This window comes from Nocardiopsis oceani (assembly GCF_054777395.1).
Window position 1 is genome coordinate 57672 of record NZ_BAAHAR010000003.1, and the last position, 56523, is coordinate 114194.

The window sequence follows — 56523 nt, forward strand, 5'->3', positions numbered from 1 at the left end:
GGACACGGGCACTTCCCAAGGTCAAGACGTGTCGGGACTGCGTAGCACCGCGAAGGGCCCCACGCGCGGTCAACGGTACTGCACCCGGGCCGCCGCTCATCCGTCTCGCCCGAGTATGGAGGGGCACCCGGCGGGCAGAAGTTTCAGGACGTTTGGGCGCCCGTGAACGATTTCGTTGTCGGCCGCGTCCCACCCAAAGGGGAGAACAACACGCCGAGGGTTGACATCCAGCGCCCTTCCGCCGATCGGGTGACAACCTAGGTACGAAGGACACCGTTGAACGGGTGGGACGGGGATGCCGATGAGCGACGACGACGCCGGACGGCACGGACCGACAGGCGAGTTCCGGCGCGAGCGCTCACAACCGCTGCCACCCGAGAACCGGCGTTCTTCCCGAAGCGGCCGCATCACCGTGCCCGAGGCCCGGGTCCGCCGCCACCGCAACGGCCTGTTGCTGATGAGCGTGCTCTCCGTGCTGATCCTGCTCGCGTCGGGCACTTCATGGGCGATCACCGGGTGGATGTCGGGTTCCCTCAACCGGTTCGACGTGTTCGGCGAGATGGCTGACGGCGACCGCCCCGAAGAGACCGGCGGCCTCACCTTCCTCGTCATCGGATCCGACAGCCGCGGCGACATGAGCCAGGAGGACGAAGACGCACTGAGTGTGGGCTCCACACCTGGTCAGCGCTCCGACAGCATCATGCTCGTGCGCCTCAACCACGAGCGCGACCACCTCACCGTGGTCGGTATCCCCCGGGACCTGTGGGTGGACATCCCCGGCGAGGGTGAGGACAAGATCAACGCCGCCTACGCCTATGGCGGCCCCCAACTGACCGTGCAGACCGTGGAGTCGGTCACCGACGTGCGGATCGACCACTACGTCGAGGTGGACTTCACCGGGTTCGTGGACGTGGTGGACGCGCTGGGCACCATCGAGGTGTGCCTGCCCGAGGCGATCGACGACCCGAAGGCCGACCTTGACATGGAGGCCGGAACCCACGAGGTGGCCGGGGCGGAGGCCCTCGCCTTCGCCCGCACCCGGGCCACGGCCGGCGGCGACCTGGACCGCATCGACCGGCAGCAGCAGGTGCTCTCGGCGATGCTGGACCGGGCGCTCAGCACGGAGACCCTGGCCGACCCGGTCAAACTGACCGCGTTCTTGGACAGTTCCCTGTCCTCGGTGACCGTCGACGAGGGGCTGGACACGAGCACCATCAACGACCTCGCCTACCAGATGCGCGATCTCGACCTGGCCGAGGTCACCTTCGCCCAGGTGCCCATCGAGGACATGGAGCACTGGACGCCGCGCGGCGACGTCGCGCTGCTGTGGGATGAGCCCGCGGCCCGTGAGCTGTTCGCCTCAGTCAACGCCGACAGGCCGCTGGCAGAGCCCGAGGAGAGCGCCGAGGAGGACGAGCAAGAGGCCGCGGAGCCGACCCCGGGGAACATCTCCCTGCGGGTGTTCAACGGCACCGCCTCACCCGGCCTTGGTGCGCAGATGGACGACCAGCTCGGCGAGGCCGGGTTCGACGTCACCGACGATGCCGAGGACTGGACCAGCCGGGACATGGCCCACACCGAGGTCAGGTACGGTCCGGGCGAAGAGGGCGCCGCGGAGTACGTCGCGGAAACGATTCCAGGGTCGGAGACCGTGGAGGACCCCACCCTGGACGACGGCCTGCAGGTCGTGATCGGATTCAATTACACGACATTCAACGCGCCGGAGGTCGAGGAGGCCGCACCGGAGCCCGAGGACGAACCTTCCGACGGTGACGGCTCGGCCACCACGACCGCGAAGGACAATATCTGCGGGTGACCCCCGCGAGGAAAGGGTTCGCGTGCTCCGCCACCTGGTCGGTCTGCTCGCCGGTATCGCCTTGGCCCCCGTGGTGTGGGTCGGGGTCGCCTGGTCGGCCGGGGTGTTCCCAGGTATCACTCAAGGTGATGTGAACGTCACTACCGTGTTGTCCGTGGTGGTGCTGTGCTTGGTGGGGATCGGCGGCGCCTACCTGGTGGCGTCGAGGCTTTCACCGATGGTGGCGGCCGCCTCCGGGACCCTCCTGGTAGCGCTGTGCCTGTGGCCGGTCCTCTCCCCGGCTTCCATGGGATCCGCCCTGAGCTGGCTCAACGAGGAGAGCTTCCTCTATCCGGACGGTGCCGGGCTCGGTGTGGCCCTGCCACTGGGGGTGCTGCTGCTGGGCTCGGCGACGCTGCCCGCCCGCTGGCGAGCCGCGCACGACCTCGGCCCGCTCGGTGTACCCGCCCGGGAGCGCGTGGTCGCGGGCACCAGCCGGGACGGGTATGCGCACGGGAACGGTGGTGGGGGTCAGGACACGCCCGCTGGGCCGCAGGAACCGTGGAACGACGGCGGGCCGGTGGGCGACACCGTCCCCGACGTGCCGCCGCCCGACTCTCCGCACCGCGAGTACGACGATCCGAACAAGACCACGACACCTTTCCGTCGCGGCGAGACCGGCGCGGTGTGGACGCCCATGGATGACGGCCCCGACCAGACCCGGGCCTTCGGTGACGGCCGCTACTGAGACCTCTCCCACGGCGCAGCTGCCCACTGCTTCCCGGGTGCCGGACGCTTGCCACCCACCGGTAATGTGTGCGCCTGACTGTTCACGTGTTGTTCTATTGCGCGCCAGACCCCGACGCGTAAGGTGATGCACCGTCCCCACGGCCGAACCGCCGGCTGAATGATGTCCGTTTTCTGCCCTCGTGCGGGATGTGATCCGCCCAGAGCGGGAACAACCTGCACACGAGGCGTGTGCGGAAGCAAGGAAGGATCCCCAGTGGTCGAAGCGGAACGTATGCGGGTCTCCGTCATCGGGACCGGTTACCTCGGCGCCACTACCGCCGCCTGCCTGGCCGAAATGGGCTTCGAGGTCCTCGGGCTCGATGTCGACGAGGCCAAGATCAACATGCTCCGGTCCGGCGACGTCCCGTTCTACGAGCCCGGGCTCGAAGAGTTGCTGGCCGAGAACCTCAAGACCGGCCGCCTGCACTTCACTACGGACTTCGCCGAGGCCGCTGCGTTCGCCGACCTCCACCTGATCTGCGTGGGGACCCCGCAGCGGGACGACTCCGGCGCCGCGGACCTCAGCTACGTGAACTCCGCTGTGGAACTCCTCGCTCCGCACCTGACCCGGCCGACCGTGATCGTGGGCCGCTCCACCGTTCCAGTGGGTACCGCCGCGACCCTGGCCGCCCGCCTGGCCGCGCTCGCCCCGGTCGGTGGGGAGGCCGAGCTCGGCTGGAGCCCGGAGTTCCTCCGTGAGGGCTTCGGCGTGGAGGACACCCTGCGGCCCAACCGGATCGTGATCGGCACCGACTCCCCCCGTGTGGAGAAGGCCGTCCGGGCCCTCTGGCAGCAGCAGGCCGACGAGGGCGTCCCGTTCCTGGTCACCGACCTCCAGACCGCCGAGCTGGTCAAGGTCTCGGCCAACGCGTTCCTGGCCACGAAGATCTCCTTCATCAACGCCATGGCGGAGGTGTCCGAGGTCGCGGGCGCCGACGTCATCCAGCTGGCCGAGGCGCTGTCCTACGACGACCGCATCGGCGGCAAGTTCCTCGGGCCGGGCCTCGGGTTCGGCGGCGGTTGCCTGCCCAAGGACATCCGTGCGTTCATGGCCCGCGCCGACGAGCTGGGGGTCGAGCCCGCCCTGTCGTTCCTGCGCGAGGTGGACGCCATCAACCAGCGCCGCCGGGCGCGCACGATCGACATTGCGCGCCAGCTGATCGGCGGCAACTTCGCCGGACGCACGGTGACGGTGCTGGGCGCGGCGTTCAAGCCCAATTCCGACGACATCCGGGACTCGCCCGCGCTGGACGTGGCCTCGACCATCGCGTCGCTGGGCGCGCACGTCACGGTGTACGACCCGGCCGCCCTAGAGCGGGCCCGGGAGGAGCACCCGCAGCTGAACTACGCGGACACCATGCTGGACGCCGCCCGCGACGCGGACGTGGTCCTGCTGCTCACCGAGTGGGCCGAGTTCCGCGAGGCCAACCCGGAGGAGTTGGCCACCGTAGTGTCGCAGAAGCGGATCGTCGACGGCCGCAACGCCCTCGACCCGACCTTCTGGCGCGCCTCCGGCTGGACCTACCGCGCCCTCGGCCGACAGTAGTCCCGCCGGTCAGTCCCTCCTGCCCCGCATCCGCCGAAACCAGGCGAAATCCATCGAGCGGCCGCCCCTGACCGGGGCGGCCGTTTTCGTGTTTTCGGGACCCAGAAGAGCTCTCGCATGATTCACTTCGCTGCGTATTGATGTGAATACCTTCCGTGATTATTGCGGATGGTCGAGAACGAACGGACCCCGATGTCGAAGTTCCCCGTGGCGGTCGGCGCCGCCCTCGCACTGCTGCTGACCACCAGCCCGGTCAGTGCCGCCGGCGCCGCACCGGCCCAGCCCGACGAACCGCACCCGGAGTGCCCGGTCCTGGCCCCGCCGCCCACCGCCGAGGACCTGGAGAACTACCTCTGCGGCCACCACCGCCTGGGCCCGGCCGAACTACCGGAGGACGGCCCGGTAGGCGCTCTGCTGGAAGGCTACGACCGGCTCGGCGGACTCACTCCGGTCGACTTTTTGGACCGGTGGAGCACCGGCGGCGACTGGGACTACCCGGAGCACGACGGCTTCGCGGTGGAGGACGGCCGACCGCTCAAGGAACTCCAGGAGCTGCCCCAAGGGTGGATGCTGGACCGCTTCGGTTCGGCGTGGGGATCCTTCCTCGCCCCGGCGGGAGCGCCCTACTCCGAACGCGCGCTGCCGCCGGAGTCACTGAACACCTGGCCGGACGGGCCCGAGCACAACTACAACTGCTACGAGGTCGCCGTCCCGGTCAACGCCTGGGTCGGCCCGATCGCCCCGCACTTCGAACAGCCGGGCGGCGGCGAGCAGCTCCTCGTCCCGGCCGAGGAAGTCCCCGAGGCCGATGGCGACGGACACGTCCCGGTCAATGACCTGCTCGAGTGGGGCTACCTCGACCAGCGTCCCACCGAGGACTGCGTGCTCCCCGCCGGTTACGCGGAGGCCTAGGCAGTATGCAGGAAGGGGAAGGGTTCACAGAAAGACCGGGACCCCTCGCGCATGAGGACGGCGGTACCGGTGCATGGGACGCCTGTGGGGTGCTTCGCGTGGGGTGGTGCTTCGTGTGGGGTGCTCCGCGTGGGGTGCTTCGTGTGGGGTGCTCCGCGTGGGGTGCTCCGCGTGGGGTGCTCCGCGTGGGGTGCTCCGCGTGGGGTGCTCCGCGTGGGGTGCTCCGCGTGGGGTGCTCCGCGTGGGGTGCATCGTCGGTGCAGGACGCCTGTTGTGTGCGGGTTTCCCCGTTTCCTGCCGCCCGATGGTGGCCGTCTCCGCTGCGCGCCTCAAGGTCGTCGCCATCGAGCGCTTCGCGCGTCATTGGCGCTCCACCTTGACCCGCTCCGCTACGACGGCGGGTTGGCGGCTATCAGGAAACGGGGGACGTGTGGTCGGGGTAGCAATGGTCCGGCCTTCGGCCGGGCCTCAACTGCACGGCCTGGCGGCCGTCAGCGGCCACTCCGCCGGAGCGTTGACGCCTGGGGGTGTCGCGGCCGGTCAATCTCTGCTGCGAACCACTGCGGCCTTCGGCCGGGTGCGCCACTGCGCCGGCGCTGAACGGCTGGCGGTGTCGCGGCCGGTCAATGTGCGCAGCGACCCCCCTGCTAGAAGCAAGAACAGGGGTGGGAGTACTTCTAGGGCAAGGTCTCACCCCCACCTCTGTGGTGGCGAGGGCTCAAGGCTGGGAGGGTCGGGTTCTGGCCATGCGGGGGTAGAGACCCGGCGAAGGCGGGTGGGGGCTGTGTTGGGGGTGGCCGGTTACGGGTGCGGGGGTGGGGCTGGATCCCCATCCGGGTCCGAGCCCTGGTTTCCGGTGCGGCCTCGGTTGCGGCCCGACCACATCCGGCGGTCCTGGCGTACCGCCCACCGGTGCTTGACCTGGTTATGGGTCGCGCACAGCGGCTGGATATTGGTGGCGCTGGTGGTGCCGCCCTGCCAGAACTCCACGATGTGATCAGCCTGAGTCCAGGGCAGGGGTACGTCGCACCCGTACTGCCAGGCGCAGCTGGTGTGCCCGTGGAAAGCAGCCGCCCGGATCTTGGGCGGGGCCAGTCGGCACGAGCGGCCCACGTCCAGGACCTGGCCGTTCTTCTGCTCCACCACCAGGCGGCGCACCCAGCTCTCACCCAGGAGTTCGCGCACCACCGAGATGGGCACGACCTGCCCGGTCTCCGTGGTGGCCGGACCAGCGTCCTCGGCTTCCTCGTCCCCGGCCAGGGACGTGGCGGGCACGGTGATGTTGATCAACGCCGTCGCCGTAGTCGGGGTGTCGCACCCCTGGTGGGACTGGGCGAACCCCAACGCGGCCATGAGGGCGTCGTAGGTGCGCTCGTACTTGGACAGCCCGTCCTCGGGGTGGAAGGGCACCTGGTAGTTGTCCAAGGCCACCTGGATCCGCAGGGCGTCGGCGGGTGAGCCCCACATCTGGAAGAGGAAAGTTTTGTCGAAGGTGGTGACCAGTTGGGCGCCCCGGGCGGCGTGGGCGGCCGCGTGGTCCTTTTCCACCTTGTTCGGGTTGAGTCGCATGCACAGCTGGTGGGCGAAGTGGGTGATCTGTCCCACCGACATGTTCGGGCGCGACTCCTTGAAGTCCAGGATTCCGCATTCCATTTTAGCGCGGAACAATTCCGGGTCGGGGTGGTCGCCCTTCTGCCTTTTCTCCACCCCGGCCTCGGCGCCCTTGATGACCGCTGCGGCTTCACCCACCGACAGGGCCCCGGAGTGCAACGCCTCCAGAGTGGGGGCCATTTCCTGGCGGAACTGGGCCCGCCCGATCAGGGCCAGGTCGTTGGCCTGGGCGGCCGCGATCCCGAAGGCGTGGCGCAGCCACGCCTCCAGGTTCCTCTGTCCGCCCTGTTCCAACAGCTGGCCGGTGGCCTCGAGTTGGGCCAGCCGTGCGGCCATGGAGACTTTGATCTGGTCGAGCTGTTCCCACACGCGGGTGGCCTGGTCCAGCACCTCACCCGCCGCCCCCGGGGGCACGTCGCGGTCGAAGAACGCGGTGGTCTCGCCCCGAGCAGCGACCACCACGGTATCCACCGGGGTGTGCCCGGTGGGGGTGGGTGCTTCAGGAGAGATCGCCATTCTTCTATTGTAAGCGAAAAGGCCGGAGAAAGGAAGTGTTGCCTTCGGTGACTTCGGAACTTCTTTCGCTCGGCGGATCGAACGTGGCCCTTTTCGGGTGCCCTTTTCTCGCCGTCCGGAATGGTCCTTATCTGCCCACTCGTCTTGGTGTTTGTTCGCACCTGGAATTCCAGGTCGCTCATAGGGGATGATCTTGCCCCTGTCTCCACTCTCGACGGTCGAGGGTGGAGACAGGGGCAAGATCATCGGGGAAAAGGGCCGCCCGTGGCGGTTCGCAGCAGAGAATGACCGGCCGCGACACCGCCAGGCGTCAACGCTCCGGCGGAGTGGCCGCTGACGGCCGCCAGGCCGTGCTTGTGCCGTTGGGGTCCGGCCGAAGGCCGGACCATTGCTACCCCGACCACACCTCCCCCTTTCCTGACTGCCGCCGACCCGCCGTCGCAGCGAAGCGGGTCAAGGTGGAGCGCCAATGACGCGCGAAGCGCTCGATGGCGACGACCTTGAGGCGCGCAGCGGAGACGGCCACAATCGGGCGGCAGGAAAAGGGGGAGAACCACCCGCACAAGACCAACACCCCCACGGGCAAACCCACCCCAGACACACACCGACCCCAGACACACACCGACCCCAGACACACACCGACCCCAGACACACACCCACCCCGCACCAGCTAAGTACGGCTAGCTTGGCGTTTAACCTCGAGGTCCTGTTCGGAAAGTGGTTGGAGTAGGACCTAGGCGCCGTCTTCGAACAGGCCGCGATGGGCCAGGCTCCAATCGGCTCGCGCGTCCAACTCGGCCAGGCGCCCTTGTCGGACCCACTCCGCTTGGGGCTGGACACCCTCGTCGGCCAACCGCCGGACCAGGTCGACGGTTGCCCGCTGACGCCGGATGACCGCGTCGACGATCCCGTCAGCCAAGGTCAGTCCATAGGCGGAACAGAACCGGGCCAGGCGTGCGGCGCGATCGGGCGGCTCGGGGTACCGCAGCCAGCGCACGCCGGTGTCGTCGTCGCGGAAGGGTGCCGTGTACTCCAGAGCGTAGGCGACATCGTCCAGGCGCTTTCCCGGGTGGGCGTGATCCCAGTCCAACAGACCCACCGGGACGTTCCCTTGCCAGACGGCGTTCCAGGGGCCGAAGTCACCGTGGCAGACGACATCGCCCTGAAACGCCCCGAAGTGCGCGACCCACGGCCCGCCGGGTTCAGGAGTGAACTCGGCGGTGGCGTCGTGCAGGTCTCGGAGGGCTCGGGCGAAGGCAGCCAGTCCCTCATCGGTGACCACCGGCGCCCAACCGTCGGGACCGGACGCCCCCTCCCGGTATTCCAGGACTTCCCTCCCCTGCCCGTCCCAGCCGAGGGGACGCGGGCGGCCGTGAAACCGACCGCGTTCAGGTGCTCCAGGAGTTCGTGCACGGCTGCTGTCCAGGGGGACGGCGGGCGCCGGACCGTGTCGCCGACGCGGACCACCCGGCGTCCGTCCGGGCCTTCTTGGAGCACCTCTTCGCTCATGCACGGGACGGTACTTCGCCTGGGGGTACCTCCGCATCGGCATTTCCGTGCCCGGCCTCGGTCCCGGCAGGTAGGCGGCGCAGGGCCACCAGCATCAGGACGGCGAGGGCGGTGAGTACGGCAGCGCCGGTCAGGGCGGCGGTGTTGAGGCCGGAGGTGTAGGCGGCGAAGGCGGAGTCGAGAAGGGCTGCGGCCTCCGGTCCGGGCAGGTCGGGGGCGGTTGCGACCGCCCCGGTGACGGTCTCGGCGGCCGCCGGGCCCGCCTCGGTGCCCGCCATGCCGGACCGGTAGACGGTGGCGGAGACCGTCCCGAGGACGGCGATGCCCAGGGCGGCGCCGAACTCGGTGCTGGTCTCGGAGATCCCCGCGGCAGCTCCGGCGCGTTCGGGCGGGGCGGTGGCCAGCACCAGGGTGTTGGCGAGGGTCGCGACGGCCCCCACGCCCAGGGTGATAACGGTGTAGCCGCCGATGAACACCGGCAGGGATGTCTCCGTCCCGACCATGCCCACGACGGTGAACCCGGCGGTCCCTGCCAGGAGGCCTCCGCCCATGAGGAAGGCCGGTCGGACGCGCGCGGCGGCCAGGCTGGCGGCGAGGGCGCCGAGCAGGGTGCCGAAGAACGTGGGCAGTGCCCAGAGCGCGGCGTGCAGCGGGCTCAGGCCGTGGACGCTCTGCAGGAAGGTGAAGGTCAGCAGGCCCATCCCGGCGACGGCGAAGGCGACCACGGTGTTACCGCTGACGGCGGCCGTGAAAGCGGGCCTGGTGAAGAGCGACACGTCGATGAGCGGGTCTGCGACCCTTCTCTGACGGAGGACGAACAGAGCCAGGAAGGCCGCGCCGAGCACGAGCGCGGACATGCTTTGGAGGTCCGCGCCGTGTTCGACCAGGCTCTTGGCGGCGTAGACGAGGCCGAGGACCGCCACCAGGGACAGTGCAGCCCCGGGCAGGTCGAAGCCTGATACCCGCGGGTTCCGGGATTCGGGAACGAGGTAGGGCGCCGCGACCAGCAGCAGGAGCATGAACGGCAAGTTGATCAGGAAGACCGAACCCCACCAGAAGAACTCCAACAGGACACCGCCGATGACCGGTCCGGCCACGGCACCGCCGGTGAAGGCGACCGTCCAGGCGCCCACGGCCTTCCCGCGCTGGCGGGGGTCGGTGAACATGCCGCGGATGAGGGAGAGCGTGGAGGGGGCCAGGCTGGCCCCGGCGAGGCCGAGTAGCGCGCGGCCTGCGATGAAGAGTTCCGAGGTGGGTGCGAAGGCCAGGAGCGCGGAGGCGCCGGCGAAGAGAACCGCCCCGATCAGGAGCAGCCGCCTGCGGCCGATCCGGTCGCCGAGCGCGCCCATGGTGAGCAGCAGCCCGGCGAGCACGAAGCCGTAGACGTCCATCATCCAGAGCCACTGAGTGGCGCTGGGTTCGAGGTCCTCGGAGATCGCGGGTGCGGCGACGAAGAGTACCGACAGGTCCATGGAGACCAGCAGTGCAGGGATGACCAGGACGACCAGCCCTGCCCAGGTACGGGCAGTCGCGGGTCCGGGCGGTGTTGTTGTACGCATGACTTTGATCGTACGTCCGTACAAATCGACCGTCAATATGTACGTACGTCAAAATGCTAGGGTGGGTGCCATGAGCCAACGTGAGGACCTGCTGGCAGGCGCCAAGAAGTGCTTGGCAGAGAAGGGCTACAGCAAGACCACCGCCCGCGACATCGCCGCCGCGTCGGGGGCGCACCTGGCATCCATCGGATACCACTTCGGATCCAAGGACCAGCTCATGAACACCGCGGTGCTCGAGGCGACCAGCGACTGGGGCGACGTCTTCGAAAAGGCCGTACGGGAGGCCGATGCCGACAGCCCCGAGGATCGGGCCCGCGTCCTGATCTCCGGGCTGTTCGAGACCCTCCCCGAACAGCGGGACCTCATGGTGGCGAGCGTCCAGGCCTACGCGCAGGCCCAGTTCGACGAGGGCATTCGCGCGGTGCTCGAGGAAGGGATGCGAGAAGGCCGCCGAGAGATGGCCGCGCTCGTCCTCGGTGTGCCCTCCGAGCAGGTCGACCCCAGCACGGCCGCAGGGCTGGGGTCGATGGTCTACAACATCGTCACCGGGTACGTGCTGCAGTACCTCATCGACCCCCAGGCCCTGCCCACCGTTGACCAGGCCATGGAAGGCCTGCGCGGCCTGCTGTCGCAGCGCCCTGCCTAGAGGCCGAAGCCCATGGTCGAGCCGCTGTCCGCCACCTCGCGGCGCAGGCGCTCGCCCTTGGCGTGGGCCTGCTCCTTGAGCTCGTCCTGGAACTTGGCCATCTTCTCCGCCAGCACCGGATCGTGCGCGGCCAGCTGCCGAACCGCCAGCAGCCCCGCGTTGCGGGCCGCGCCCACCGCCACGGTGGCCACCGGGACGCCCGCGGGCATCTGCACGATGGACAGCAGTGAATCCATCCCGTCCAGGTACTTGAGCGGCACGGGCACGCCGATCACCGGCAGGGTGGTGACCGAAGCCAGCATCCCCGGCAGATGGGCCGCACCCCCCGCCCCGGCGATGATCGCCTTCAGGCCGCGGCCTGCCGCCTCGGCACCGTAGGAGACCATCTCGTGCGGCATGCGGTGCGCGGAGACCACGTCGGCCTCGAACGGGACACCGAACTCCCGCAGCGCCTCGGCCGCCTCGCGCATCACCGGCCAGTCGGAGTCGGACCCCATCACGATGCCCACCACGGGCTTGTTGTCGGTCACTTACTGTCTCCTCGCAGGTAGCTGGCGGCATCGCGGGCACGCTCCAGGAGGTCCCGGTAGTCGTCGCCCGTGACGGTGACGTGCCCGATCTTGCGGCCCGGGCGCACGGCCTTGCCGTAGAAGTGCACCTTCACTTCGGGGTCCTTGGCCATGACGTGCAGGTAGCGGCGGTACACGTCGGGGTCCTCGCCGCCCAGCAGGTTGGCCATGACTGTGTAGGGGGCGTTGGTGCGCGGCGAGCCAAGGGGCAGGTTCAGGACCGCGCGCAGGTGCTGCTCGAACTGGGAGGTGCGGGCGCCCTCGATGCTCCAGTGCCCGGAGTTGTGCGGCCTCATGGCGAGCTCGTTGACGACCACGTCGCCCTCGGTCTCGAACAGCTCCACGGCCAGCACCCCGGTGGTGTCCAAGGCCTGCGCGATCTCGATGGCCAACTGCTGGGCGCGGAGCGCCTTCTCCTCGGGCAGGTTGGGCGCGGGGGCGATCACCTCGTGGCAGATCCCGCCGCGCTGCACCGTCTCCACCACCGGGTATACGGCCACCTGGCCGTGCGGGGAGCGGGCCACCTGCACGGCGAGTTCGCGGCTGAAGGCGACCTTCTCCTCCACCAGCAGCGGCACCTCCTCGGCGGCGGCGCGGTCCACGACCTCGCGGGCCTCCTCAGGGCCGGCCACGACCCACACGCCCTTGCCGTCGTAGCCGCCGCGGGCGGCCTTGAGCACGACCGGCCATCCGGCCTGCTCCGCGAACTCCGTGACGTGGTCGAGCGTGGTGACGGCCCGCCAGCGCGGGGACGGGGCGTCGAGCTCGGCCATGCGGGTGCGCATGCGCAGTTTGTCCTGGGCGAAGCGGAGGGCGTCACGGCCGGGGCGCAGCAACCCGCCCGCCTCCTCCACGGCCCGCAGGACGGGTTCGGGTACGTGCTCGTGGTCGAAGGTGACCACGTCGTGGGCCTTGGCGAAGGCCAGAACGTCGTCGAGGCCGCGGTCGTCGCCAAGGGCGACGTCACCGCAGACCAGGGCCGCGCTGTCCGTGGGATCGGCGGCCAGCACCGAGAAGTCCACCCCCAGGCCGATACCCGCCTGGTGCGTCATCCGGGAGAGCTGGCCTCCGCCCACCATTCCTACTCGGGGGACGATGCGGTTACGCTCGCTCACAGTTCCTCAACTCAATGCTCGTCAACCGCGGATGCGGGGCGGCCCCGCGCACGGCGAAACCTGGCCGTTCGGCTCGGAACCCGCGGCCGGGGTGTCTCTCGCAGCCCCGGTTAGAGTCTAGAGCGTGCGGGTGATGGGCCAGGAGGGCCCACTCCCAGCGAACGCGAATCCCCCCACAGGACTGGAGACGTAGACCGTGCGTCAGTTCCTCGACCGTCACCCCAGGTTGGCCAAGCTCGCCGCCGAAGTGGGCAAGTTCGGTTCCGTAGGTGCCGTGGCCTATGTCGTGCAGTTGGCCGTGACCAACCTGCTGTGGGCCAGCGGCGCGCAGGTCCTGGCCGGGCAGGTGCTCGGCACGGTGTGCGCGATCACGGTGGCCTTCGTGGGCAACCGCTTCTGGACCTTCGCCGACCGGGCCCGCACCGGCTACGGCAGGGAGACCTTCCTGTTCCTGGTGATGAACGGCATCGGTCTGCTCATCCAGCTGGGCTGCCAGGCCTTCTCCCTGTACGTGCTCGGGCTCGACGGCCCGCTGGCACAGAACATCGCCGGCAACGTCGTGGGCGTGGGCCTGGGGACCCTGTTCCGGTTCTTCGCCTACCGCACCTGGGTGTTCCCCGCCCAGCCGGAGCCTTCGGAGCGCCGCTCAGACCTGGACGGTGGCGCTGACGCGGCTGACACTCCCTTTGCGGGCGAAACCGGCGACCAGAAGTAGGTACAGGCCGACCTGGACAACGGTGAGGGCCAGGGTCTGCGGCGTGTCGGTCCCCATCGGGAGTCCCGCGCCGACGACCACCCCGGTGCCGATCTCGGACAGGCGGCCGTCCGAGGCGTACAGGGAGAACTGGACCAGGCTGTTGGTGAGGTGCAGGCCGATCGCGGCCTCCAGGCCGCCAGTACGCCAGGTGAGCCAGGCCATGCTCAGGCCGAAGACGGCCAGGGAGGCCGTGGTCCACAGATGACCCGGATGGGTGGCCGCGTACAGTGCCGCGAACAGCGTGCCACCGGCCAGGACCGCGGGCCACTGGGAGCGCATGACCTTTGAGAAGGCGCTGTCGCCGGAGCGCGAGCCGAGCGACCCCACGAGCTGCATGACCAGCCCGCGCATGGTGATCTCCTCGGCCGCGGACTGGAACGGCACCATCAGCACGATCACCAGGAGCGCCGCGGCCAGGACCTCGGTCCCGCCGTAGTTCCCCTCCCCCGTCGCGACCGGGAGGGAGCCGTCGGCGAGGAACAAGAGCAGAGCCGCGCCCCCTGTGACGGGGACCGCGGCACCGAACACGCACCGGGCCAGCCAGCGCCAGCGCATCCGGCCGGTGACCGAGATGAGCGAGCCCGCCCGGCGCCACTGCACGACGCGGGCGACGAAGAGCGCGATGGGCAGGAGGAGCGCCGTGGCCGACAGCCCGAACCCGAGGCCGACGATCTCGCTCACCCGGATCGAGTCCGGTGCCAGTCCCCCGCCGCCGAGGATCGCGACGATCGTCATCGCCACGGCGATACCGACCCACAGGAAGAACAGCAGGACCGCGAAGACCAGGAGCGCCAGGGGCGGGATCCACCACCGGAACAGCGGGGTGCGGGCCATCCTGTGATAGGCCTCACCCTCAGGGATCTCCGCGCAGGCGAATTTGTTGGAGCGCACCGGACGCGGCGGTGGCCAGGCCCACACCGAAGGGTCGGGGGTCAGCGCCGGGTGCCCGCCTGGCGGGGTCTGCCGCGCGCCGCCGGGCGGCCAGGCCCAGGTCTGCTCCTGGGCTTGGCCACCAGAAGCCTGCCCTTCCGGCCCTTCGGGCGCGGCGGGCCAGGACGAACCAGGCGGTCGCGGCAGATTTCCCATCGTGCGCTGAGACTACTATCCGGCCATGTATCGCCTGCGTTAAGGCCGCGCCGTTATCACCTGATCACCGTGCGAATCGGGCGCTCCCGCAACCCCGCCCCCACCGGAATAGCGAGCCGTGCGCCCTCTGTTGAAGAAGGTGGACCTGGGAACTACACCACAGGCCAAGTCCCCGTTCCGCTGACCTACGATTGGGTACATGTCTTCCACACCAACCACAGAGCTGGTTCAAGAAGCCCTGGCCACGGTGCAGGACCCGGAGATCCACCGCCCCATCACCGACCTCGGGATGCTCAAGGGCGTCGACATCGCCGATGACGGTTCCGTGCACGTCGGCATCTACCTCACGGTCGCCGGTTGCCCGATGAAGGGCCGTATCGAGAACGACGTCACCAACGCGGTGACCAAGGTCGCCGGCGTCACCAAGGTCACCGTCGAGCTCGACGTGATGAGCGATGAGCAGCGCAAGGAGCTGCAGACCAAGCTGCGCGGCGGCCAGGCGGAGAAGGAGATCCCCTTCGCCAAGCCGAACTCGCTCACCAAGGTCTACGCCGTCGCCTCGGGCAAGGGCGGTGTCGGCAAGTCCTCCGTCACCGTCAACCTCGCTGCCTCGCTGGCGGCCGAGGGCCACAAGGTGGGCGTCGTCGACGCCGACATCTACGGCCACTCGGTGCCGCGCATGCTGGGCGCTTCGGATTTCCCCACCAAGGTGGAGGACATGATCCTCCCCCCGACCGCACACGGCATCAAGGTCATCTCGGTGGGCATGTTCACCGAGGGCAACCAACCCGTGGTGTGGCGCGGCCCGATGCTGCACCGCGCGCTCCAGCAGTTCCTCTCCGACGTCTTCTGGGGTGACCTGGACGTCCTGTTGATGGACCTGCCCCCGGGCACCGGTGACATCGCGATCTCCGTCGCACAGATGCTTCCCGGCGCCGAGCTGCTCATCGTCACCACACCGCAGCAGGCCGCCGCCGAGGTCGCCGAGCGCGCGGGCGCCATCACCGCCCAGACGCACCAGCGCATCGCCGGCGTCATCGAGAACATGTCGTACTACCAGCCGGAGGGTGGCGGCGAGCCCGTCCACCTCTTCGGGCAGGGCGGCGGCAAGACGGTCGCCGATGCCCTGAGCAAGACCCTCGGCGCCGAGGTCCCGCTCCTGGGCGAGGTGCCGCTCGACACCCGTCTGCGCGAGGGCAGCGACGAGGGTCAGCCCCTGGTCCTGACCAACCCCGACACCGAAGCCAGCAAGGTGATCACCTCGGTCGCCGAGAAGCTGGTCGACAAGCCGCGCGGGCTCGCCGGTATGCAGCTGGGGATCTCCCCCGCCGGTCGCTGACCGCCGGAAACGCCTTCAGCGGTCCGACTGGAAGACACGCGTACGGCCCCCGAGCCCTGGGCTCGGGGGCCGTCGTGTTCTCTGTCCCAGCACCGGGGTGGCGGGCTAGTACGGTGGCGGCCGTCCGGTCAGTCCTCGGTGGGGCCGAGGGTGACGGTGACGGTTTCCCGGTCGCCGTCCCGCTCGTATTCGAGCTCGACCTCGTCGTTCGGGGAATGGTTGCGCACCATGGCCTGGAGTTCGCCGTGGGAGTTGACCCGGCGACCGTCGAAGGACACGATCACGTCGCCCGGTTCCAGCCCCGCTTCGTCGGCCGGTCCGCCCGTTTCGACGGCGTCCGGCTCTTCCGCGATGACGGCACCCATGACGTTGCTGTCCGTGTCGTAGGAGATGCCGAGGTCCGCGTAGGTGGTGTCGCCGTCGTCGATCATCCCGCCGATGACCTCCTCGGCCTCCGTGGCGGGGATCGCGAAGCCGAGGCCGATGCTGCCGCTCGGCTGCTCTCCCATGAGGCCGCCGCCCATGGTGATGATCATCGAGTTCACCCCGATGACCCGGCCCTGGACGTCGACGAGGGGACCTCCTGAGTTACCGGGGTTGATCGCGGCGTCGGTCTGGATGGCGAAGAACTGGCTCTCGCCTTCGTCAGAGCTGACCGGCCGGTCCAGGGCACTGATGATACCTTGGGTGACCGTTCCGGCCAGGCCCAGGGGCGCACCGATCGCGATGACCTCGTCGCCGACGATGGCGTCGCCGGAGTCACCGAACTCCAGCGGCTCGACGTCGCTGGGCTCCTCCAGTTCGAGTACGGCCAGGTCGGAGCTGGGGTCGGAGCCCACCACCGTGGCGTCGGTGCTGCTGCCGTCGCTGTACTCGACGACGATGCCCTCGCCCTCCTCCTCGAGGGGCGTGGACACGTGGTCGTTGGTGACCACGTAGTCGCCCTCGATGACGAAACCCGAACCGCTCGCTTCGAGGAGCCGGTTGGCACTACTCAGGGAGACCACGCTCGGGCTGACCCGCTGGGCGACGCCCGCGATGCTCTCGGGGTCGCGCTCGGGCTCCTCGGGCGGCGGTTCGTTGATGTCCGGCGCGTCCTCTTCTTCGGGTACCGGCTGAGTGCCGAAGGGGTCGGTCAGGCTTCCGGCGATCCCTCCCGCGCCGCCCGCGATGAGGGCGACGACGAGCATCCCGGTCAAGGCCATCCAGACAGGGATGCCGCGCTTGCGGGGCCGCGGCTCCTGGGCGGGCGGTGCGTACTGGGCCGGTGGAGTGGGCGGTGCGGCGAAGTGGCCGTGCGCGCCCTGTTGGGCGGGTTGGGCAGGCGGTCCACCGCCGGTGGGCGCACCTGGGGCGCCCTGATTCACGGGGCGGTTCGGTGGCGGCGGGGGCTGCTGGTTCGCGGGCCCGGGTGGGGGCATCCACCCTCCGGGGGGCCGCTGGGGTGGTTCCGCAGGTGCCTGACCCGGGGCCGGTGTGTCCGGCACACCGCGCTGAGGTACTCCACCGTTCGAAGGGGGCGGTCCCCCGCCCTCCGAGGGTTCCGAACGGCCGTTGTCCTGACTCAAGACCTGCTCCGTGTTTCGCTTGGCTTTCGGCTCCGCACACGTTCCGTCGGCCGGCTGGGCCTCCTAGAGGGGGCCCAGCCTGGACAGGCCCCGCTGCACCCTGGCCCAGAAACCGGAGCCGTCGGGCCCCGGCAACGCGACGACCGCCGAGGATGCCAGGTCCGCGGGGGCGTCGGCCAGGACCGTGTAGACGAACCCGTTCGCCTGCCACACACTCTGGTACTGGCCCACATCTCCGCCGAAGATCGTGTCGTGCTCTGTTGTGACGCCATCTACCCCCGCCCCGGTTCCGGTGTATCCGTTACGAAGTGTGGAGAGATGGCCGGTTCCCAGCTTGCCACGTTGCGTAAATACCGACACCTGGGACAGACCGTCCGAATAGACGGCATGCACGACACGTTCGTCCTCGTAGTGCTTGGACCGGGCGTCGACCAGCCGCAGGTCCCAGGTCAGGTGTTCGGGCACCGCCCATCCGGCATCACGCAGCCCGTCCCGCTCGGCGCGGTTCAGCGCGTCGCCCCAGGGCGAGTCCCCATGGGCCTCGTCCGGCCAGTCCCGGTCACTGAAGCGCAGGCCGGTAAGCCGGCTGCTGAACGCGGGTTCCTCCGCCCGGTCGTACACCGTGCGACCGAGGAGCAGGTCGGTCTCGGTGTCCACCCAGAATCTTCCGGCCACGGTGGAGTCCGCACGCACCGCCTCGACCAGGTGAGCCGGGCGGCCGTCGAGTTCGTCGATGCCCGCGTCCACCACGTTGTAGGTGTCCGCGAGCATGCCCAACAGGCGTTCGTCCAAGGACTCCAGGGCGGTCGAGGAGAGCACCACGAATGCGTGCTCGTCCTCTCCCGGGGACGACATGGCCATGCCCTGGCCCGGCCGGTTGACCACGCTGACGTCGACACGGTCCTGACCGGAGCCCTCCGGGCCCCGCACCTCGCGGACCGCGGTGTAGGCCACCCTCCCGTCAGCCGCCGCGGCACGCTGCAGCACGGGCATGCCGTGGTCCTCGCCTTCTGCCGGGACCGAGGCCGCCTCAGGGTGGACCCCGCCGGTCAGCAGGAGCACGCACAGCAGAGCGATGGTGATGACGTTCGCGGGCCCGGACCTCGCACCGGAAGAGGGTTCCCCAGACCTCACCGGGTCGTTTCGGTCGTGTCAGAGGGGCCCTCGTCCACGACGGGCAGCGGGTCGATCGGTGGGTCGACCACGGGGATCTGACGGCTACTCACCGCATGGTCGACGGCGTAGTCGGACAGCCGGGGTTCCACCACGGGAGCGTCCTCGGCGTCACCGCCGGCGATGAAGGCGCTCCCCAGGAGCGCCGTCGTCACCGCGAGGCCCGCGACCGCGTAACGCCCACCGGAGAAGTTCGGCAGCAGGCCGGAGACCCGGTCGGCGACGCTCGGGCTCTCGGTACGCGGCCGGACGGGGCCTTGCGTCCTGGTGCGCTGCTGCTCGCGGGGCGGCGTCGGCCCGGTCTCGGTGGCCGACAGCGGCCCGCCGCCCGGGAAGCCGCCGAGGGGGCGGGAGGACCCCAGTGGCGGGCTGGACCCGAAAGGGCTGGACGGCGGCGGGTCCGACGGCCCGCGATCACCCCGATCACGGGTCGCGCCCAGTCCGGGCTGGGACATCAGGCGTCCCATGAAGTCCATGTCGGGTTCGGGTTCACCGAGCCCGGTGAGGCGGCGCTTGAGCCTGCGGGTCATGTCGGCCTCGAACCGGCAGGACTCGCACTTGGCCAGATGGATGAGGGCGCGCTCGTGTTCGGCGGCGCCCAGTTCCCCGTCGATGAGCGCCGAGAGGCGCTCTCCGAGGTGGTCCATGCTCACTCCGCCTCCTTGGTCACGTTCGCTCCGCCGCCCGGTGTACTGGCCTCGGCAGCCCGTGTGCCGTGCTCGGCGGCGAGTGACCGCCGGTGCTCCAGTGCCCGGCGCAGCTGGGCGCGGCCCCGGTGGATGCGGCTGCGGACAGTGCCGAGTTTGACGTCGAGCGTGGCCGCGATCTCCTCGTAGGAGAGCCCTTCGATATCGCACAGCACCACCGGCGCGCGAAACTCGGCGGGCAGTGCGTCCAGCGCCCCCTGGATATCGGCGTCGAAGTGCCGGTCGTCATAGCGCTGGGCGGGTGAGGGCTCGCGCCCCTCCAGGCGTTCGTCGGCGTTGTCGGCCAGCCCCTCGAAGCGGATGCGGGCCTTGCGCCGGGCCATGTCGAGGAAGAGGTTGGTGGTGATGCGGTGCAGCCACCCCTCGAAGGTTCCGGGGGTGTAGTTGGCGAGGGAGCGGAACACCCGGATGAAGACCTCTTGGGTGAGGTCCTCGGCGTCGTGCTTGTTGCCGGCGAGTCGGTAGGCCAGGCGGTAGACACGCGGCGAGTGAACCCGCACGACCTCTTCCCAGCTCGGGGGTTCCCATGCCTCGAACTCGACGGCAGGGCCGGTCTCTGGCACCGCAGCTCCCTTCATCCCGTTGACGCACCACACGAGGGTTGGCTGGGGGGAGTTTGCTTCGTGGCGGTCAACGTACGTTCATCCCGTTTCAACGTCAGGGAACGCCGATTAAGTTCCCGTCGCCACACTCGGAGTTCGGACCGGTTCAGGCTACTCTTTTGACCAGGGACACTGTCTGGCCGCGACCACCATTCTACGGTGAGTGACGACCCGCCGGTCAGAGCTCCTTCCCAGGATATTCAGCAGGTCATGGAGGCCGTCATCAGCGCAGAAGAGAGCGTCGCCCGGACCGCGTGGGTCCGGACCGAGCAGGCTCGGTTCGAGGAGAACGCCATGGGCGACGGTCCTCTGGCGGAAGCCTACGACGCAGGGGTCCGCTCCGCGGCGCCCCCGGTGGACGCGGCGACAGGGGCCGCCCTGCGGTTCCTCACGGCCGCAATAGGGGCCAAGTCGGTGGTGGAGATCGGCACCGGGTGCGGCACGTCGGGGATCTGGCTGCTGCGGGGTATGTCCCCGGAGGGGATTCTCACGACGGTGGACGTCAATGCCGCCTACCAGGACTACGCCCGCTCGGCCTTCGCGAGGGCAGGTTTCGGCGCGGGCCGGGCCAGGCTGATCCGCGGCACCGCGCTGGAGGTGCTTCCCAGGCTCACCGACGGCGGCTACGACATGGTTTCCGTCGACGCCGACCAGATCTCCTACCCCGCGTACCTGGAGGAAGCGCTGCGGCTTCTGCGCCCGGGCGGGGTCGTGGTGTTCAACAACGTGATGACGGCGCCCGGCGAGCCGGACGGGCCGCTGCGGGTGCCGGGCCCGGCGGAGGTCGCGGTGCGGGAGGTCATGCAGCGGATGCGGGACGACGAGACGTTCATCCCGCTGCTGGTCCCCGTGGGGGAGGGCCTCCTGGCGGCGATCCGCCCGTAGGAAGGCCCTCCGCCTTCCGGCCCCGAGACCTCGCTCGGGGCCTTCTGCACCGCTCCCTCTCAGCTACCTGTCAGCGAGCCAGCGCAGCAGGGTACGGGTGGCGAAGGCCGTGCCGCCCTTGCTCAGCACCCCGCTCTCCTGCATGGAGCGGCCGGGGCCCGCGATGTCGAGGTGGGCCCAAGGCAGGCCGCCGGTGAACTCGCGGAGGAAGAGTGCCGCGTCGGTGGCACCGGCGGGGCCGAAGTCGCCGCCCCGGGTACCGATGTTGGCGAGGTCCGCCACGCGGGACTCGGTGGTGGGCGCGTACTCCTCGGTGAGCGGCATCCGCCACAGCGGTTCACCGGAGTCACGGCCCGCGGCTTCCAAGTCCTTGGAGAGCGCGTCGTCGTTGCTGTAGAGCGCGCCGACCCCGGTGCCCAGCGCCACTTTGGCGGCGCCGGTGAGCGTGGCGACGTCGACCAGGACGTCCGGCGCGAGCTCGGTGCTCGCGTAGCCCATGGCGTCGGCCAGGACCAGGCGCCCCTCGGCGTCGGAGTTGAGTACCTCCACGGTCTTGCCCGTGTACGTGGTGAGCACGTCGCCGATCCGGGTGGAGTCCCCCGCGAAGGCGTTCTCCGCCAGAGCGAGCAGGCCCGTGACACGGACGCCGGCACCCACGGAGGCCAGCGCGGAGAGCACGGCCAGCACGATCGCCGAGCCGCTCATGTCGGTCTTCATCAGCGACATGTTGTCGTTGGGCTTGAGCGAAAGCCCGCCGGTGTCGAAGGTGATGCCCTTACCGACCAGCACCACGTGCCCGGTGGGATTCTCCGGGGTGTACGACAGCTGGACCAAGCGGGGCGGACGCGACGAGCCCTGGCCGACACCGAGGATGGCGCCGAAGCCCTGCTCCGCCAGGTCGTTCTCGTCCCAGACACGCAGCGCGAGCTTGGCGCTCTCGGCTACCTCGTCGGCCCGCGTGGCCATCCACTCGGGGTTCTTGGTCAACGAGGGGGTGTTGATCAAGTCCCGGGCCAGAGCGGTGGCCCCGGCCAGGTCGGAGCCGAGAGTGAGCGCGGCGGCGAGCTCCGCGGTGTCTCCTACGACGTCGATGACGGCCGCGGGGCGCTGCCCCTTGGGGGTTTCGGCGGTCTTGAGCGTGAAGGTGTAGGAGGCGAGGAGCGCGCCCTCGGCGAAGGCCGTAGCGGCCTCCCCGCCGCCGCCCGGCCAGGCGAGGGCGACGTGCTCCTTGCCCCGTGCGGCCCGGGAGAGGGCGGCGCCCGCCTTTCGGAGGTCGTCGGGGCTACCCGAGCCGACCCCGAGAAGGGCCAGGCGGACCAGGCCCCCGTCCCGGGACACCGGGAACTGGGAGAGCTCACCGGGCTTGCCGGTGAGCGCATAGTGCGCGAACAGATCCGAGAGCGGTGACGGAAGGACCTGTGTCAGTCCCCTGTCCGTGACCCCGTCGGCCGGCTCCGGACCTTCCTCTCCCGCGAACACGGGCAGGACCTGCAGGTCCGCGGTGGTTTCGGCGAGGGTCCCCGGTACGGGGTGGATCTCCGTGGCGAATGGCACAGGCCGCTCACAATCGTTCACTCGTTCTGGAGGTGTGCAACCTCGGGGGTCGTCAGGGGTTTCCGGCCCAGGTGGGGGATCGGGTGTTCACCGAGCTAACGGGGATCCGCTGAGCTATCCGACGACGCCCCGCAGTGCGTCCCGCAGTTCGGTCGCCTCGTCGGGCGTGAGCTCCACGACCAGACGGCCGCCGCCCTCGAGCGGGACCCGCATGATGATGCCGCGACCCTCCTTGGTGACCTCCATCGGCCCATCGCTGGTCCTCGGCTTCATCGCCGCCATGCCATTCCCCTTTCTAGGTGTTCCTCGCGGGTGACGGGGGCCGACCCACAGCACCGGCGCCGATCCGCGGGGCGTCTCGGCTCCGGAGCCTCAGGCCGGCTTCCGCGTGACTCGTGCCCGTGGGACTCAAGGGACGCGAATCACTCTTCGACCATTATCTCGGAGGTTGACCCCTGCGTGTGCGCCAGGCGACAGCCGGGCCGCCTCCGTGAGTGCCTACCAACGAGGAATCGTCGGTCAGTAAGGTTATATCGGTCCTGACCGAAACCCGCGCGAGGCAAGAGGGCCCCAACGGACCTCTACCACCCGTCCGGGGAACAAACCAGGAAGTCACCCGCGGTGCGCCCAAGGGATCCCCTGAGGAGAATTCGCCCCGTTCCGGAGCTCCCGCCCGGGATTCAGGGGATACGATCCGGGGCTTTCGGCCCGCCTCGGATTCAGTCCAGGGTTCCGGTGGAAACCATGCGGGTTCCCTCCCCGGTGACGGAGGACCACTCCGCGTTGAGCCCCTGGCCGTCCGAAGCGGGCCACAGGGTCAGCTCGGACTCGTCGACACAGCGGTCCTCGGGGTCGGAGGTCTCCGTGTAGGCGTACACCAGCCGGTCACCGTCGCGCGCGGACAGTTCCAGCGTTCCGGAGCACGAGAACGTGGTCCACGCGGTGCTGCCGCGCTCGGCTCCCTCTTCGATCCGCACCTGCGCGTCCCACGCGGCGACGGGGTCTCCCTCGGTGTTGACCTGCTCCATCTGTCCCGACCAATCGCCCTCGAACTCGCCGGGGTCGGACGTGACGGTGACCGGGTCGTCGCCGGAGCCGTCCAGGTAGGTCCAGGCCGCGGCGGCACCACCGCCGACCAGCAGGAGCACCGAGGCGATCACGAGCACCTTGGTGATCTGACGGCGGCGCTTGCCACTGTGCCGCGTCGAACGGGGCGGCGGCCACAAGGACATCTGGCGCACCGGGGTGGAGGAGTCCCCGGGGCCGTCCTCGGCACCGGACCTGAGTTCGGCTGCTGTGTCCATCCTCGCCATCCTCACCGACGGTCCCCCGCTCCGGAGGAGTGGGGGTACGCATGTACAGCGACTGAGAATAGAGCACCCGGACGCTTCACATCGGACCAAGCACGACAGTTCGGATGTGATGCACGGCATAGGACCGACGGCTTGTTCGGGCTTTCACCCGCGTACCGAAGGAGGCAGGGTCGCCCCGAAGCATGCCGGGGAACAGGCGTTAGGCCTGGTCATCACGCCCGCTTCCACCGACCGTGGCGTCATTGCCCCGCGGGGAGGGTTCGTCGGCCCCGGTACCCGCGCCGACGCCGTTACCGGTGAGAGATGTCGCCTCGGCACCCTCCTCTGGCGCGTATGCCTCTGCGGGGGTTCCCTCGTCGTCACCCGGCAGGTACGAGCCGGGCTGGGGACCGGTGCCCCGGGGAACGTAGGACGGGTCCATGCGGGCCAGACGCCATTCCAGGTCCTCGATCCTCTCCTCGCGCTCGCGCAGGGTGGCGGTGAGCCGGATCAGCAGCGCGTCGACCGCCCGCACGTGGTAGCCCCACATGGCCAGGGGAATCAGCAGATCGCTCAGATCCCGCGAGCCCACGGGCCGCCCCTCGGGCAGGTTCAGCGGCGGGTGGTCGGCCTCGAACCGGGCGAGCTGCCCGCCCTTGCCGAGCACGACGTAGACCACGCCGACGAGCACGGCGAGCGCGGCCGCCGCAACCAGGATCATGATGAAGGTAGGCACGGCATCGATCGTGCCACACGTCCCCAGCCCCTGGGAGTGTCCAAGCGTGGGAGACTCGACGGGTGTCGAAACCGCGCTTCCTGGTCCTGACCCCCGACGCCCTCTCGGCCTCCGCCGAGCCCTTCCTGCCGGAGGCCGGGGACGCCGAACTCTTCTCCGAAGCAGTGGACACCGGGAACCGGCCGCCCGCCGCGCGGGTGGCGGACCTCGCCTCGGCGGGAAGCACCGTCCTGGTCCGCTGCGGCCGCGCGGAAGGGCAGGGTCCGCGCAAGGACCTGCCCCCGGCACCCCCCGGAATCGTGGGCGCCGTGCCGGTGGCAGCGGCCGAGGAGGTCTCCCTCGCGACGGTGTACGCCTGGGCCGGCGCCCGGGTGTTCGTCACCGAGCACCCGGAACGGGTCCGGCGGGCGCTGGACATGGTCGCTTCGGTGCGCGGTGAACGCCCGCCCGCGGCCGTCCGCAGGGGTCTCGCCTGACCGGGGCGGCCCCGCGTCCGGCCGGTGGCTCAGCTGGAGGGTCCGGGCTGGTTGCGCTCGAACTTGTTCTCGATGTGCAGGTGCGCCCGCTGGATGATGCGCACGGCTTCGTCGGGGTCGTCGGTGACGTGGAGGAGCTCCATGTCCTTCTCAGCGATCAGGCCGTGCTTGAGCAGGCTGGCCTCCACCCAGTCCCGTAGGCCGGCCCAGAACTCGGTGCCCACCAGCACCACGGGGAAGCGGGTGATCTTCTTGGTCTGAACCAAGGTGATCGCCTCGAACAGTTCGTCCAGCGTCCCGAGGCCGCCGGGCAGCACGACGAACGCCTGCGAGTACTTCACGAACATCGTCTTGCGGACGAAGAAGTACCGGAAGGTCATCCCCATGTCGATGTAGGAGTTGAGCGACTGCTCGAACGGCAGCTCGATCCCGAGCCCGACCGACATGCCGGACGCCTGCTGGGCACCCTTGTTGGCCGCCTCCATCATGCCGGGACCGCCACCCGTGATGGTGGCGTACCCGGCCTCGGCGAGCTTGGCCCCGACCGTGACGCCCAGGTCGTAGTACTCGGTCCCGGGCTTGATCCGCGCCGAGCCGAAGACACTGACCGCGGAGGGGAGTTCGGACAGCAGCCCGAAGCCCTCCACGAACTCCGACTGGATCCGGAGTACCCGCCAAGGGTCGGTGTGCACCCAGTCGGAGGGCCCCCGCCGGTCGAGGAGTCGCTGGTCGGTGGTGGTGTCGGGGATCGCGCGGCCACGGTAGGTGAGTGGCCCGGCGCTCCTCACGTTCTCGTCTTCCGTCATGCCCGTAAAGCTATCCGTCCAGGGCAACCCCGCACCTTAACCACGCGTGACGCGCCGGTGGCCGGTAGCGGCCGTTGCGGGTTCACTGGGGCCAGCACTGCTCCCGGTCTGGTCGGCGCTGGTCAGCGCCGGCCGGTGAGCCAGGCGACCATACGCTCCTCCGCCTCACGGATCTGCGGGATCTTGGCGTACTCGTCACGGGTGTGCGCGAGCATCGGATCGCCGGGGCCGTAGTTGACCGCGGGCACCCCCAGCTCGGAGAAGCGCGAGACGTCGGTCCAGCCGAGCTTGGCACGGGCCTCCCCCTCACCCACGGCGGTGACGAAGGCGGCGGCCGACGGGTCGTCGAGGCCGGGGCGGGCCGGGGCGGCGGAGTCGGTCACCGTGACCTCGAACCCCGCGAAGAGCTCGCGCAGGTGCGCCTCGGCCTCGGCGGGCGAATGGTCGGGTGCGTACCGGTAGTTCACCCGGACCACGCACTCGTCCGGGATGACGTTCCCGGCCACACCGCCCTCGACGGACACCGCGTTGAGGCCCTCGTGGAAGGTGAGCCCTTCCACCTCCGGCTGCCTGGGCGTGTAGGCGCGCAGGACGTCCAGGACCGCGCCCGCCTTGTGGATGGCGTTCTCCCCCCGCCAGGAACGCGCACTGTGCGCGCGCTTTCCGGAGGCCTTCACGTCCACGCGCATGGTGCCCTGGCAGCCGCCCTCGATCACCCCGTCGGTGGGCTCCATGAGGATCGCGAAGTCGCCGGCGAGCCATTCGGGGTGGTTGCGCGCCATGCGGCGGAGGCCGTTGCGCGAGGCGTCGACCTCCTCGTTGTCGTAGAAGACGTAGGTGACGTCGTGGACCGGTTCGGTGACCAGTGCGGCCAGTTTGAGCTGGACCGCCACCCCGGCCTTCATGTCCGAGGTGCCGCAGCCGTAGAGGAGGTCTCCGTCCACACGGGAGGGCACGTTCTCGACGATCGGCACGGTGTCGAGGTGACCGGCGATCACGACCCGCCGGTCACGACCGAGGTCGGTGCGGGCGACGACGGCGTCGCCGTCCCGGGCGACAGTGAGGTGGGGCAGGGCCGACAGGGCGCTCTCGACCGCGTCGGCGAGGGCCTTCTCGTCACCGCTCTCGGAACGTGTGTCCACGAGGGCAGCGGTCAGGTCCGCTACGTCCGAGGTCAGGTCCAGCATGTTGTCGCCCCGTTTCGGTGAGGTGTGCGTTGGCGTGGGGGTGTGCGGGCGCACCGCCGCGTTCGGTGTGCGCACGACACGTGGCCACCTTAGAACAGAAGGCGGGGCACCCTCCCACGGTGGGAAGGGCGCCCCTAACCGAACGGTCCCGAACGCGGGGCCGTCCGCTGCTATGCGTTGACGCCGTGCTCGCGGAGCAGGTCGTTCAGGGCGAGCTTGTCGTGCTCCTGGCCCTCTTCGAGGCGCTTGAGCACCAGCAGGACGGGCATGCCGAATTCGCCGCCGGGGAAGCTCTTGTTGCGGTTGGCGGTGACACACACCGACCAGGCCGGGGCCTCGCCGCGGGGCAGTTCCTCGCCGGTCTCGGCGTCGAAGACGCGCGTGGACGAGGTGAGGATGGTGCCCGCGCCGAGCTTGGCGCCCTTGCGCACGCGGGCGCCCTCGACCACCATGCTGCGCGAACCGAGGAAGGCCTCGTCCTCGATGATGACCGGGGAGGCCTGCGGCGGCTCGAGCACGCCGCCGACGCCGACGCCGCCGGACAGGTGGACCTTCTCGCCGACCTGGGCGCAGGAACCGACGGTGGCCCAGGTGTCGACCATCGTGCCGGAACCGACGTAGGCGCCGATGTTGGTGAAGGAAGGCATGAGGACGACGCCCGGTGCGAGGTAGGAGCCCCAGCGGGCGATCGCGCCGGCGACGACGCGGACACCGTCGAAGCGGGTCTTCAGCGGCATGCGGTCGTGGTAGTAGAAGTCCCCTACCGTCGACTCCTGCATGTCCAGGACCTTGAAGCCGAGGAGGATGGAGCGCTTGGCGCGCTCGTCGACGACCACGTCGTTGGTGTCGGGGTCGACGAAGGCCACACGGGCCTTACCCTCGTCGATCTGGTCGATGGCGCCGGTGATGATCGCGCGCGCTTCGGTATGGCCGGGGGTGAGTTCGGAGCGCTGCTCCCAGAGTTCATCGATCTGGTCGGGCAGCGGACTCTTGTACGAGCTGGTCATGTACACCAACGTTAGTCGCTTCCCGGGGGTGCCGGGCATGCGCCCCGCCCGCGCCGTTCTGAGCGTTTCGCCACTCCTTCGCCGAGCCGCGGCGCACCCCCCTGTGATGGCGCCGCGGGCCGACTACAATTCGCCCGAGGCCCGCCAGGGACGGCTACTCCGCCCGCCCCGGCGCGCCCGGTGCACGGTCTCGCGGACGCCGGTTCGAGGACGGGAACCCGTGTGCCCCATCTGTCGTCGACCCTTGGTTCGCCCGTGCCCACTAAGCGCAGGAAGTTCTCCGCGTTCGCCAAAATCCTCCTCGCCCTGACCTTCATGTGCGGCCTGTTCGTCGCCGGGGGGTACTACGTGATCACCACGTTCGAGCCGCTCGACACCAGGGACGAGCCCGAACCGGGCTGCCGCCTGAGCCTGTCGGACGGCCGCTACGACATGGAGGTCAGCCAAGCGGTGAACGCGGCGACCGTGGGCGGCGTGGCGTTCAGCCGCAACATGCCCGAAGAAGCGGTGACGGTGGCCTACGCGACGGTGTGGCAGGAGTCGACCTTCTACAACGTGCAGCACGGCGACCGGGACTCGTTGGGCCTCTTCCAACAGCGTCCGTCCCAGGAGTGGGGGGAACCGGAGGAGATCCTGGACCCGGTGCTCTCCAGCAGGGCGTTCTACGACGAACTCGCCGAGGTGAGCGGCTGGGAGGAGCTCCCGGTCTACGAGGCCGCCCAGCGGGTCCAGCGCAGTGCCCACGGATTCGCCTACGACCAGCACGAGGACCTGTCCGCCAGGATGGCCGAGACCCTCAGCGGCCGGAAGGGACCGGCGGTCACCTGCTGGTTCGCATCGGACGATGTGACTGAATTCCAGGCCAGCGACGCCGACACCGCGGGTGCCTTGGACGAGCTGACCAGGGTGTTCGGCACCGATCCGGCCACCCTGCCCACGGACGACCCCCCGCAGACCGGTGACCTGGGGTGGGCGATGGCCCTGTGGTCCGTGGTGCACGCCGAGGAGTACGGGCTGACGTCGGTGACCTACGACGGCCAGCAGTGGCAGGCCTCCAACGGGCTGGACGGCGCTGAGGCGTGGTCCGAGGTGGACGACGACACGGGGGGACGCGTGGTGCTGCGTTAGCGCGTGGTCCCGCATGAGCGGTGGGGCGCCGCCGGAGCGCACCGGGCGGCCCGCCCCCTGCCTTGGAACCGTGGCCCTCGCCCGTGGGTCAGTGCGTGGGTCAGTGCACGTCACAGAGGATTCTTGACCGCGATACCGTGCTAGGAACTCCTCGGAGGTGCACATGCACAGCCCCTACTGGAACACGTGGAACGGTGGCGTGGAACAGAAGTGCAAGAACTGCGGAAAACCCCGGTACGAGTGACCCCCGTGTCCGAGCCCACCGAAGTCATCGCCTGCTGGCTCCCCCACGACGCCCGGTGGCACGCCCAGGCGAGAAGGGCGGCGCACGAGGGCCTGTCCCCACTGCGGACGTACGTGACCGCACTGGTGCTGGACCACCGGGACGGCGGGAATCAGGTAGTCGACGATGACGGCCTGGCGACGCTGAGAGCGGTCCTCGAGGACCTCTCCGGCCTCCCCTGGGGCGACCTGGACCACGTGGAGTGGCCCGAGGTCCAGCGTGCCCTACTCCCCCGGCGTTGAGCGGCTACGTTCCCCGGGGTTGTGAGCTGTTCGGGGTTCCCCCAGCAACCATCCACTCCCGTCAACAAAGATCACGACGGCCGCAGGCCACCAGCGCACAGCTAAACATGCGGATCGATTCCCCTTGGGAAAAGAACCAGGGGGAGTTCGCCGATTCCCCCACACCGGCCCACCCGCTCCGCTAACGTCTTTCTCGAACGTGCGAACGAGACACCGGGAAAGGGGGTGAGACCCGTGGCCGAGACCGCCCTACAGCAGGACGAGCAACAAGCAGAAGGCAAGAACAAGAAGAAGCCGAAGAAGAAGCGGGGGTTTCAGCCCCGCCCCGGGCACGTGGTCCAGGCCTACGTCTTCGCTCTGGACCCGGGGGCCGAGACCGAGCAGCGGTTGCGCTCGCACTGCGGCGGGGCCCGGACGGCCTTCAACTGGGCCCGCAACCACGTCCTGGCCACCTGGGACCAACGCAATGCCGAGGCCTCCTATGGGGTTGCTGAGTCTGAGCGCACCCCGTGGCGGTCCTGGTCGCTGCCCGCCCTGCGGCGGGCGTTCAACGCCGCAAAGAGGGATGATCCCCGGTTCGCTTCCTGGTGGGCGGACAACTCCAAGGAGGCCTACAACACCGGCCTGGCGAACGCGGCGGCCGGCTTCGATGCCTATGCCGCCGCCAAGCGCGGCGATCGCAAGGGTCCGAGGGTGGGGGTGCCGCGGCCCAAGTCCAAGCACCGGGCCCGCTGTCGTGCCGGTTCACCACCGGGGTAATCCGGTGTGAGGACACCCGGCGTCATGTCACGTTGCCGGTGGTGGGGCGGGTGCGTACCCATGAGTCCACCCGCAAACTCCACCGCCGCCTGGCGAATGGGACCGCGCGGATCCTGTCGGCCACGGTGTCGCACCGGCGGGGGCGGTGGCAGGTGTCCTTCCAGGTCGAGATCGAACGCGCTCCCCGTGTCCCGGCCCGCCCGGAGGGGGTGGCCGGGGTGGACCTGGGAGTGAAGTCTTTGGCGGTGGTCGCCGACTGCGACGGTGGGGTGTGGCAGGTGGCCAACCCCCGCCACCTGGAGGGGGCACTGACCGACCTGCGCCGGGCCTCGCGCAGGGTGTCGCGGCGCCAGGGTCCGGACCGGCGCACCGGGCGCCCTCCTTCCAAGCGGTGGGTCCAGGCCGACCGGGCCCGAAACAAGGTGCACCACCGGGTGGCGAACCTGCGCACCGACGCGCTGCACCACCTGACCACTGCGCTGGCGGGCGAGTACGGCACGGTGGTCATCGAAGACCTGAACGTGGCCGGGATGGTCAAGAACCGGCGTCTGGCCCGCCGCATCCGGGATGCGGGGTTCGGTCAGATCCGCCGCCAACTGGACTACAAGACCACCTGGAATGGCGGGCGCTTGGTGGTGGCCGACCGGTGGTTTGCCAGTAGTAGGACCTGCTCGGGGTGCGGGGCGACGAAAGCCAAGTTGCCGCTGCACGTCCGGGTGTTCGACTGCGACGCATGTCCCCTGGTGTTGGACCGGGATGTGAACGCAGCACGCAACCTCGCCGCCCTGGCGGCGCAGGTGGGCAGTACCGGTACCGGAGTGGCCGGAGACCGGGGAGCGAGGGCTCTGAAGGCCCGTGGAGCCGACCGTAAGACCCGCACCACCCGCACCCGCCGTTCGGCGGGTGCGGGGCGGGCTGGTGGCGCAAGACCGCACAGGCGGAAAGAAACGGGACACCGTCGTCAGGACACCCAACCCCGGTTGTGGTGACACCGTCACGGACCTTTCGTACAGAAATGCACGGGATGCTGATGTTCGCTTAAGACATCAGCAACGGTTGAGCGGCTACTCGGCGAGGCGCTTAGCCGCGGTGTCCACCCGGTCGTCGGTGGCGGTGAAGGCCACTCGGACGTGCCGACCCCCGGTGGGACCGTAGAAGGCACCCGGAGCGACCAGGATGCCGCGGTCGGCGAGGGTTCCCACCGCGCCCCAGGAATCGTGGTCCGGGTGGCTGGCCCACAGGTACAGGCCCGCGTCGGAGTGCTCGATGGTCCACCCGGCACCCTCGAAGGCGGCCCGGAGCTTGCTGCGGCGCACCCGGTACCGCTCCTTCTGCTCCGCGGCGTGCCCGTCGTCGTCCAGGGCGGCCTTCATAGCCGCTTGGACGGGTGCGGGCACGATCATCCCCGCGTGCTTGCGCACCGCCAGGAGTTCGGAGACCAGGCCCGGGTCACCCGCGACGAAGGCGGCCCGGTATCCGGCGAGGTTGGAGCGCTTGGAGAGCGAGTGCACGGCGAGCAGGTTGTCGTGCGAGCCGCCGCACACGTCCGGGTGCAGGATCGAGACCGGTTCCGTACCGTCCCAGCCGAGGTCCAGGTAGCACTCGTCGGAGGCGACGATCGCGCCGCGTTCACGGGCCCAGTCCACGACCTTGCGCAGGTGGTCCACGCCGAGGACGCGGCCGGTCGGGTTGCCGGGCGAGTTCACCCACACCAGCTTCACGTCGGCCGGGCCGAGGGAGGTGAGGCCGTCGGAGGCGACCGGGGTGGCCCCGGCGATCCGCACGCCCACGTCGTAGGTCGGGTAGGCGAGTTCGGGGTGGACGACGGTGTCTCCCGCGCCCAGGCCCAGCAGGGTCGGCAGCCAGGCCACCAGCTCCTTGGACCCCATGGTGGGCAGCACAGCACCGTCGGCGACACGGACGCCGTGGCGGCGCTCCAGCCAGCCCTGAATCGAGGCACGTAGTTCGGGCGTGCCCCAGGTGAGCGGGTAGCCGGGTGAGTCCGCCGCGTCCGCGAGAGCCTTCCTGAGGTTGGCGGGCACCGGGTCGACGGGTGTGCCGACGGACAGGTCGACGATGCCGTCGGGGTGGGCCGCGGCCGTCTTCTTGTACGGAGTCAGCCGGTCCCATGGGAAGGTCGGAAGCCGGTCCGTCACCGGTCGCCGTTCACCCATCGGTGCACTCTCCATCCTCTTCGCCACCTCTACCCTGGTCGCTACCTCTACGGGGATCCGCGCGGACCCGCACACAACAGCGTCGCGCCGACCCCTGCTCGGAGGTCGACGCGACACTCACACTCTGGCTGGCCTCACACCCACGCATACTCTGCGCCAAGGGGATGCGGAGGCGGGCCGCCGCTACTCGGCCTGCGGAGGCAGCTTGGCGACGATCGGGTGGTCCCGGTCGATCTTGCCGACCTTGGAGGCGCCGCCGGGCGAGCCGATGTCGTCGAAGAAGTCGACATTGGCCTTGTAGAAGTCGGACCACTGCTCGGGCAGGTCGTCCTCGTAGTAGATGGCCTCGACGGGGCAAACCGGCTCACACGCACCACAGTCAACGCACTCGTCCGGGTGGATATAGAGCATGCGGTCGCCCTCGTAGATGCAGTCCACGGGGCACTCGTCAATGCATCCCTTGTCCAGCACATCAACACAGGGTTGCGCGATGACGTAGGTCACGTCGTACTCCTTGTCTCACCCCCGCTTACCCGGGGGAGGCGGGGACCTTCAGAGCTCCCGGGCCACCGGTCCGACGTGCGGGCGTCGTCCGTGTTCCCGGCTCTTCAAGCAATTGGCACAGATGTCGTACTCCTAGTATGGCGTCGGAGAACACCCATCGCACACTCGGGGGCGGGAATTATGCACTTGCGCGGACAGCTGGTCCACAGGATCGTCCCAGAGGACCTCGGCAAGCGGGTCACCGTACGAATCTCCCTCCCCGAAGGCGCCTTCACCGATATCATCGGTGTGGTGGAGTCCTGGGCCGACGGTGTACTCAGCCTACGTCGTAGGGACAACTCCACAGTGGAGGTCGCCGAAGCCGACATCGTCGCCAGCCGTGTCGTCCCCCCCGTTCCCCCTCGTCGGCGTGGCAGGGGCCCCCGCAGTTGACCGAGCACGGCCCGCACAGCGGGTCGTGGAGGGCGCCTATCGGCGCCCGCAAGCAGGCATTCTTCGCCTTTTCCGGGGTAGGAGAGGCTCAGCCCCGGCACGTTCCCCCAACCGTGCCCTCGGGCAGACAACGAAGCACCGCGCCCGGCCGTCTCAACAGGCGGACGGGCACGAGGTACGCGGGGAGGTGGCGCCCATTATGCGGGAGGCAGTCGCGTCCGCCCTCGCCGAACTGGCCCGGCGGGACGAGCGGGCCGCCGACATGGCGCGTCTGGCCCTGGACACGCTCGCCCCCGAGCAGGAGATCCAACGGCTCAACCAACACGCCATACAGCGCTTCTGCTGGTACGAGCTCCCCATGCGCTTCCAGAACTCCTCCGAGGACCGGCTCTTCGCGGTCCGCTCGCTCGGCCACCTCTTCCAGCTCCTCCAGCTCTACCGCTACGCGCAGGTGTGCTCCGCCAACGAGACCGCCACCCTGCTCGCCCTCTATGACAAGGATCACACGGCCGCCCTGGCCATGTACGAACGGCTCATGTGGGAGTCCGGGGTGGAACCGCCTGACCTGCCCGAACTCACCTGGGGCACCGCCGTCGGCGACGTCGAACTGCACGCCCGAAGAGAGACCGCCGCCGCCCTCGAGCTGGCGATCTCCCTCGGCGACATCCGGCCCGGCAAGCGCGGGTGGCGTCCCGCCCAGGAGCGGTTCGCCCGGTCCTTCCTCACCCAGCCGGACCACCGCGGCCTCAGCCATCTGGACCGTGTCCGCGAGGAACGGGTGCGGGCCTGGATGTCCTCCACGGCCCACCCGCACCGGCAGCGCCTGTGGCCGCTGGTGGGACAGATCATCGCCGGGGCGGACGTGCCTCGCACCGCCGTCTCCGCCATGGCACCGCTGCAGCGCCTGCTGGACCTGGCCGCCGACGGCATCACCCTCACCCAGATCGGCTACATCTCGCCCGGCGTGGTCCGGCAGATGTGTGAGGACTTCGGCTGGTCCACCTGCCCCGAACCGCCGCGCAGCGAGACCGACGCCACCCAGCTCATCTCGCTCCACCAGGTACTGCGGACGATGCGGGCGGTGCGCCGCTCCGGCCGTCGGCTCGAACTCACCCGCCGCGGCCAGCAGCTGCGGGAGAACCCCGAGGCACTGTGGCAAGCGGCCACGGAGACCCTGTGCCGGACCGGCGGGATCGAACAGGCGGCCGCGGAGACCCTCCTGGGCATGCTGCTGGCCCGCTCACCCCAGGGGCTGGGTTCGCACGCGCGGCGCGGGATCTCGGACGCCGAGGCGGCCGAGCGGGTGCTCACCGAGTCCGGCTGGCGCCCCGTGGAACCACCGGTGGCCGCCGGTCGGCACGCCGCCTCTCACCGGCGCACCGCGGACGCCGCGTCCGACCAGGTCCGCGCGATGGTGATGGCGGTGGGATGGCTGCTGGAAGCACTCGGCCTGGTCACCGGGGACGACAGCGACGGCCGCCGGGAGCTGACCGCGCCCGGGCGGAGGTTCGCGGTGGCGTGCCTGCACAAGTCCGCGGTGGCGCCCCGCGCCGTGGTCTAGGCGTACATCGCGCGTGCACCGGCACGCGCATCCGAAGGACCGTTCACCGGCCTCGGCGAGGCGGCGACCGGACCCGTGGAAGGGCCGCAACCGGGACCGCTCCGCGGTGCGGCACCCGCTGCGAAGGGGTGCAGGGCAGGGCCTAACCTGGAGCGCGAACCACCCCATACCAGCAGGAGCATCATGCCCACGCCCGAGCCGCCGCAGAAGGCGGAGTCCGACGACGTGCCCGGCCCCGACACCGAAGCGGAGTCCGGTGACGAGGTACGCGCCGCCGACCCGTGGGAGCAGATGCCCGACGACGCACTGAACGCGGCGGGGGTCGGCGCGGAGCGCTCGAAGCGGCACAGCGACGGGCCCGAAGACGGCGCGGGCGAGGACGCGGAGGACAGCCCCGGCCAAAGCTCCGCGGAGGGCGTACGGAGCGGCGAGGCCGATCCCGAGGCGAACGACGACGACGCGGGCGACAGCGCTCCGGCCAAGGCTTCCAGCTGGGCGGACTTCGCGCCGAGCCCGGTGTTCGTGCTGCTCCTAGGCCTGGCCTGGTTCGCGGGATGGCTGTCCTGGCGTGCCGTGGAGCTGGACTGGGCCACCGACGAGACGGCGGTCACCCCGCTCATCCCGCCGCTGCTCATCCTGCTCGGGTGGATCGTGTCGGTGGCCGTGCACGAATTCGCGCACGCCCTGGCGGCCTATCTCGCCGGGGACCGTTCCCTGCGCGGCAGTGGTTACCTGCGCTTCAACCCGTTCGCCTACCGGGAGGCCTTCGGCGGCCTGGTCCTACCGGTGCTGTACCTGGGGCTGGGCGGGTTCGGCCTGAACGGGCCGCCCACGTACGTGAACTGGGAGCGCATTCCGAGCCCTGGCCGCCGTGTGATGGTGGCGCTGGCCGGGCCGCTGGCCAGCCTGCTGGTCTCGGCCGCGCTGGCACTGACCGTGACGCTGCTCGTGCCGGTGGGCCAGGACAGCGTGAACTGGGCGATCTCCGCAATGGCGTTCCTGGCCTTCGCCAACCTCACCAGCGCCCTGGTCAACCTGCTGCCGGTCCCGGGCCTGGACGGCTACCACGTGCTGGCCGCGTTCCGCGACACGCGCTGGACGACGTTCGCCAAGGTCAACGGCCTGTTCTTCTCGATCGGTGTGTTCGCGGTGCTGTGGCTTCCCGTGGTGCGGGACCTCTTCGACACACTGATCTACACGCTGTTCGAGCTGATCCTGCCGAACCCGACCGTTCCCGGGATGATGTTCCACGGCAAGCTGCTGCTGCAGTTCTGGAACTGATCCGTGTCCCTCATCCGGGACCTGCGGTACCGCTGGGCCCGGATGAGGGACCTCCCGTGCTCGGTACCACCGAGGTGGGGAAAACGGGGCCGCGCACCTGGGGGAACGCGGCGCTGCGCACCACGGCGGCACCGAGGGCGACCATGGCACCGAAGAGGAAGACGTAGTTGATGACGGCGTCGGAGAAAACGATGCTGCCGCCGGGCAGGTAGCCGATCAGACCGAGCAGGGACACAAGGAAGCCGACCGCGAAGGCAGCGGCGCCGGACTGCCGACGGCTCCCCCAACCGGCCAGTCGGCACAGCGCGTACAGCAGGACCAGGAACGCGAGCACACCCGCCGCGATCCCGGCCTGTACCGGCAGCCCCAGCCCCCAGAAATGGGCGAACCAGCCCATCCCGAAGCTGGCGGCCAGCCCCACGGCGAGGCCCCCGCAGAACAGGATCACGCAGGAGAGCCCGGTCATCACGGGCGAGAGCAGGGCGAGGCGGCTTCGCGGCTCTTGGGCCGTTTCAGGAGTGGTCACGGAAGTCGAGGGTAGGCGCTCCGGAGCGGGCCGGGTATCAGGGTTCAGCGGTCCGGGTGTCACAGACCGGCGAACAGGTCGGTCTCGTAGCCGTCCTCCCCGGCCTTGGGCGGCGGGCCCAACAGCAGGGTGTAGTGCTCCACCGCGTCGATCTCCTGCGCGATGTCGTTGGACAGCGCGAAGCGCTCCCCGTCCACGGTGATCTGGGTGGCGTGCGCGCGCATGGCCAGGGCCTTGGCCGCCCAGTGGTCGGTGGCGTCGATCCGGGTGGTGACCACGGCGTCGGGGGTACCCCGGGCGATGTCGGACACCTGCTGGGGCGGGGTGAAGGGCCCCGCCTCCTCGTTGAGCCGGGCGATGGAGGCCTCGATCCGCGAGACCGGCTGGGCGATCGCGTAGAGCTTGCCGACCTGCCAGGGCGTACCGGGCATGGCCCGCTCGTTGGCCTTGGCGCAGGCCCTGCGGGTGACTTGGTGGGCCTGGATGTGGTCGGGGTGGCCGTAGCCGCCGTGCTCGTCGTAGCTGACGAGGACGTGGGGCCGGACCTCGCGGATGATCTCGGCCAGGCGTCGGGCGGCCTCCTCGGCATCGGCGGCCCAGAAGGCCCGGGGGTGGTCGTTGGTGGCGCCGTCCATCATCCCCGAGTCCCGGTAGCGCCCGGGGCCGCCGAGGAAGCGGTGGTCCCGGACGCCCAGGGCCACGCACGCCTTGCCCAGCTCCCCGCTCCGGTACTCGCCCAGGGCATCTTCGCGGTCGGAGGTCAGCTGCGCGAGCTCGGCGGGGATGACCTCGCCCTCCTCACCCAGCGTGCAGGTCACCAGGGTGACTCCGGCCCCCTCGGCCGCGTACTTCGCCAGCGTCGCCCCGGTGACGATACTCTCGTCGTCCGGGTGCGCGTGCACCATCATCAGTCGCCTGTCCTTCACCCAGCGAACAATACCGTCCGGATGCCGGTTTCCCTGTCCGAACGCCCACATCGACGGCGAGTTCCGCGGGATTCCCCGAGGGCCACGAGTCCATCGCGCCCCGTCCACTGAATGGGACACAATCGGCCTATGAGTTTTCCTCGCCAACAGGCCCGCACCCAGCGCTTCACGATCGGAGTCCCGCGCGCGTTCCAGATCTCCCCGAACGGGGAACGCGTGACCTTCCTGCGCGGACGCGACGGCACGGACAGGGGTACCTGCCTGTGGCTGTACTCCGCTGAGACGGGCACCGCGACGGTGCTCGCCGACCCCAAGGCGCTCGGCGCCGACGACGAGAACCTTCCGCCCGAGGAGCGGGCCCGACGCGAGCGGATGCGCGAGCACGGTGGCGGCATCGTGTCGTACACGGTGGACGACGCCTTCACCCGCGCGGTGTTCACGCTGTCCGGGCGGGTGTTCTACGTGGACCTGGTCGGTGACGACACCGCCCCGCGCGAGCTCCCGGTGGCCAGCCCGGCCGTGGACCCGCGGATCAACCCCGCCGGTGACCGGGTCGCCTACGTGCACCGAGGCGCGGTCCGGGTGATCGACACCGTCGACAACGGCGACGAGGACCGCGACCGGCTGCTGGTCGAGCCGGACGGTGAGAACGTCACCTGGGGCCTGGCCGACCTGGTCTCCGCCGAGGAGATGGGCCGGGTGCGCGGTTTCTGGTGGGCGCCGGACGGCCGCTCGCTGGCGGTCAGCCGGGTCGACGAGTCGGAGGTGAACCGCTGGTTCGTCGGCGACCCGAACCAACCCGGGCAGGAGCCCCAGCCGCTGCGCTATCCGGCGGCCGGGACGGCTAACCCGGACGTGCGGCTGGCCGTGCTTCCGGTGCCGTCCCCGACCGAGTACCGGCGCAACGGCCGGGTGGACCCCTCCCCCGTCGAATGGGACCGGGAGAACCTGCCGTACCTGCCGACGGTCGGCTGGACCACCGGCCCGGACGGCGACCCCACCCTGGTGTTCACCGCGCAGAGCCGCGATCAGCGCACGCTCTCCCTGTTCAGCGCCGACCCGGCGACCGGCTTGGTCTCGGAGACCCGCACCGAGAGCGACGGCGTGTGGGTCGAGCTCATGCCGGGCGTGCCGGACTTCACCGCCTCGGGTGAGCTGGTGTGGATCGGCCGCCGGAACGGCACCGGCGAGCGCCGGGTGTACGTCGGGGACCGCGCGGTCAGCGGAGAAGGCGTGTACGTGCGCGGTGTCGCGGGGGTGGACGGCGACCGGGTCCTGTTCTCCGGTTCGCCCGAGGGCCGTCCCGGCGACGTGTCGCTGTGGTTGGCCGACACCCGGCTGGGGACCTGCTCCCCGGTGGAGCTGCCCGAGGGGTCCGACGACGGCCACGGCGGTCTGCGCGCCGGGCGCCTGGCCGGGGACACCCTCGTGCTCCAGCACAGGTCGCTGGACTTCACGGGGGTACGGACGTTCGTGGTGCGGGGGGCCAGCACCGAGACCCGGCGCACCCACGGGGAGATCGAGAGCTTCGCCGAGGCACCGGACCTGCCCGACGTGCGCGTGGAGTCCTGGCTGGCCGGGGAGCGGAAGATCCCGACCTCCCTGGTCCTGCCGTCCTGGTACCGCGAAGGCGAGACACCCCTGCCCGTGCTGGTCGCACCGTACGGCGGACCGCACGCACAGCGCGCCCTCAACGCGCGCGGCGCGTACCTGTCCTCGCAGTGGTTCGCCGAGCAGGGTTTCGCCGTCCTCATCGCGGACGGGCGCGGCACCCCCGGCGTGGACGTCGCCTATGAGCAGGCCGTCCACCACGACCTCGCCGAGCCGGTCCTGGCGGACCAGGTGGCGGCGCTGGAGGACGCGGCCCAGCGGTTCGGCTGCCTGGACCTGACCCGCGTGGGCATCCACGGGTGGTCGTTCGGCGGCTACCTGGCCGCCCTGGCGGTGCTGCGCCGACCGGACGTGTTCCATGCGGCCGTTGCGGGCGCACCGGTGATCGACTGGGCACTGTACGACACTCACTACACGGAGCGCTACCTCGGCCTGCCGCAGGAGCAGGAGGAGGCGTACGCCGGGTCGTCGCTGATGTCGGACGCGGCCAAGCTGGAGCGGCCGCTGATGCTGATCCACGGCCTGATCGACGACAACGTGGTCTTCGCCCACACCCAACGGCTGTCCGAGGCGCTGCTCGCGGCGGGCCGACCGCACACGGTGCTGCCGCTGGCGGGCGTGACGCACAGCCCGTCGGATCCGGTCACGGCGGAGAACCTGCTGCTGTTGCAGGTGGACTTCCTCAAGGAGAACCTCAAGGGCGCGTAACTCTCGGGTTCCCGGCCCCGGTGCCGTGCGTTCGGGCGGAAGCGCTCGGCGCCGGGGGCCACAGCTGAGCGGGGTTCCCGCGCGGTTCGCTCGGCCGGGGAGCCATGGCCTCCCTAGTTGACCTCCGACTCGTCCGGCACCTCGATCTCCACGGGTTCATCGACGATGGTGAAGACGATCTCCCAGCTGTTGGATCCGCCGAAGTCCTCGTCTGGGGCGGTGGCGTCCGCTCCGGAGTAGTCGAACCTGCGGAGGTAGCCGTCCTCGTCGACCCACAGGTCGAAGTCCATCTCCACTGTCTCGTTTTCCCCTGGCTCCTCCGGCGATTCCCGGATCTCGAGGAAGGTGCCGGAGTAGTGGTGGGCGGGCGCCTCCGTGTCCTCGTGGTCGAACCCTTCCATGTTCCAGTCCCTGGGACCTTCGTAGCGGACCGTGGTCAGCCCCTGGTAGGACGCGTCCGCCTGCGTCTCCGGGTCCAGCAGGTCGGCGATGGTGTCCACGAAGGGCAGTTCGTCGGGCCAGCCGTCGGGCAGCGCGCCCTGCTCGCGTTCGTACGGCCCGGGTTCTACGCCCACACCCGCCGAGTACGAGCGGCTCAGGACGTCCTCCAGGTCCTCGCCGATGGCGAGCCTCTGAATAAGGTACGGACCGCCAAAGGCCTCGTACTGGAGGACCGGCTGGGGCTCCTCCGTGTAGCGGTGGACGATCAAATGACCGTGCGCTCCGCCCGAGATCCGATTGTTGTACGCCTCAAACCCATCGGCGTACTCGAGTAGTTCGATCCCCTGTGCGACGACGTCCTCCCAGTCGTCGGGGTCCCCTCTGACCGCGAGCGGCTCCTCGTCCCCGGCCTCTTCCGCGTCGCCCGCCGCGCCTGCCGTCTCGTCAGACGGCCCTCCCTCCGAGGATGCCCCCGGCCACAGGAGTGTCCCGCCGCCGAGCAGTACCAAGGCCAGGACCGCGGCACCGGCGGCGAGCCACCGCTTGCCAGGGCCCCGACGCACCCTCCTCTGCTCCGGAGCGGCGACACCCTGCCACTCGGCGGCCAGGATGCCGGGCACGACCTCGGTGGGCTGCTCTACCGGGGCCGGTCCGACACGCGTGGCGGCCCACGCCCCGGTGAGTTCGGCGAGGACTTGGGCCGCGGTGGGCCGTTCGGAGGGTTCCTTGGCGAACGCCCTGCGCACCGGGCCCGCCAGCGGGTCCGGCACCCCTTCCAGGTCGGGGTCCTCGTTGCGCGTCCGGTAGACCAGCACGTCCAGCTGCCCCGTGCCGAAGGGGTCCCGTCCGGTCGCGGCGAACAGCACCAGCCCGGCCCAGGCGAACACGTCCGAGTGTTCGCCCGCGGTCTTCCCCTCGTACTGCTCCGGCGAGATCCACCCCGGGGTGCCGAGGATGCCGCCGGCCCGGGTGAGGGCGGTGGCATCGGCGGCCCGGGCGATCCCGAAGTCCAACACCTTGGGGCCGTCCGGGGCCAGGATCACGTTCCCCGGCTTCAGGTCCCGGTGCACCACGTCCGCGGAGTGGATCGCGACCAAGGCCTCCGCCAGGCCGATGGCCAGGGCAGTGAGCATCCCGCCGGACAGGGGCCCGTGCTCCCGGACGTACTGGCGCAGGGTCTGGCCCGGGACGTACTCGGTGGCCAACCACGGGGTCTGCGCGTCGACGTCGGCACCGAGGAACGACGGCGTGCACGCGGCGTCGACCTTGGCCACGAGGTCCACCTCATGGGCGAAACGCCGCCTGAACTCGGGATCGGCCGCGAATTCGGGGTGGACCATCTTGACCGCCGCACAGGAGCCGTCGTCGGCCAGTCCCGCGTAGACGGCGCCCATGCCGCCCGCGCCGATCCGGCCCACGACTTGATAGGAGCCCAGAAGTTTCGGGTCGTTGCTCGAAGGGGGTTCGATACCGGCGGGCAGGCGATCACGGGAGAAGGGGGGCGGGGGCGGAACAGTCATCGCTCTTCCTCGAGTCGGTTTCGGGGGTTTACGGGACGTCGTCCTCGGTGTAGGCGCAGCTGTCGATCGGCACGCTGCCGGTCAACGCGGTGTCGTGCGGGCCGAAGTCGGCGTTTGCGGGGAAGCTCGGCACTTCGTCCGCAGTGGCGATGCAGAACCCGCCCGGGTAGTCCAGGGAGTCGCCCGCGGCGGCGAAGAGCTCCTCGGGGACGTAGTAGATGATCCGCCCGGACTCCGTCGTCAGCCGAAACCGGGAGGTGGGCTGTTCCGGGTCCAGGTCGGCCAGGACGCCGCTGTTGCTCACGGGGGTGAGACCAAGGCTTTCCTGGTCGGGGCCGATGGTCGACACGGTGTAGAAGTCGTTGCTGTGGAGCCGCAGGCTTCCGTGGTCGGGGAGGTATTCCGCCTCGACCGTCACCCCTGTACTGAAGTCAGTGGCAGAGACCTCTTCGAAGGTCAGTCGGAGCTGGTCCAGCGGCTCGCCCTCGCCGGAGTCGGGGACGAGTCGGCGGATCAGGACGGGTTCGGTCTCGGAGGCGGGCTCGACCGCGGGTTCCCCGGACTCGTAGAGCTCGCGGTGGTCCTCGGGTGCGTCGCCGGGGACGCCCGGTGCCGAGTCCTCCGCGCCGTCGCCGTTCTCCGAACCGTCCGCGCCGTCCGCCTCGGCCGCATCCTGGCCGGGGAGCACGGCTGTGCCCTCGGAGGACAGAGCCCGGACGCCGAGCCCGGCGGCCAGGGCCAGGACCAGCAGGACCGAGCCCGCGGCCAGCACGAGCCGGTTCCTGCGAAACCAGCTCCGCCGGGGCGGTGCGGTACGGGTCCACTCGGTGACCTCGTCATCCGGCGAGGGGTCACCGGACCACGACCGGCCGAGCACCCGCGTGATGTCCGGATCGTCCGCCGCGCCCAAGGTCCCCGCCACGGAGCGCTGGAGGTCGGCAGCTCCGGGCCTCCGTTCGGGGTCCTTGTCGAGGGCCCGCTCCAGAAGGTCGCGCAACGGTGCGGGGGCTCCCTCCAGTGAGGGTGGTTCGGACAGGATGCGCCCGACGACGGCCTCTGAGCTCCCCTCCCCGAACGGCCCTTCGCCGGTGGCCGCGTATACCACCAGTCCGGCCCAGGAGAACACGTCCGAGCGCTCCGTGGCCGGGGCACCCTTGTACTGCTCGGGAGAGATCCACCCCGGGGTACCCACCATCCCCCCGGTCTTGGTCAGGGCGGTGCCGTCGACGGCCCGGGCGATCCCGAAGTCCAACACCTTCGGCCCGCCCGGGGCCAGGATCACGTTCCCCGGCTTCAGGTCCCGGTGCACCACACCCCGGGCGTGGATCGCGGCCAGGGCCTCGGCCACCCCCAGAGCGAAGGCCGTGAGGGCCTCGCCCTGGAGCGGCCCGTTCGCGCGTACGCGCTCGTCCAGGGTCGGGCCGGGCACGTACTCCGTGGCCAACCACGGAATCTCCGCCCGTGCTTCCGACCCCAGGAAAGCGGGTACACACGTCGCGCGCACCCGCCGGACCAGGCCCACCTCCCGCGCGAACCGGGCGCGGAAGTCCGCATCCGACGCGAGGACCCGGTGCACGGACTTGACCGCCACCCGCCGGTCCCGGTCGTCCAGCCCCGCGTACACCACACCCATACCGCCCGCGCCGAGACGCCCCACCAAGCGGAAGGGGCCCAAGTACCGGGGGTCGCTCTGGGTCAGGGGGTCGACCCCGGTGGGCACCTCGGAGCCGGGCAGCGGGGAGCCGGGCGACGGGGAGCCGGTTCCGGACGCCGCGGGACCGGGCTGCGGGGGTACGGGGGGTTCAGAAGTCATGCCAGAGCCTGCCTGTCGCTGGGGAACGTGGTTCGTGCCGGGCCGCTAGTCGATCTCCGCCTCGTCCGGTACCTCGATCTCCACGGGCTCGTCGTAGTGGACGACGACCGTCTCCGTAGAGGTATGGGCCTGGCCCTCCTCGACGTCTCCCTCGACGTGCAGGGCATCACCGGTCTCCTCGAAGTCCTGGAAGCTCTGGAGCCGACCGTCCTCCCCGACCCACAGGTCGAAGGTGAGCACGAACTCGGCACCAGCGTCCTCCTCCCACTCCTCTCGGACCTTTGTGTAGGTTCCCGAGTAGTGGTGCCCGGTGCCGGCCTCCAACGCGATGTCGAACTCGGCCTCGGGCCAGGAGGTGTCTCCCAGGGCCACCGCGGACTCCCCGTGGTAGGTGATCTCGGCACCGTCCCCCGTCAACAGGGCGATGTCGTCGAGGAAAGCCCAAGGGTCCTGTTCCTCGCCCCCCTCATCGACGTCCCGGCTGTACGGGCCCGGGGTCTCGTCGAACCCGGCGCCGCGTAGGGCGCTGCGCTCCAGCACGTCGTCCAGGTCCTCACCGAGCCACAGGGTCTGGACCTCCCCCGGGCCGGCGAGCCTGATGCTGTGACGGGCAGCCTGCGGTTCCGCCGTGTACCGGTGCATCGTGAGACTGTCGTGCACGCTAGCCAGGGACTCGCGGCGGTACAGCTCGAAGCTCTCCGCCTCATCGAACAGGTCCAGCGCCTCAGCGGCCACCGCGGCCCCGTCCTCGGGGTCGGCTTCGACCCTGAGGAGGTCCGCCTCGGCCTCGCCACCGCCCTCGTCCCCGTCTGGGGCGCTCTCTCCGCCAGCATCCTGCTCGTCGGCCCCCTGCCCTCCGTCGGCCGGATCCGCACCCGCCGCGGCCCCTCCCTGGAGCCGTTCACCGGTGACCCAGTACAGGCCGCTGGCGGCGAGGAGGACCACCCCCAGCACCGCCGTCAGGACGACCGCCCATCCCCGCCCGCGTCCGCTCCGGACCTTCCTCTGCGCAGGGGCGGAGATCCCCCGCCATTCCGTGGCCAACAGCCCGGGGACGACCTCGGTGGGGTGGGCCTGGCCCGCCGGGTCGACCCGGGTCGCGGACCAGGCTCCGGTGAGTTCGGCCAGAGCCTCGAGCGCGGTCGGACGCGCGCCCGGATCCTTGGTGAGGGCCCGCTCCAGGAGGGGGCGGAGCATGTCGGGGACATCCGAGAGGTCGGGCTCCTCGTTACGGGTGCGGTAGGCGATCACGTCCACCGCGCCCTTGCCGAAGGGGTCGCGTCCGGTTGCCGCGTAGAGGACCGTCACCGCCCAGGCGAACATGTCAGAGGAACCGGTGGCCTCCAGGCCCTCGTACTGCTCGGGGGCGATCCAACCGGGTGTTCCGAGCACACCGCCGGTCTCGGTGAACGCGGTGCCTTCGGCGGCCCGGGCGATCCCGAAGTCCAACACCTTCGGCCCGTCCGGGGCCAGAATCACGTTCCCCGGCTTGAAGTCCCGGTGCACCACACCCTGGGCGTGGATCGCGGCCAGCGCCTCGGCCAGACCCACCGCGAGAGCCGTGAGCAGGCCGCCGGTCAGGGGCCCTTCCCTCCCGACGTGCTGGCGCAGCGTGTGTCCGCTGACGTAGTCAGTGGCCAGCCAGGGCGTGTCCGACCGGACGTCGGAGCCGAGGAAGGCGGGCGTACAGGTCCCGCGTACGCGCGACACCAGGTCGACTTCACGGGCGAACCGCGCGCGGAACTCCGGGTCGGCCGCGTACTGGGGGTGGACCACCTTGACCGCCGCACACCCGCCGGTGTCGTCGATCCCGGCGTAGACCGCACCCATACCGCCCGCACCGATACGGCCTACGACGCGGTACCGCCCGAGGGCCTCCGGGTCCTGGGCACCGGGCGGCTCCACTCCGGCAGGGAGTCGGTCTCGGGAGAAAGGGGCCTGTGTTGGAGAGGGCATCGCTGTCTTTCGCTTCAGGGGGTGGGTGCTCAGAACTCGGCCGGCTGCGAGTCATAGGCACAGCTGTCGGTCGGAACGCCGTCGGTCAGGGTGGTGTCGTGCGGGCCGAAGTGGGCTGACTCGGGGAAGGTGGGCCCCTCCTCCTCCAGCACGCAGAACCCTCCGGGGTAGTCGAACGTGTTCCAGTCCTGGTCTCGCAGCGCATCGGGGACGTAGTAGACAAGGGGCCCGTCGCCCAGCGTGAAGACGAACGCCACCGTGAACTCCGCCGTGGGCTCCTCCGGGCTGAGCTCGGCCAGTACGCCGCTGCCCTCGGCGGTGACGGACCGCAGATGCTCGTCACCGGGCCCGATACTGGTGACGGTGGCGAACTCGCTGTTGTGCACCTGGAGACTGCCGTGGTCGGGGAGGTACTCAGCCGTGATCGTGACGGTGCTTCGGCCGAGCTCCTGAACGTTGAGCCCTGCGAAGGTCAGCCGCAGCTGCGCCAAGGCCTCGCCGCCGTCCGAGGCGGGTTGGAGACTGCGGAGCAGGGCGGGCTCGGTGTCCGAGTCGGTCTCGACCACGACTTCGCCTCTCTCGTAGTGCTCCTGGTACTCCGCGGGGGCGTCGTCGGGCACACCGGCCGCAGCGGTCGCGGTCTCCCCGCCGCTGTCGTTCTGCGCCTCCGCCGACGTGCCATCGGCCTGATCCCCCGCAGCGAGGGGGTCACCGCCGAGAAGGGCGCGGGCGCCCAGCCCGGCGGTCAGTGCCACCGCCAGCACCGCCGCGCCCACGACCAGGGGCGCCCGGCGCCGTCGGAGCCAACCCCGCCGGGGCGGAGCATGTCGGCTCCATTCGTCGGCCAGCGCGGCCGAGGACAGCTGGGAGGCCGGGGACAGCCGGGCGGCAGGGACCGCTGCGGCGCTCCAGGCGCGGTCCATGACCAGGGTGACGTCCTCCTGGGCACCGGCCCCCAGGATCCCGGCCATGGCGTCCCGGAGCTCCGCCGCCCTCGGGCGGTCTTCCGGGGCCTTGGCCAGTGCTCGCTCCAGGCGGGCCCGCAGGGGGTCCGGGACCCCGTCCAGGGAAGGGGGTTCGGAGATGATGCGGGTGGCCAGGACGTCCGGGCGGCCGGTCCCGAACGGCCCCTCCCCCGTGGCGGCGTAAACGGCCAGCCCGGCCCAGGAGAACACGTCCGAGAGTTCCGTGGCGTCCTGCCCCCGGTACTGCTCCGGCGCGACCCATCCGGGGGTGCCCAGCATGCCTCCGGTCTTGGTCAGGGCGGTGCCGTCAGTGGCGCGGGCGATCCCGAAGTCCAGCACCTTCGGCCCGTCCGGGGCCAGGATCACGTTGCCGGGCTTCAGGTCGCGGTGGACGACACCTTGGGCATGGATCGAGGCGAGCGCCTCGGCTACGCCCAGCGCGAAGGCGGTGAGGGCTTCGCCGTGGAGCGGCCCGTTCGCGCGCACGTGCGCGCCCAGGGTCGGACCGGGCACGTACTCGGTGGCCAACCACGGCACCGCGGTCTTGGTGTCCGCACCAACGAAGGCCGGGACACAGGCGGCGCGCACCCGGCGGACCAGAGCCACCTCCCGCGCGAACCGGGCCACGAAGTCGGTGTCCGAGGCCAGCACGCGGTGTACGGACTTGACCGCCACCCGCCGGTCCCGATCGTCCAGCCCCGCGTACACCACACCCATACCGCCGACACCGAGGCGCCCCACCAGGCGGAACGGACCGAGATACCGGGGGTCGTCCTGGGTGAGCGGGTCGAACCCGGTAGGCGCTTCGGGACCGGACGGGGGAGATCCGGACGCCGGGGGGACGGGGGGCGCGGGGTTCATGCCGGGGCCTGTCTGTCGCTGGGGAATGTGGATGGTACCGGGTCACGGCTACCGGTTGCTGGATCCGGGACCGCGTCAATTTCACCAGGGCGGGGTTCGGAGGCGGCTTGCGGCTCCACCTACGCTTCCGGCGGGTCGTCGAGTTCGGACTCTTCGGGGACCTCGATATCCAGGGGCATGTCGAAGCCGAGGTAGGCGATGTCCAGCGTGACCGGCTCCGCCTCGCCCTCGTACTGGGTGCTCTCACCCTCGTAGGACACCCGGAAGTGGAGCGGGTAGCCCTCCTCGTCGATCCAGAGGTCGAAGGTGTGCTCGACGTCGTCCAGACCGTCCCGGCCGCTCACGAAGGAACCGGTGTAGTGGTCCGCCTCCTGGCCCGCGACGGTGTCCTGGCCCTCCTCGGTCTCCTCGACCTCCCGGTCCTCCTCAATCTCCTCGGCGAGGTTGGTGAGCACGTCGGGTGACCGGCTCTGCCCGAGGTGCTCGACCTCACCGTCGGCACCGGTGATGTCGTCGAAGCCCTCCACCAAGTAGGCGGGGTCCGCCCAGTCCGCCCGGTTCGGGTCGGGATCGGGGTCCGGCGGACGGTGGAAGTTGCCCGTGTATCCCCGGTAGGTGGCGCCCTCGACTACAGCCGCGTCCTGGGCGGAGCGGTGCAGGACGTCGTCGAGGTCCTCCCCCAAGAGCATCTGTTCCGTGATTCCGAGGTTGCCCAGAGTCGCCTGGAGGTAGACGGGTTCGGGGTCCTCGGTGTAGCGGAAGGTGAACCCGTCGTTCAGCGGCCTCTCCGCGATGTGGTTCCGGTGGACGAGGAAGCTGGAGGCGTCCAGGGCCAGGTCCCGTGCCTGCTCCACCATGGCCCCGGCGTCTTCGGGCCGGATCTGCGCGCTGCCCTCTTCTGCCGGGGCCGCTTCGGGTTGTTCCGTGGCGGGTCCGGGGCGGAACACCAGCCAGGCCCCGAGCACGATCAGGGCCAGTGCCGCCGCGGCCACCGCCGTCAGGGCTCCGACTCGGGTCCTGCGGGTCAGGCCTCTCGCTCGGCGCGGCTCCGGGCGGTCGATGCCGAGCCACTCGGTGGCGAGCATGCCGGGAACGATCTCCGTGGTCTCGTGTCCGACCGGTTCGACCCGCGTGGCGTTCCACTGCGACGCGAGCGACGTGAGCGCCTGGACGGCGGTCGGCCGACCGGACGGGTCCCGGTCCAGTGCCCGCCGGACCAGGGACATCAGGTCCTCGGGGACACCCGCCAGGTCCGGGTCCTCGTTGCGGACCCGGTGGGCCAGCGCGTCCGCGGCCCCGCTTCCGAAGGGGTCCCGTCCGGTGGCGGCGTAGGCCACCAGGCCGCCCCAGGCGAACATGTCCGAGGCGCCCGTGGCCTCCTCACCGTCGTACCGCTCCGGGGCGGTCCAACCGGGGGTGCCCATGAGTCCGCCGGTGGCGGTGAGCGCGGTCCCGTCCGCGGCGCGGGCGATCCCGAAGTCCACCACCTTGGGGCCGTCCGGCGCGAGGATCACGTTGCCCGGCTTCAGGTCCCGGTGCACCACGCCCACGTCGTGGATGGCGGCCAGCGCTTCGGCCAGCCCGGTTGCCAGGGCGGTGAGCATGCCGCCGGTGAGCGGTCCGTGCTGCCGGACGTGCTGGCGCAGGGTCTGGCCGGGGACGTACTCGGTGGCCAGCCACGGGGTGGCCGCCTGTACGTCGGCCCCCTGGAAGGCGGGTGTGCAGACGGCGCGGACCCGCGAGACCATCCCCACCTCGCGCGCGAACCGGGCCCGGAAGTCCGGGTCCGCGGCGAACTGCGGATGGATGACCTTGACGGCCGAGCAGGCCCCGTCCTCGGCGAGCCCCGCGTAGACGGCACCCATACCGCCGGCACCGATCCGGCCCACGATCCGGAAGGCGCCTAGCTGTTCGGGGTCTTCCTTCGCGGTCGGGTCCACCCCGGGCGGAAGCCGGTCCCGTGTGAAGTGCGGATAGGGCTCGAGCATGGTCTTCCTCTCGGCTGGCGTGGCGGCGGTGGCTGGGTGGTGTCACGGGCTCGGGTCTGGTGGCCTGTGGGGCTCGGTGGTGGCGCGTTGTCAGTGGCCCTCGTTGTAGGCGCAGCTGTTGGTCGGTGTGCCGTCGGTGAGAGTGGTGTCGTGGGGGGCGGCTTCGGCCGCGGTTTCCGTCTCCTCCGGCCGGGGCTCGTCCGACACGAAGCAGAGCCCGCCGGGTTGGTCGAGGGGGACGGGCTCCCCGTCGCTCCTCGCCTCCTGCGGCAGGTAGTAGGCCACAGACTCGGTTCCGACGGGGCCGGTAAGGGTCACGTCGAAGGTGGTTTCCGGTTCCTCCGGCCCGAGGGAAGCGAGCACCCCCCGCGTGGAACTGGGGTGGAGGTACAGGCTGTCGTCGAAGGAGCGGATCTCGCTGACCAGGCCGAAATCGTCGCTGTGGACGCTGAGTGAGCCGAAGTCCGGCAGGTACTCGGCCCGGACGGTCAGGGTGAGGGAGGGCGGGCTGTCCAACCGCCGTACCGCCTCCTCGAAGGTGAGTCGGAGCTGGTCCAGGTCCTCGCCGCCGGACCCGGATTCGAGCCGCCGGACGAGGGCGGGTTCGGGACCGTCGGCGGCTGCCACGGTGACCGTGCCGGTGCCGTAGAGCTCGCTGTACTCCGCGGGGACCCCGTCCGGAACCGCCGGGTCGGCGTCGTCGCCCGCCTCCGCTTCGGCCGCCGCCCCCTTCCCGCCGGCAGAGCCACCGGGCCCGAACGGCGTGCTCCCGGTCCCGAACGACCACACACCTGCACCGGCCACCAGTGCCAGCGACAGCACGGCCGCGCACGCCGACACTGCCTTCCGGTTCCGGCGGACCCACCCGCGCTTCGGCGGGGCCTGCTCGGCCCACTCCTCAGCAGTGGTGTCCTGGTCCGGAAAGCCGCCCCAGGCATCATCCGAGGGAGCCTCCCAGGCGCTGTCCGAGGACGGGGGATCGAGGAGGCCCCTCAGCCCTGCCGCCCTCGGGCGCCGGCTCGGGTCCTTGTCCAGGGCCCGTTCCAGCACACCCCGCAGGTGCCCGGGGACCCCGTCCAGGGAGGGCGGTTCGGCGAGGACACGCGAGGCGAGAACGTCGGAGGGCCCGGTCCCGAACGCGTTCCGCCCGGTCGCCGCGTAGGCGACCAGCCCGGCCCAGGCGAACACGTCGGAGCGGTCGGTGGCCGGTGCGCCCCGGTACTGCTCGGGCGCGAGCCAACCGGGGGTGCCGACCATTCCGCCGGTACGGGTGAGGCCGCTCTCCTCGGCGGCGCGGGCGATCCCGAAGTCCAGGACCTTCGGCCCGTCCGGGGCCAGGATCACGTTCCCCGGCTTCAGGTCCCGGTGCACCACACCCCGGGCATGGATCGCGGCGAGCGCCTCGGCCACCCCCAGGGCGAAGGCGGTCAGCGCCTCCCCGGTCAGTGGCCCGTGGTCCCGCACGTACCGGCCAAGGGTCGGGCCGGGCACGTACTCCGTGGCCAACCACGGCACCGCGGCCTTGGCATCCGCGCCCACGAAGGCCGGAACCCGGGTGGAGCGCACCCGCCGGACCAGGCCCACCTCCCGCGCGAACCGGGCGCGGAACTCCCGGTCGGCCGCGTAGGACCGGTGCACGGACTTGACCGCCACCCGCCGGTCCCGATCGTCCAGCCCCGCGTACACCACACCCATACCGCCCGCGCCGAGGCGCCCCACCAGCCGGAACGGGCCGAGGTAGTGAGGTTCACCGGTTTCCAGGGGCAGGACACCGGAGGGGGCTTCGGTGGAGTGGGTCATGAGGGTGGGGTTCCACGGTCGGACGTCAAGGGGGCGCGGGCACGGCTGTGGCCCAGGGATTCAGATGCCGCGAAACCCCCGCCGGTTCTCACTCCGCGTCATCCAGCCCTCACCTGCACGATCGCCGGACGCGCACCCGCCTGAGCCTCCCCGGAAACACGTCCTAGCCTGGTGTCATGCGTTCGTATGTGGTTCCGCTGGGCATGGTGTCCGACCTGGCCTGTGTCCTGGTCTTCGTGGTGGTCGGCAAGATCGACCACGAGACCGGACTGGCCCCGGCCGAGGTGGCCGCGACCGCGTGGCCGTTCCTGTTCGCTCTGGCCCTGGGGTGGGCCGTCACACTGGCCTGGCGTTCCCCTGACCGGATCTGGCCGACCGGTGTCCTGGTGTGGGCGGTGACCGTGGTGGGCGCGATGCCGTTGCGGCTGCTCAGCGGGGAAGGGGCACCGCTCTCCTTCGTTCTCGTGACCGCGCTCTTCCTCGCCGCGACCATGCTCGGCTGGCGGGTGGCCGCCCTCCTCGTCACCCGGAAGAGGCGACAGAAGGCGTCCTGACGGGCAAGACTGGGCTACGACAGCACCACCTCTCTCCCGAGGAGCCTCCATGGCAGAGCCCGTCACCGTCGCCATCGCCGCGGCCATCGCCACCGGCGCCGTCACCAAGGTCACCGAGTACGCCACCGAAGGCACGGTGGACACGTTCAAGTCCCTGTGCCGGGCCGTATTCGCACGCTTCCGGTCGGAGCCCGAGGCCCAGGAGGCCCTGGACGAAGCCCGCCTGGACACCGGCGACACCGAGGTGCTCACCGTCGTCGCCGAACACCTGGAGCGGGCCGAGCGGGAGGACCCGGAGATCGGTCGGCTCATGGGCGACTTGCGCTCGACGGTCAGCCAGGAGGGCGCGGGTTCGGTCAGCAACCAGATCCACGGCAGCGTGAGCGGCAACGCCCGGGTCTACCAGGGCCGGGACTTCCACGGGGACATCAGGCTCTGAGCCCGGCGGACCCTTGTGTGCGCCACCGCTCGTAAGCTGAAGGGGATGAACGAGCACCCCGACGCCGAGGCGACCACCGTGATCCCCGCCGAGCCCTCTTCCGGGGAGGACGAGGCGCGTGAGGTGGGTGTCGGACCCTGGCCGGGTCCCTGGCCCGAGGGCGACCACTACGACCCCGAACTCCTCGCCAACGGAGACCGCCGCAACGTGGTCGACCGCTACCGCTACTGGCGCCGCGAGCGAATAGTCGCCGACCTCGACACCGTCCGGCACGGCTTCCACGTGGCGGTGGAGAACTGGTCCCACGACTTCAACATCGGATCCGTGGTCCGCACCGCCAACGCCTTCGGGTGCGCGGCCGTGCACATCGTGGGCAAGCGCCGCTGGAACCGCAGGGGCGCCATGGTGACCGACCGCTACCAGCACGTCCACCACCACCCGGACGCGGAATCGTTGGTCTCCTGGGCCGCCGAGCGCGGCCTCGTGCTCGTCGGTGTGGACAACCTGCCCGGGGCGGTCCCCCTGGAGACCTACCCGCTGCCGCGCGACGCCGTTCTGGTGTTCGGGCAGGAGGGCCCCGGGCTCTCCGAGGAAGTGCGGAACGTGTGCGCGGCGGTGCTGTCGATCGCCCAGTACGGGTCGACCAGGTCGATCAACGCCGGCGCGGCCGCGGCGGTGGCCATGCACGCCTGGGTGCGGGCGCACGTGTTCGACCAACCCGTCTCAGGCGGTACCTCCACCCCTGCGCCGTGACCCTCCCGTGATCTATCATGGGAAGGTCGCCCCCTACCAGGAAGTAGCAAGGATGAGCCCGATCGTCATGTCCGCAGCCCGCGCCACCACGCTCGACGACGTCCCCGGGGTGGCCCGGGTCCTCAGTCTCTCGCTTCACGACGATCCGCTCTTCCAGTGGCTCTTCCCCGACGACGAGCTGCGCCTCGCCAAGGTGCGCCGCTTCTTCGCCCTGACCGCCGGGTTCGGCTATGTCCCCGTCGGCGAGACCAAGGTCAGCGACCTCGCCGACAGTGCGGAGTCCGCCCCGGTGATCCGGGCCGCGGCGCTGTGGGCCCAGCCGACGAGCAACCCCGAGGGTTCCCTGGTCTCCCTGCGCACCTGGCCGCACTGGGGTGCGCTGATCGGGCGCACCAACCTGGCCGCGTTCGTGCGGATCTTCGCCGAGTGGAAGATGGCCGCGCCCCAGGAGCCACACCTGTACCTGGCCGCCCTGGGCGTCGACCCCGCCGTCGCGGGTACCGGGGTTGCGGGCGGCCTGCTCACGGACGGGCTGGACGGGGCAGATTCCCAGAGCCTGCCGGTGTTCACCCAGACGCTCAACGAGAAGAGCGTCGGCTTCTATGAGCGCTTCGGCTTCCGGGTCGTGCACGAGGTTCCCCACTTGGACGTGGGGACCAGCTACTTCCTGCTCCGCCAGCCCGCCTGAGCCCGCGCGCTCCGCACCGAACACTTCCCAAGAAACACCCCACCCGTGATGTTTCCGTGATCTAACATGGCGGGGGACGAGCCCCGGGAAAGAGGGAGACTGCACGCATGGCCCCCAAGGTCACCACCGACATGCCGGTCCGCACCGCCACCATGGATGACGTGCCCGGTATCACGCGGGTCCTCAGCCGGGCCTTCCACAACGATCCGCTCTTCCGGTGGCTCTTCCCGGAAGAGGAGCGGCGGCTCGCGCAGGTCGCCCGCTTCAGCGCCCTGTTCGCCGGGTTCGACTACGTCCCCGGCGGGCACTCCCACGTGGTCGAGTCCGATGAGGGCCGCCGCGTGGTGCGCGGCGCGGCCCTGTGGAACCCGCCCGGCGGTAAGGCCGAGGGCACCGCCTCCCTGCTGCGGTCGCTGCCGCACCTGGTGTCACTCCTGGGCGTGCGCCGACTGCCGGAGGTCGCACGGTACTTCGCCGACCTGAAGGCGTCGGCCCCCGAGGAGCCGCACTGGTACCTGGCCATGCTCGGCACCGACCCCGCGGCCCGCGGGAGGGGCGTCGGCACCGGGCTGCTGCAGGCAGGGCTGGCCCAGGCCGACGCTGACGGGGTCCCGGTCTTCCTGGAGACCATGAACTCGGCCAACATCGGCTACTACGAGCGCTACGACTTCCGCGTCGTCCGGGCGGTCAACGACCCGAACCTGCCCTCGACGTACTGCATGATGCGCCCCGCGGTGTGACCCGCACAGGAACCGCCCACGTCCGGAGCTCCTGGGAGGGGACATGCTGATCGCGATGGCCGGGTTGCCCGGGTCCGGCAAGAGCACCCTGGCCTATGAGCTGGGACGGCACCTGTCCGCTCCCGTACTGTCGGTCGACCCCGTCGAGGCCGCACTGTGGCGTGCCGGTATCGATCGCTCCGAGCCCACGGGCCTGGCCGCGTACGTGGCGGTGGAGGCGATGGCCGCCGACATCCTCGCGCTGAGCCAGACCGTGGTCGTGGACGCGGTCAACGATGCAGTGGAGGCCCGAGACCAGTGGCGGGGTCTGGCCGAACGGCAGGGAGCGCCCTTGGCCTGGATCGAGGTGGTCTGCTCAGACCCAGATCTGCACCGCCGAAGGTTGGAGGGTCGTCAGCGGAGCCTGCCCGGTTTCCCCGAACCCGCCTGGGATTCGTTGGCGGCGCGCCGCGACGGCATGGCCGCGTGGAACGACGAGCGCTTGGTCCTCGACTCGATCCAGGACCTGGAGGCCAACATGAGAATCGCCACCGACTACCTGCGCTAAGCCCGGGTACTGGCGAGGACCCAACGGACGACCAGCCGTGACGCAGGGCTGTTCGGCAGACTGGCCGAGGACGAAGGGGCACCGCAACAGGGAGCTGACGTCCGAGCGGTCGCACGGAAGATCGCCGAAGAGGACGCCGAACTACTGCGACGCCTGACCGAGTAAGGCGAAACGGGCCGCACCCCTTGGGGTACGGCCCGTTCGTGCGACAGGGGATCGGGACTAGCCGATGCCCTTGCTGAGGGAGCCCAGCATGTCGCGGTTGAGCTGGGAGATGGTGTCCAGCGGGATGCCCTTCGGGCAGACCGCGGCGCACTCACCGATGTTCGTGCAGCCGCCGAAGTCCTCTTCGTCGTGCTGGTTGATCATCTGCACCACACGCGAAGCCCGCTCCGGCTGCCCCTGCGGGAGCATGCCGAGGTGGGTGACCTTCGCGGCGGTGAACAGCATGCCGGAGGCGTTCGGGCAGGCCGCCACACAGGCGCCGCAGCCGATGCAGGTCGCGGCGTCGAACGCGCGGTCGGCGTCCGGCTTCGGGATCGGATTGGCGTGGGCGTCCGGGGCGGTACCCGTCGGGGCGCTGATGTAGCCGCCGGCCTGGATGATGCGGTCGAACGAACCGCGGTCCACGACCAGGTCCTTCACAACCGGGAAGGCCTTCGCACGCCACGGCTCGACCGTGATGGTGTCACCGTCGTTGAAGCTGCGCATGTGCAGCTGGCAGGTGGTGGTGACCTCCGGGCCGTGTGCCTCGCCGTCGATCACGACACCGCAGGCACCGCAGATGCCCTCACGGCAGTCGTGGTCGAACGCGACCGGGTCCTCGTCGGAGAGCGTGAGCTCCTCGTTGAGGACGTCGAGCATCTCCAGGAAGGACATGTCCGGCGAGACGTCCGTGAGCTTGTACGTGACCATCCGGCCTTCGTCGTCACGGCCCTTCTGGCGCCAAACGCGCAGGGTGATGTTCACTTGTAGCTCCGCTGCTTCATCTCGACGTACTCGTACTCCAAGGCTTCCTTGTGGAGTACGGGCTTGCTGTCAACGCCACCGAACTCCCAGGCGGCGACATAGGCGAACTCGTCGTCGTGACGCAGCGCCTCGCCGTCCTCGGTCTGGCTCTCGGCGCGGAAGTGGCCACCGCAGGACTCGCGGCGGTGCAGCGCATCGACGCACATGAGCTCGCCCAGCTCCAGGAAGTCGGCCACGCGGTTGGCCTTCTCGAGAGCCTGGTTGAACTCCTCGTTGGTGCCGAGCACCTTGACGTCGCGCCAGAACTCGGCGCGCAGCGCGCGGATGAGCTCGATGGCCTTGCGCAGACCCTCCTCGCTGCGCTCCATACCGCAGTAGTCCCACATGATGTGGCCGAGCTCCTTGTGGAAGGAGTCGACGGTGCGGGAACCGTTGATGGAGAGCAGCTTGTCGATCCGGGAGGTGACCTCCTCCTTGGCCTTGACGGCCTCGGGGTGGCTCTCGTCCATCTTCTCGAAGGGACCGTCAGCGAGGTAGTCGTTGATGGTGTTCGGCAGAACGAAGTAGCCGTCGGCCAGGCCCTGCATCAGCGCGCTCGCGCCCAGGCGGTTG

53 protein-coding genes (2 of these 53 running past the window's edge) are annotated in these 56523 nt (G+C 70.3%); 23 read left to right on the forward strand and 30 right to left on the reverse strand.

Going from position 1 to position 56523, the window contains the following annotated elements; genetic code table 11:
• Positions 1-6, reverse strand: the start of a protein-coding gene (locus ACYVDG_RS02240) for a glycosyltransferase family 2 protein (RefSeq protein WP_460746377.1). The gene continues 990 nt to the left of window position 1, outside the view; the window shows 6 of its 996 coding nt (coding positions 1-6); its start codon is at positions 4-6; its stop codon lies off the left edge, out of view.
• Positions 7-301: 295 nt separating this feature from the next.
• On the opposite strand from ACYVDG_RS02240, the gene ACYVDG_RS02245 reads away from it, so the two are divergent.
• The 4 genes from ACYVDG_RS02245 to ACYVDG_RS02260 all read left to right on the forward strand — a co-directional run bounded on the left by ACYVDG_RS02245 (position 302) and on the right by ACYVDG_RS02260 (position 5042).
• Positions 302-1816, forward strand: coding sequence for an LCP family protein (locus tag ACYVDG_RS02245; protein WP_460746378.1), 1515 nt, complete (start codon positions 302-304; stop codon positions 1814-1816).
• 22 nt (positions 1817-1838) lie between these two features.
• Complete coding sequence (locus tag ACYVDG_RS02250; RefSeq protein WP_460746379.1) at positions 1839-2543, forward strand: YIP1 family protein; 705 nt, start codon at positions 1839-1841, stop codon at positions 2541-2543.
• A 255-nt stretch (positions 2544-2798) separates the two neighbouring features.
• A complete protein-coding gene (locus ACYVDG_RS02255; protein WP_460746381.1) occupies positions 2799-4130 on the forward strand; it encodes a UDP-glucose dehydrogenase family protein in 1332 nt (443 codons plus the stop codon).
• 192 nt (positions 4131-4322) lie between these two features.
• Positions 4323-5042, forward strand: a complete 720-nt coding sequence (locus ACYVDG_RS02260) for a TNT domain-containing protein (RefSeq protein WP_460746647.1) — start codon at positions 4323-4325, stop codon at positions 5040-5042.
• An 801-nt stretch (positions 5043-5843) separates the two neighbouring features.
• Here the strand turns inward: ACYVDG_RS02260 and ACYVDG_RS02265 are convergent.
• From ACYVDG_RS02265 to ACYVDG_RS02275, 3 genes are all read right to left on the reverse strand, one after another.
• Positions 5844-7169 (reverse strand): HNH endonuclease signature motif containing protein, encoded by a 1326-nt coding sequence (locus tag ACYVDG_RS02265; protein WP_460746384.1) that lies wholly within the window; start codon positions 7167-7169, stop codon positions 5844-5846.
• Positions 7170-7902: 733 nt separating this feature from the next.
• On the reverse strand, positions 7903-8451 hold the full coding sequence (locus ACYVDG_RS02270; protein WP_460746385.1) for a phosphotransferase: 549 nt from the start codon (positions 8449-8451) through the stop codon (positions 7903-7905).
• A gap of 223 nt (positions 8452-8674) precedes the next feature.
• Positions 8675-10237 carry an MFS transporter gene (locus ACYVDG_RS02275; RefSeq protein WP_460746386.1) on the reverse strand — a complete coding sequence of 521 codons (1563 nt, stop codon included), beginning with the start codon at positions 10235-10237 and terminating at the stop codon, positions 8675-8677.
• A 70-nt stretch (positions 10238-10307) separates the two neighbouring features.
• Between ACYVDG_RS02275 and ACYVDG_RS02280 the strand changes: the two genes are divergently transcribed.
• Positions 10308-10883 (forward strand): TetR/AcrR family transcriptional regulator, encoded by a 576-nt coding sequence (locus tag ACYVDG_RS02280; RefSeq protein ID WP_460746388.1) that lies wholly within the window; start codon positions 10308-10310, stop codon positions 10881-10883.
• Here the strand turns inward: ACYVDG_RS02280 and purE are convergent.
• Both purE and ACYVDG_RS02290 read right to left on the reverse strand, forming a co-directional pair.
• On the reverse strand, positions 10880-11413 hold the full coding sequence (purE, locus tag ACYVDG_RS02285) for a 5-(carboxyamino)imidazole ribonucleotide mutase (RefSeq protein ID WP_460746390.1): 534 nt from the start codon (positions 11411-11413) through the stop codon (positions 10880-10882). The two genes, ACYVDG_RS02280 and purE, sit on opposite strands and share 4 nt — an antisense overlap.
• On the reverse strand, positions 11410-12567 hold the full coding sequence (locus ACYVDG_RS02290; protein ID WP_460746393.1) for a 5-(carboxyamino)imidazole ribonucleotide synthase: 1158 nt from the start codon (positions 12565-12567) through the stop codon (positions 11410-11412). The genes purE and ACYVDG_RS02290 overlap by 4 nt, the downstream gene beginning before the upstream one ends.
• A 196-nt stretch (positions 12568-12763) precedes the next feature.
• Between ACYVDG_RS02290 and ACYVDG_RS02295 the strand changes: the two genes are divergently transcribed.
• Positions 12764-13282, forward strand: coding sequence for a GtrA family protein (locus ACYVDG_RS02295; RefSeq protein ID WP_460746397.1), 519 nt, complete (start codon positions 12764-12766; stop codon positions 13280-13282).
• Here ACYVDG_RS02295 and ACYVDG_RS02300 read toward each other — a convergent pair.
• Positions 13214-14215 (reverse strand): lysostaphin resistance A-like protein, encoded by a 1002-nt coding sequence (locus ACYVDG_RS02300; protein WP_460746400.1) that lies wholly within the window; start codon positions 14213-14215, stop codon positions 13214-13216. The two genes, ACYVDG_RS02295 and ACYVDG_RS02300, sit on opposite strands and share 69 nt — an antisense overlap.
• Before the next feature lie 394 nt (positions 14216-14609).
• Between ACYVDG_RS02300 and ACYVDG_RS02305 the strand changes: the two genes are divergently transcribed.
• The gene (locus tag ACYVDG_RS02305; RefSeq protein WP_460746403.1) at positions 14610-15749 is read left to right on the forward strand and encodes an Mrp/NBP35 family ATP-binding protein; all 1140 of its coding nucleotides are present in this window, start codon (positions 14610-14612) and stop codon (positions 15747-15749) included.
• Between the two features lie 128 nt (positions 15750-15877).
• On the opposite strand, the gene ACYVDG_RS02310 is transcribed toward ACYVDG_RS02305, so the two are convergent.
• From ACYVDG_RS02310 to sigE, 4 genes are all read right to left on the reverse strand, one after another.
• The gene (locus tag ACYVDG_RS02310) at positions 15878-16954 is read right to left on the reverse strand and encodes a S1C family serine protease (RefSeq protein WP_460746648.1); all 1077 of its coding nucleotides are present in this window, start codon (positions 16952-16954) and stop codon (positions 15878-15880) included.
• A 426-nt stretch (positions 16955-17380) separates the two neighbouring features.
• Positions 17381-18451: a transcriptional regulator gene (locus ACYVDG_RS02315; RefSeq protein WP_460746405.1), complete on the reverse strand. Its 1071-nt coding sequence runs from the start codon at positions 18449-18451 to the stop codon at positions 17381-17383.
• Entirely contained in the window at positions 18448-19137 is a 690-nt protein-coding gene (locus ACYVDG_RS02320) for an anti-sigma factor family protein (protein ID WP_460746409.1), read from the reverse strand. Before ACYVDG_RS02320 ends, ACYVDG_RS02315 begins: the two co-directional genes overlap by 4 nt.
• Before the next feature lie 2 nt (positions 19138-19139).
• Positions 19140-19775, reverse strand: coding sequence for an RNA polymerase sigma factor SigE (sigE, locus tag ACYVDG_RS02325; RefSeq protein ID WP_460746411.1), 636 nt, complete (start codon positions 19773-19775; stop codon positions 19140-19142).
• Between the two features lie 318 nt (positions 19776-20093).
• Between sigE and ACYVDG_RS02330 the strand changes: the two genes are divergently transcribed.
• Positions 20094-20684 carry an O-methyltransferase gene (locus ACYVDG_RS02330; RefSeq protein ID WP_460746649.1) on the forward strand — a complete coding sequence of 197 codons (591 nt, stop codon included), beginning with the start codon at positions 20094-20096 and terminating at the stop codon, positions 20682-20684.
• A gap of 63 nt (positions 20685-20747) precedes the next feature.
• Here the strand turns inward: ACYVDG_RS02330 and ACYVDG_RS02335 are convergent, their stop codons facing one another.
• From ACYVDG_RS02335 to ACYVDG_RS02350, 4 genes are all read right to left on the reverse strand, one after another.
• Positions 20748-22238, reverse strand: coding sequence for a leucyl aminopeptidase (locus tag ACYVDG_RS02335; RefSeq protein WP_460746413.1), 1491 nt, complete (start codon positions 22236-22238; stop codon positions 20748-20750).
• A 114-nt stretch (positions 22239-22352) separates the two neighbouring features.
• The gene (locus tag ACYVDG_RS02340) at positions 22353-22520 is read right to left on the reverse strand and encodes a DUF3117 domain-containing protein (protein ID WP_017542172.1); all 168 of its coding nucleotides are present in this window, start codon (positions 22518-22520) and stop codon (positions 22353-22355) included.
• A 437-nt stretch (positions 22521-22957) separates the two neighbouring features.
• Complete coding sequence (locus tag ACYVDG_RS02345) at positions 22958-23542, reverse strand: hypothetical protein (RefSeq protein WP_460746416.1); 585 nt, start codon at positions 23540-23542, stop codon at positions 22958-22960.
• Between the two features lie 208 nt (positions 23543-23750).
• Entirely contained in the window at positions 23751-24266 is a 516-nt protein-coding gene (locus tag ACYVDG_RS02350; protein ID WP_460746419.1) for a hypothetical protein, read from the reverse strand.
• Positions 24267-24328: 62 nt separating this feature from the next.
• Between ACYVDG_RS02350 and ACYVDG_RS02355 the strand changes: the two genes are divergently transcribed.
• Complete coding sequence (locus ACYVDG_RS02355) at positions 24329-24742, forward strand: hypothetical protein (RefSeq protein ID WP_460746422.1); 414 nt, start codon at positions 24329-24331, stop codon at positions 24740-24742.
• Positions 24743-24771: 29 nt separating this feature from the next.
• Here the strand turns inward: ACYVDG_RS02355 and ACYVDG_RS02360 are convergent, their stop codons facing one another.
• The 3 genes from ACYVDG_RS02360 to ACYVDG_RS02370 form a co-directional block, all read right to left on the reverse strand.
• On the reverse strand, positions 24772-25548 hold the full coding sequence (locus ACYVDG_RS02360; protein WP_460746424.1) for an LOG family protein: 777 nt from the start codon (positions 25546-25548) through the stop codon (positions 24772-24774).
• Between the two features lie 122 nt (positions 25549-25670).
• Entirely contained in the window at positions 25671-26735 is a 1065-nt protein-coding gene (dapE, locus tag ACYVDG_RS02365) for a succinyl-diaminopimelate desuccinylase (protein WP_460746650.1), read from the reverse strand.
• Positions 26736-26905: 170 nt separating this feature from the next.
• Positions 26906-27742 carry a 2,3,4,5-tetrahydropyridine-2,6-dicarboxylate N-succinyltransferase gene (locus tag ACYVDG_RS02370; protein ID WP_460746427.1) on the reverse strand — a complete coding sequence of 279 codons (837 nt, stop codon included), beginning with the start codon at positions 27740-27742 and terminating at the stop codon, positions 26906-26908.
• Positions 27743-27997: 255 nt separating this feature from the next.
• Here ACYVDG_RS02370 and ACYVDG_RS02375 point away from each other — a divergent pair, with 255 nt between their 5' ends.
• The 4 genes from ACYVDG_RS02375 to tnpB all read left to right on the forward strand — a co-directional run bounded on the left by ACYVDG_RS02375 (position 27998) and on the right by tnpB (position 31143).
• Entirely contained in the window at positions 27998-28870 is an 873-nt protein-coding gene (locus tag ACYVDG_RS02375) for a hypothetical protein (protein WP_460746431.1), read from the forward strand.
• 249 nt (positions 28871-29119) lie between these two features.
• Positions 29120-29395, forward strand: coding sequence for a hypothetical protein (locus ACYVDG_RS02380; RefSeq protein ID WP_460746433.1), 276 nt, complete (start codon positions 29120-29122; stop codon positions 29393-29395).
• A 234-nt stretch (positions 29396-29629) separates the two neighbouring features.
• Positions 29630-30154 carry a hypothetical protein gene (locus ACYVDG_RS02385; protein WP_460746436.1) on the forward strand — a complete coding sequence of 175 codons (525 nt, stop codon included), beginning with the start codon at positions 29630-29632 and terminating at the stop codon, positions 30152-30154.
• Positions 30154-31143: an IS607 family element RNA-guided endonuclease TnpB gene (tnpB, locus tag ACYVDG_RS02390; protein ID WP_460746651.1), complete on the forward strand. Its 990-nt coding sequence runs from the start codon at positions 30154-30156 to the stop codon at positions 31141-31143. The genes ACYVDG_RS02385 and tnpB overlap by 1 nt, the downstream gene beginning before the upstream one ends.
• Before the next feature lie 75 nt (positions 31144-31218).
• On the opposite strand, the gene dapC is transcribed toward tnpB, so the two are convergent.
• Entirely contained in the window at positions 31219-32328 is a 1110-nt protein-coding gene (gene dapC / locus ACYVDG_RS02395; RefSeq protein ID WP_460746439.1) for a succinyldiaminopimelate transaminase, read from the reverse strand.
• Positions 32329-32511: 183 nt separating this feature from the next.
• A complete protein-coding gene (gene fdxA, locus ACYVDG_RS02400) occupies positions 32512-32832 on the reverse strand; it encodes a ferredoxin (protein ID WP_460746441.1) in 321 nt (106 codons plus the stop codon).
• Positions 32833-33012: 180 nt separating this feature from the next.
• Between fdxA and ACYVDG_RS02405 the strand changes: the two genes are divergently transcribed.
• The 3 genes from ACYVDG_RS02405 to ACYVDG_RS02415 all read left to right on the forward strand — a co-directional run bounded on the left by ACYVDG_RS02405 (position 33013) and on the right by ACYVDG_RS02415 (position 36106).
• Positions 33013-33264 (forward strand): putative acetyltransferase, encoded by a 252-nt coding sequence (locus ACYVDG_RS02405; RefSeq protein ID WP_460746444.1) that lies wholly within the window; start codon positions 33013-33015, stop codon positions 33262-33264.
• A 199-nt stretch (positions 33265-33463) separates the two neighbouring features.
• Positions 33464-34825, forward strand: coding sequence for a hypothetical protein (locus tag ACYVDG_RS02410; RefSeq protein ID WP_460746445.1), 1362 nt, complete (start codon positions 33464-33466; stop codon positions 34823-34825).
• Between the two features lie 183 nt (positions 34826-35008).
• Entirely contained in the window at positions 35009-36106 is a 1098-nt protein-coding gene (locus ACYVDG_RS02415) for a site-2 protease family protein (RefSeq protein WP_460746450.1), read from the forward strand.
• 10 nt (positions 36107-36116) lie between these two features.
• On the opposite strand, the gene ACYVDG_RS02420 is transcribed toward ACYVDG_RS02415, so the two are convergent.
• On the reverse strand, positions 36117-36632 hold the full coding sequence (locus ACYVDG_RS02420) for a hypothetical protein (RefSeq protein ID WP_460746454.1): 516 nt from the start codon (positions 36630-36632) through the stop codon (positions 36117-36119).
• A gap of 59 nt (positions 36633-36691) precedes the next feature.
• Positions 36692-37558 carry an N-acetyl-1-D-myo-inositol-2-amino-2-deoxy-alpha-D-glucopyranoside deacetylase gene (mshB, locus tag ACYVDG_RS02425; protein ID WP_460746458.1) on the reverse strand — a complete coding sequence of 289 codons (867 nt, stop codon included), beginning with the start codon at positions 37556-37558 and terminating at the stop codon, positions 36692-36694.
• A gap of 129 nt (positions 37559-37687) precedes the next feature.
• Between mshB and ACYVDG_RS02430 the strand changes: the two genes are divergently transcribed.
• A complete protein-coding gene (locus ACYVDG_RS02430; RefSeq protein WP_460746462.1) occupies positions 37688-39877 on the forward strand; it encodes a S9 family peptidase in 2190 nt (729 codons plus the stop codon).
• Between the two features lie 113 nt (positions 39878-39990).
• On the opposite strand, the gene ACYVDG_RS02435 is transcribed toward ACYVDG_RS02430, so the two are convergent.
• From ACYVDG_RS02435 to ACYVDG_RS02460, 6 genes are all read right to left on the reverse strand, one after another.
• Entirely contained in the window at positions 39991-41838 is a 1848-nt protein-coding gene (locus ACYVDG_RS02435; protein WP_460746467.1) for a serine/threonine-protein kinase, read from the reverse strand.
• Between the two features lie 28 nt (positions 41839-41866).
• A complete protein-coding gene (locus ACYVDG_RS02440; RefSeq protein ID WP_460746470.1) occupies positions 41867-43651 on the reverse strand; it encodes a serine/threonine-protein kinase in 1785 nt (594 codons plus the stop codon).
• Positions 43652-43696: 45 nt separating this feature from the next.
• Positions 43697-45556, reverse strand: coding sequence for a serine/threonine protein kinase (locus ACYVDG_RS02445; RefSeq protein WP_460746473.1), 1860 nt, complete (start codon positions 45554-45556; stop codon positions 43697-43699).
• 80 nt (positions 45557-45636) lie between these two features.
• Entirely contained in the window at positions 45637-47433 is a 1797-nt protein-coding gene (locus ACYVDG_RS02450) for a serine/threonine-protein kinase (protein WP_460746475.1), read from the reverse strand.
• A gap of 119 nt (positions 47434-47552) precedes the next feature.
• Positions 47553-49421, reverse strand: coding sequence for a protein kinase domain-containing protein (locus ACYVDG_RS02455; protein ID WP_460746477.1), 1869 nt, complete (start codon positions 49419-49421; stop codon positions 47553-47555).
• Positions 49422-49511: 90 nt separating this feature from the next.
• Entirely contained in the window at positions 49512-51221 is a 1710-nt protein-coding gene (locus ACYVDG_RS02460) for a serine/threonine-protein kinase (protein WP_460746478.1), read from the reverse strand.
• A gap of 176 nt (positions 51222-51397) precedes the next feature.
• Between ACYVDG_RS02460 and ACYVDG_RS02465 the strand changes: the two genes are divergently transcribed.
• The 6 genes from ACYVDG_RS02465 (at position 51398) to ACYVDG_RS02490 (ending at position 54942) form a co-directional block, all read left to right on the forward strand.
• Entirely contained in the window at positions 51398-51775 is a 378-nt protein-coding gene (locus ACYVDG_RS02465; RefSeq protein WP_460746481.1) for a DUF3054 domain-containing protein, read from the forward strand.
• Between the two features lie 49 nt (positions 51776-51824).
• Positions 51825-52214 carry a hypothetical protein gene (locus ACYVDG_RS02470; protein ID WP_460746483.1) on the forward strand — a complete coding sequence of 130 codons (390 nt, stop codon included), beginning with the start codon at positions 51825-51827 and terminating at the stop codon, positions 52212-52214.
• A 45-nt stretch (positions 52215-52259) separates the two neighbouring features.
• Positions 52260-52967 carry a TrmH family RNA methyltransferase gene (locus tag ACYVDG_RS02475; protein WP_460746484.1) on the forward strand — a complete coding sequence of 236 codons (708 nt, stop codon included), beginning with the start codon at positions 52260-52262 and terminating at the stop codon, positions 52965-52967.
• 52 nt (positions 52968-53019) lie between these two features.
• The gene (locus tag ACYVDG_RS02480) at positions 53020-53655 is read left to right on the forward strand and encodes a GNAT family N-acetyltransferase (protein WP_460746486.1); all 636 of its coding nucleotides are present in this window, start codon (positions 53020-53022) and stop codon (positions 53653-53655) included.
• 107 nt (positions 53656-53762) lie between these two features.
• Positions 53763-54395, forward strand: coding sequence for a GNAT family N-acetyltransferase (locus ACYVDG_RS02485; RefSeq protein ID WP_460746489.1), 633 nt, complete (start codon positions 53763-53765; stop codon positions 54393-54395).
• A gap of 43 nt (positions 54396-54438) precedes the next feature.
• The gene (locus ACYVDG_RS02490) at positions 54439-54942 is read left to right on the forward strand and encodes an AAA family ATPase (protein WP_460746491.1); all 504 of its coding nucleotides are present in this window, start codon (positions 54439-54441) and stop codon (positions 54940-54942) included.
• Between the two features lie 222 nt (positions 54943-55164).
• On the opposite strand, the gene ACYVDG_RS02495 is transcribed toward ACYVDG_RS02490, so the two are convergent.
• Both ACYVDG_RS02495 and ACYVDG_RS02500 read right to left on the reverse strand, forming a co-directional pair.
• Positions 55165-55911 carry a succinate dehydrogenase/fumarate reductase iron-sulfur subunit gene (locus ACYVDG_RS02495; protein ID WP_460746496.1) on the reverse strand — a complete coding sequence of 249 codons (747 nt, stop codon included), beginning with the start codon at positions 55909-55911 and terminating at the stop codon, positions 55165-55167.
• Positions 55908-56523, reverse strand: the 3' end of a protein-coding gene (locus tag ACYVDG_RS02500) for a fumarate reductase/succinate dehydrogenase flavoprotein subunit (RefSeq protein WP_460746499.1). 1331 nt of this gene lie beyond the right edge of the window; 616 of the gene's 1947 nt are visible here — the last part of the coding sequence; its start codon lies beyond the right edge, outside the window — the gene reads right to left on this strand; its stop codon occupies positions 55908-55910. Before ACYVDG_RS02500 ends, ACYVDG_RS02495 begins: the two co-directional genes overlap by 4 nt.

What these genes read in the sequence shown, in the direction of transcription:
- ACYVDG_RS02475 (WP_460746484.1), top strand. Translation starts at nt 52,260, where the DNA reads ATGAACGAGCACCCCGACGCCGAGGCGACCACCGTGATCCCCGCCGAG.
- ACYVDG_RS02260 (WP_460746647.1), top strand. Translation starts at nt 4,323, where the DNA reads ATGTCGAAGTTCCCCGTGGCGGTCGGCGCCGCCCTCGCACTGCTGCTG.
- ACYVDG_RS02265 (WP_460746384.1), bottom strand. Translation starts at nt 7,169, where the DNA reads ATGGCGATCTCTCCTGAAGCACCCACCCCCACCGGGCACACCCCGGTG.
- ACYVDG_RS02280 (WP_460746388.1), top strand. Translation starts at nt 10,308, where the DNA reads ATGAGCCAACGTGAGGACCTGCTGGCAGGCGCCAAGAAGTGCTTGGCA.
- ACYVDG_RS02340 (WP_017542172.1), bottom strand. Translation starts at nt 22,520, where the DNA reads ATGGCGGCGATGAAGCCGAGGACCAGCGATGGGCCGATGGAGGTCACC.
- ACYVDG_RS02460 (WP_460746478.1), bottom strand. Translation starts at nt 51,221, where the DNA reads ATGACCCACTCCACCGAAGCCCCCTCCGGTGTCCTGCCCCTGGAAACC.
- dapE (WP_460746650.1), bottom strand. Translation starts at nt 26,735, where the DNA reads ATGCTGGACCTGACCTCGGACGTAGCGGACCTGACCGCTGCCCTCGTG.
- ACYVDG_RS02320 (WP_460746409.1), bottom strand. Translation starts at nt 19,137, where the DNA reads ATGGACCACCTCGGAGAGCGCCTCTCGGCGCTCATCGACGGGGAACTG.
- ACYVDG_RS02415 (WP_460746450.1), top strand. Translation starts at nt 35,009, where the DNA reads ATGCCCACGCCCGAGCCGCCGCAGAAGGCGGAGTCCGACGACGTGCCC.
- sigE (WP_460746411.1), bottom strand. Translation starts at nt 19,775, where the DNA reads ATGAAGGGAGCTGCGGTGCCAGAGACCGGCCCTGCCGTCGAGTTCGAG.
- ACYVDG_RS02430 (WP_460746462.1), top strand. Translation starts at nt 37,688, where the DNA reads ATGAGTTTTCCTCGCCAACAGGCCCGCACCCAGCGCTTCACGATCGGA.
- ACYVDG_RS02435 (WP_460746467.1), bottom strand. Translation starts at nt 41,838, where the DNA reads ATGACTGTTCCGCCCCCGCCCCCCTTCTCCCGTGATCGCCTGCCCGCC.
- ACYVDG_RS02275 (WP_460746386.1), bottom strand. Translation starts at nt 10,237, where the DNA reads ATGCGTACAACAACACCGCCCGGACCCGCGACTGCCCGTACCTGGGCA.
- ACYVDG_RS02485 (WP_460746489.1), top strand. Translation starts at nt 53,763, where the DNA reads ATGGCCCCCAAGGTCACCACCGACATGCCGGTCCGCACCGCCACCATG.
- ACYVDG_RS02345 (WP_460746416.1), bottom strand. Translation starts at nt 23,542, where the DNA reads ATGGACACAGCAGCCGAACTCAGGTCCGGTGCCGAGGACGGCCCCGGG.
- ACYVDG_RS02470 (WP_460746483.1), top strand. Translation starts at nt 51,825, where the DNA reads ATGGCAGAGCCCGTCACCGTCGCCATCGCCGCGGCCATCGCCACCGGC.
- ACYVDG_RS02330 (WP_460746649.1), top strand. Translation starts at nt 20,094, where the DNA reads ATGGGCGACGGTCCTCTGGCGGAAGCCTACGACGCAGGGGTCCGCTCC.
- ACYVDG_RS02360 (WP_460746424.1), bottom strand. Translation starts at nt 25,548, where the DNA reads ATGACGGAAGACGAGAACGTGAGGAGCGCCGGGCCACTCACCTACCGT.
- ACYVDG_RS02440 (WP_460746470.1), bottom strand. Translation starts at nt 43,651, where the DNA reads ATGACTTCTGAACCCCCCGTACCCCCGCAGCCCGGTCCCGCGGCGTCC.
- ACYVDG_RS02245 (WP_460746378.1), top strand. Translation starts at nt 302, where the DNA reads ATGAGCGACGACGACGCCGGACGGCACGGACCGACAGGCGAGTTCCGG.
- ACYVDG_RS02480 (WP_460746486.1), top strand. Translation starts at nt 53,020, where the DNA reads ATGAGCCCGATCGTCATGTCCGCAGCCCGCGCCACCACGCTCGACGAC.
- ACYVDG_RS02465 (WP_460746481.1), top strand. Translation starts at nt 51,398, where the DNA reads ATGCGTTCGTATGTGGTTCCGCTGGGCATGGTGTCCGACCTGGCCTGT.
- ACYVDG_RS02305 (WP_460746403.1), top strand. Translation starts at nt 14,610, where the DNA reads ATGTCTTCCACACCAACCACAGAGCTGGTTCAAGAAGCCCTGGCCACG.
- ACYVDG_RS02490 (WP_460746491.1), top strand. Translation starts at nt 54,439, where the DNA reads ATGCTGATCGCGATGGCCGGGTTGCCCGGGTCCGGCAAGAGCACCCTG.
- ACYVDG_RS02410 (WP_460746445.1), top strand. Translation starts at nt 33,464, where the DNA reads ATGCGGGAGGCAGTCGCGTCCGCCCTCGCCGAACTGGCCCGGCGGGAC.
- ACYVDG_RS02405 (WP_460746444.1), top strand. Translation starts at nt 33,013, where the DNA reads ATGCACTTGCGCGGACAGCTGGTCCACAGGATCGTCCCAGAGGACCTC.
- dapC (WP_460746439.1), bottom strand. Translation starts at nt 32,328, where the DNA reads ATGGGTGAACGGCGACCGGTGACGGACCGGCTTCCGACCTTCCCATGG.
- ACYVDG_RS02455 (WP_460746477.1), bottom strand. Translation starts at nt 49,421, where the DNA reads ATGCTCGAGCCCTATCCGCACTTCACACGGGACCGGCTTCCGCCCGGG.
- ACYVDG_RS02310 (WP_460746648.1), bottom strand. Translation starts at nt 16,954, where the DNA reads ATGGCCTTGACCGGGATGCTCGTCGTCGCCCTCATCGCGGGCGGCGCG.
- ACYVDG_RS02450 (WP_460746475.1), bottom strand. Translation starts at nt 47,433, where the DNA reads ATGAACCCCGCGCCCCCCGTCCCCCCGGCGTCCGGATCTCCCCCGTCC.
- ACYVDG_RS02370 (WP_460746427.1), bottom strand. Translation starts at nt 27,742, where the DNA reads ATGACCAGCTCGTACAAGAGTCCGCTGCCCGACCAGATCGATGAACTC.